This is a genomic window from Lachnoclostridium sp. An76, assembly GCF_002161355.1.
Taxonomy (GTDB): Bacteria; Bacillota; Clostridia; order Lachnospirales; family Lachnospiraceae; genus Mediterraneibacter; species Mediterraneibacter caccavium.
Genome location: NZ_NFHL01000006.1, coordinates 1 through 57,671 on the forward strand (window position 1 = coordinate 1; position 57,671 = coordinate 57,671).

The following is a 57,671-nucleotide window of genomic DNA, read 5'->3' on the forward strand; positions in this document are numbered from 1 at the left end:
GCCACGCTTTCTCCCTTTAAGTCTTTCCGGCAGATTACTCCAAGTCACCGTCGCCATATCCCCGTCCGCCGCGAAAGGCGCATCAAAGGGGACGGTTTTCTGCGCGCATCCGATCGGAAGGTCCCCGCAGGCAAATGCAGGATTTTTAAACGCAGCATTTGTCGGGGGACCTTCCGGCTTGAGGAAACCAGAAAACAGCGAAGCGCCTTTTCGAAACTTCCTTTCAGCGCGGGGATATGGGTGGTTGAGGTGATTTCGTAGTTTTTCCTGCCTCATGGAGCGGAGCCGATGCCAGCCATATCCCCGCGCTGAATACGTCCTCGACATCCGCGCTTCACTGTTTTCGGACGTTTCACCAATCGGTCGGCTCCCCCACAAATACAGATTTTACACTTGAAATTTGTAAGGGACGGTGGTATTCTGTACTATGTCGTGCTAAAGCACGAAAGATAAACTCAGGAGAGTCTTTTCCCCGCAAGTATCTGCAGGACAGGTCATACCGGGGGAGAGCGCCGAAGGTGTAAACGGCGTCAGGAATGGAAGGAGCAGCGGTCCGGGGCAGAGCGGGACGGCTGGGATCTCCATGCGGATGCCGTGAGTCTCTCAGGCAAAAGGATGGAGGTATAAAGGAATGTTAGAGCAGATCGATAAGATCATCACAGTGATCGACAATGCAGTGTGGGGACTGCCGTTGATCATTCTCATCCTGTTTACAGGATTTCTTCTCACAGTTCGGCTGGGCCTTTTACAGGTAAGGCATCTCGGCAAGGCGTTTAAATTCATGGTGAAAAATGAAGAGGAAGGCGAAGGCGAAGTGACCAGCTTCGGAGCACTCTGCACAGCTCTGTCGGCAACGATCGGAACAGGAAATATCGCGGGTGTTGCAACCGCAATTGCCGCGGGCGGTCCCGGAGCTTTGTTCTGGATGGTGATTGCAGCGTTTTTCGGTATGGCGACAAAGTACGCGGAGGGGCTTCTTGCGATCAAGTACCGTACGATCGACAAAGAGGGCCATGTTCTCGGAGGTCCGTTCTATTATATTGAGAACGGTATGGGAAAGAACTGGAGATGGCTGGCGAAGATATTTGCCTTTTTCGGAGCAGGCGTGGGCCTGTTCGGGATCGGGACATTCACTCAGGTGAACAGTATTTCCTCTGCGGTGAAGAATTTCTTTGACCCGGAATCGTCACATGTCGTGTTTTCTATGTTTGGAAATGATTATTCGGCGGCAACCGTGATCACGGGACTGGTACTGACAGTCTGCGTAGGGCTGGTTGTGATCGGCGGGATCAAGCGTATCGCAAAAGTGTCGGAAGTGGTAGTCCCGTTTATGGCGATCCTGTATGTGGCTCTGGGTCTGATCATTATTGTGACGAATCTTTCAGCTGTACCGGCTGCGCTGGTGTCGATCGTGAAGTCAGCGTTTACGGGAAGCGCGCTTGCAGGCGGAGCGATGGGAAGCATGGTCGTGGCGATGCAGAAAGGGATCGCGCGGGGGATCTTCTCCAATGAGTCAGGTCTCGGAAGCGCGCCGATCGCGGCGGCAGCAGCGGTGACAAAAGAACCGGCGCGTCAGGGTCTTGTGTCTATGACAGGTACATTTATCGACACGATCGTGATCTGTACCATGACAGGTCTTTCTGTAGTGATCGCAGGGACATGGCTGGATCCGGAACTGGAAGGCGTGGAGATCACCATGGCTGCATTCCAGCAGGGGCTTCCGTTCCCGTCGGCAGTGGCGTCATTTTCCCTGATGCTGTGTCTTGTGTTCTTTGCGTTTACAACGATACTCGGGTGGAATTATTATGGAGAACGGTGTATCGAGTATCTTTTTAACAGAAAAAGATCCGTGGTCACAGGATACCGGTGGCTGTATATCCTCGCAGTCTTCATCGGACCGTATATGACGGTCGCGGCAGTGTGGAATATCGCGGATATCTTTAACGCGCTTATGGCGTTCCCGAACCTGATCGCGCTCCTGGCGCTGAACGGGGTAGTCGTGAAGGAGTCGAAAGACTATTTTAACAGGCTTAAAAATATGAAATAAGCCGGCCGGTGTTTTTGGAGATAAAATGTCAGGAACAGTCTGTGTTCCTCTCCGGGAAAAGGAGGGGAGTACAGACTGTTTTTTGCATGATCTGAAATAACAGAAAATTTGTGCCGCGGATAGTATTTGTATAACAAGAAACGTAAATAATTTCTTTAAACCGATAATCTTTTTGTCAGGCCGTGTAGTTCTGAAAATACTGTATCGTGTGTTTTTGGGATTGCATTATACTACATTTTGTATTAGAATGGACTCCAGACGGATAACAGCGCCGGCGCAGGACGCTGTTCCACATAGACGAAATTATGGAAAATGAGGAGGAACAGAATGAAGATCATTAAGAGAAACGGGGCAGAGGAAGTATTTGACATCAAAAAGATCGTGGTTGCCGTGACTAAGGCGGACGCATCGTCAGAAAACAGAAGCCTGACCGATTCCCAGATCGAGGATATCGCGGAGTTCGTGGAATTTAAATGCAATAAACTGAACCGCGCGGTATCAGTGGAGGAGATCCAGGATATGGTGGAGAACCAGATCATGGCCACAGGCGCTTTTGACCTGGCGAGAAGGTATGTGAGATACCGTTTTAAACGTTCCCTTGTGAGAAAAGCGAACACCACGGACAACAGGATCCTCTCCCTGATCGAGTGCAATAACGAGGATGTAAAACAGGAGAATTCGAATAAGAATCCGGCTGTAAACAGTGTGCAGAGAGATTACATGGCGGGAGAGGTGAGCCGTGACCTGACGCAGAGGATGCTCCTTCCGGAGGACATCGTAGAGGCGGACAAAGCGGGGATCATCCATTTCCATGACTCGGATTATTATGCGCAGCATATGCATAACTGTGACCTGGTCAATCTGGAAGACATGCTCCAGAACGGCACAGTCATTAGCGGGACGATGATCGAGAAGCCGCACAGCTTTTCGACTGCATGTAATATCGCAACCCAGATCATCGCTCAGGTGGCGAGCAACCAGTACGGCGGACAGAGCATCTCTCTGGCGCATCTGGCTCCGTTCGTACAGGTGTCCAGGGACAAGATCCGTGCAGAGGTGCTCAGCGAGATGAAGCTGGTGGGCATTGAGTATCCGAAAGAGGTGCTGGATGAGATCGTGGAAAGACGACTGAAAAAGGAGATCACAAAGGGTGTCCAGACGATCGAGTACCAGGTGATCACACTGATGACGACCAACGGGCAGGCTCCGTTCCTGACAGTGTTTATGTACCTGAATGAGGCGAAGACCGAAGCGGAGAAAAAGGATCTCGCGATGATCATCGAAGAGACACTGAAACAGCGCTGGCAGGGTGTGAAAAATGAAGCGGGCGTCTGGGTGACCCCGGCGTTCCCGAAGCTGATCTATGTGCTCGAGGAGGATAATATCGATGAGGGCACGCCGTATTATTACCTGACAGAGCTTGCAGCGAAATGTACGGCAAAGCGTCTTGTGCCGGACTATATTTCCGAGAAGAAGATGAAAGAGCTCAAAGAAGGTAACTGCTTCCCGGTAATGGGATGCCGGAGTGCGTTAAGCCCGTGGAAGGATGAGAACGGAAACTATAAGTTCTACGGACGCTTCAACCAGGGAGTTGTGACCATCAACCTTGTAGACGTGGCGCTTTCATCCGGCGGGGATATGGAGAAATTCTGGAAGATCTTTGACGAGAGACTGGATCTCTGCTACCGTGCACTGATGTGCAGGCATAACCGTCTGAAAGGCACGCTGTCCGATGCGGCTCCGATCCTCTGGCAGTACGGCGCCCTGGCGAGGCTGAAAAAAGGTGAGACCATCGACAAACTGCTTTACGGCGGATACTCTACGATCTCTCTTGGATATGCAGGATTGTACGAGTGCGTGAAATACATGACCGGCAAATCCCACACAGACCCGGAGGCAACGCCGTTTGCACTGGATGTGATGAAGCACATGAATGAGGCGTGTGACAAGTGGAAAGAGGAGACGAATATCGGATTCAGCATTTACGGTTCTCCGATCGAGAGCACCACGTACAAGTTCGCGAAGTGCCTCCAGAAGAGATTCGGCATCGTGCCGGGCGTGACGGACAAGAGCTATATCACGAACAGCTACCATGTGCACGTGTGCGAGGAGATCGATGCATTTGAAAAGCTGAAATTCGAGTCCCAGTTCCAGGCACTGTCCACAGGCGGCGCGATCAGCTATGTGGAAGTCCCGAACATGCAGGACAATATCCCGGCAGTGCTCCAGGTGATCCGCTTCATCTATGACAATATCATGTACGCGGAGCTGAACACAAAGAGCGATTACTGCCAGGAGTGCGGTTATGACGGAGAGATCCAGATCGTGACCACGGAGGACGGAAAGCTCGAGTGGGAGTGCCCGCACTGCGGCAACCGCAACCAGGATACGCTGAATGTGGCAAGACGTACATGCGGCTATATCGGCACACAGTTCTGGAATCAGGGAAGGACGCAGGAGATCAAGGAGAGAGTGCTCCACCTGTGATCCATGCTCCACAGCGATTACAGTGAACAGTAATCCACAGAGAGATCAACCTTTAGAACAGGCGCGGATGGAGAATTCAAAGACGCCGCGCGGACACCATGCAGGAGACGGCAGGATGTATTACGGTGAAATAAAGAAATGTGACATTGCCAACGGAGAGGGAGTCAGAGTCTCCCTCTTCGTTTCCGGCTGTACCCATCACTGTCCGGGGTGCTTTAACCAGGATACATGGGATTTTGATTACGGAAAAGAATATACGCAGGAGACAGAGGATGAAATACTGAAAGCCCTGGCTCCCGGTTATATCAACGGGCTTTCTCTCCTCGGGGGAGAGCCTTTTGAGCCTCAGAACCAGGAAGTCCTGGTCAGGCTCTTACGAAAAGTGAAGGAGCAGTATCCGGAGAAAAATATCTGGTGTTACAGCGGATATCTCTTTGACAAAGAGCTGCTCAGTAAGAGCCGCGCAAGATGCGAGTACACGGATGAGATGCTCTCCATGCTGGACGTACTCGTGGACGGACGGTTCGTGGAAGCGCTCAAAGACATCCGCCTTGTATTCCGCGGGTCATCCAACCAGAGAGTGATAGACGTAAAGAAAAGCCTGGAGACAGGAACCGTCGTCCCCTGGGAACCCAAAGTACAGCGCGGGGTGTAAAATCTGTGTGTGAAAGACAGATTTTCCAGCAGGCTCATGCGTTGTGTGCTTTGAATTCTTCGCCCCAGTCCCACATGGCATCAAGGATTGGTTTCAGGCTCTGGCCAAGTTCTGTCAGAGAGTATTCTACCCGCGGAGGAACTTCAGGATAGACTTTGCGGTTTACAAGGCCATTGCTCTCCATATCACGAAGCTGTGCGGTCAGAACTTTCTGTGAAACATTTCCGATCGATTTTTTCAGTTCGCCGAATCGCTTGGTACCCGGGAGCAGATCCCGCAGTATCAGTACTTTCCATTTATCCCCGATCAGCATAAGAGTTGTCTCAACCGGACAGGCCGGGAGTTCTTTTTTTACAGTTTTTGTTTCCATAGAAATATCTCCTTTGATCTGATATCATATCGTAAAAACTATAAAAATCATATAACAAGAGGAAAAGAAAATCAAGATTCAGCGCAGAAAATCGCAATTGTTTCCTACAGGTAACTACAGCACAAAAAAGTGCTTACTTTACGATTGAAACCATTCTTCCTATAATATAGTCAAGAGCTGAGGAAAACGGCCGAGCCAAAGCTCAAAGTAAAACTATGATCTGATATTTAAGGAGGAATTCAAAATGAAAATCGCAGTAATTTGTGCAAATGGAAAAGCCGGTAAACTCATCGTAAAAGAAGCAGTAAACAGAGGTCTCGATGTCACTGCCGTTGTCCGCGGGGATAATGAGACAGCAGCGCAGAAAGTCCTGAAAAAGGACCTGTTCGACCTGACTGCTGATGATCTCAAGGGCTTTGATGCAGTAATCGATGCTTTCGGCGCATGGACGGAGGACACGCTTTCTCTTCACAGTACATCACTGAAGCACCTGTGTGACATCCTCTCCGGCACGGATACCCGTCTGCTTGTTGTAGGCGGCGCGGGAAGCCTGTACGTCAATCCGGAACATACCGCATGTGTGGCTGACGGTCCGGACTTTCCGGATGGCTTCAAACCGCTGGCCGGCGCGATGGCAAAGGCGCTTTCTGAGCTTCGCCAACGCAGGGATGTGAGATGGACATATATCAGCCCGGCAGGGGATTTCCAGGCAGAGGGCGAGCGCACCGGGAAATACATCCTGGGAGGAGAGGAACTGACCCTCAATTCCAGGGGTGAAAGTATCATCAGCTATGCGGATTACGCCATTGCAATGGTGGATGAGGCTGTAAACGGAAATAACATCCAGAAACGTATCAGCGTGGTAAGAGAATAATAGGGAAAGAAATCGGAGCAGACAGACTTACGGTTCTCCGCAGGGGCAGCAGAAAGGAGAGATTGATCCATGGAGAAACTTGTTACACAGGAGCAGCGGGCGGATTTCCTGATCCGCTGGCTGCTGAATGAAAGAGAAGAATACGAGAATCTGGAAATCCCGGTCAGCTCGGCGGAGAAGCGGCGTCTTCTGCGGAGTCTGATTAATGTACGGCCTCCTATCCCTGCGAGCAGTGAGTTCCTGACGGTTCAGGATGCTTATCTGCAGGAACGGTTGGCAGAGAGGGGAGTAACCCGGATCGAGGATTTAAGCCCTGTCCGGCCGGGAATTTACCTCTGGCAGGGAGACATCACCACGCTCGCCGCGGATGCGATCGTCAATGCGGCGAACAGTCAGATGCTGGGCTGCTTTGTCCCCTGCCACGGCTGTATTGACAATGCCATCCACACGTATGCGGGGGTACAGCTCAGAACGGAGTGCGCATCCATTATGGCAGGGCAGGAAGCAGAGCCGACGGGAAGCGCAAAGATCACAAAAGCCTATAACCTTCCCTGCCGCTATGTGCTGCACACGGTAGGCCCCATTATATATGGAAGTGTTACGGAGACAGACCGAAAACTGCTGGCAGACTGTTACCGTTCCTGTCTGGAACTGGCGTCAGCTTACGGGCTGCGCAGCGTGGCCTTCTGCTGTATTTCCACAGGTGAATTCCATTTTCCGAACAGGCTGGCAGCAGAAATTGCCATAAAGACAGTTGGGGAATGGCAGAAAGAAAATCCAGGTCAGATGGAGGTGATCTTTAATGTTTTCAAGGACAATGACTACAAGATCTATCAGCAGTTATTATGATAGCCTGGCCCAGCTTGGACGGGAGCTGGATACGGCGGATGCCATTATCATCGGCGCGGGCGCGGGCCTTTCCACTTCTGCTGGTCTTTCCTATTCGGGCGAACGGTTTCATAAATACTTCTATGACTTTGCTGAGAAGTATCCGATTCAAGATATGTATTCCGGCGGCTTCTATCCGTTTGACACCCTGGAGGAACATTGGGCCTGGTGGAGCCGGCATATTTGGATCAACCGTTATATGGATGCGCCGAAGCCGGTATATAGCCAACTGTACGAGCTGGTGAAAAACAGAGACTATTTTGTTCTAACCACCAACGTGGATCATCAATTCCAGAAAGTCGGATTCGACAAACACCGGCTATTCTACACCCAGGGCGACTACGGCCTGTGGCAGTGCAGTGTGCCATGCCATAATGAAACCTACGATAATGAAACTGCTGTTCGCAAAATGGTGGCGGCGCAAGGTTTTGCTTTTGCTAAAGATGGCAATCTCTATGTGCCGGATGGAATAAAGCTGAAGATGGAAGTTCCCTCTGAACTGATTCCATACTGCCCGCATTGTCATAAACCCATGAGCATGAACCTGCGCGCCGATGATACCTTTGTCGAAGATATGGGCTGGTATCATGCCGCTGAGCAATATGAGGAATTTTTGCAAAACCATCGCAATCAAAAAGTTCTGTTTTTGGAGTTAGCTGTTGGCTACAATACGCCAAGCATAGTAAAGTACAGTTTCTGGCGGATGACGCATGATTGGCCGGACGCGACGTATGCCTGTCTGAATTATGGTGAAGCGTATGCGCCCGATGAGATCAAAAGAAAATCTATCTGCGTGAATGGCGACGTCGGAGAGATTCTGACTGCGTTAGAAACTCAGTAAAATTGAATAACAAGTTCATTCCCAACAGGGCGTTTATCAGATTTTGATAGACGCCCTTTTTTCAGTATGACGGGCATGCCGTCAGTCTGTGGTGAAAGTCCAAAAGGGGCGTAGTTGCCGACGAACCCCATAGCGACTCACAAGGTTTGGGGAAGTGGTCCACAAAACGGGAGCTGTTCATCCATGTGCAAGATGCCGTGCAGCTGGGACAGCCGCAGGCCGGCCCCGCAGTACAGCCCTATGGTCTGCCGCTGGCGGCAATCTGGCTGCTGGGCAAGGTGCAGGATTTGAAATTTGCTATTCAGGATAATGTGTACGGATAAAAATGCGTCTTTGCGGCATTTTGCATTCCCGCAAAAATAGGATATACTGATAATAAATAATCCTCTCCGCCCGGTGCGGCAGGTTAGGTGGAGGTGTGTATATGGAAAATCAAATCACGCGGGACAATCTGATGGTCCTGGAAATCCGGGAACTGTTGGAAAAAGCGAGAAAAACGGTCGCGCAGCAAGTCAACGCCCAGCTGCTGACAACCTATTGGAATATTGGGCGGATTATCGTGGAATATGAATAGCAAAATCAGATTCGCGCGGAATACGGGCAGCAGACATTGAAAGAACTTTCCAGGGAACTGACGCGGGAGTTTGGCAAAGGCTTTTCACGGTCCAATCTCCAAAATATGCGGGCGTTCTATCTGGCCTATGAAAAATGCCAGATACCGTCTGGCAAATTGTCCTGGTCCCACTACTGCGAACTGTTGAGCTTTTCCGATACTAACAAGCGCAACTTTTATGAGCAGGAATCCATCAATTCCGGCTGGTCGGTCCGGGAGCTGAAGCGGCAGATTGACAGCTCTCTCTATGAACGGCTGTTGCTGTCAAACGGCGACGCCAACAAGGAAAAAGCATTTGCGCGGTTGGACCTACTGCAGAAAGTGGTTGATTTCAAGATTAAGTTTTATCCGCGGGTCTGGGCACATTACCCGGAGGCTGTTCCGGCCAGTTTAAAGCTGCTTTCTAAATCCGCTGATCCGTCAGCCCGTAAAAACATGCTGCTTCCCTTTGCGAAGACATCCATTGATGAAGCGTAGATCGGGAAAGCCGTCCGGTTTCTGCCGGCGGAAAGCCTGTCTCCCTCACCCATACAGAATACGGTCTTCCGGAGCATTTCATACTCTGTCCGGGGCGGGGATTTCCATGGGATGCGGAAACGGGCGTGGCGTTTACGATGGAGTTTTATATATTTTAAAAAATTTTTGGATGTGATGTAGTATTCACCGCTAAGACCGTAGTATATAGGTGAAGCCGGAAAGTCCAGCTAAGAAATGTCAAGAGGTGATATGAAAAAAATTAATTTTTTACAATAGCGCAAAAAATGGTAACCTTAACAGACCATTCCGATATATTGGATTGGTCGCAAACTAAATATTGAGAATGCCGTGCTGATTATGCGGCTTTTCGTATCTTATCTGGATGCTCTGCGGCAAAGCGCCTGCAGTGCTCCTCCGGAGTGATGACCTCGAAGGGTTTGTTATCCCGAAGCATGGCAAAAATGATGTTGCAGATTTTATGCATGACAGCGCCCATTGCTACCGTCTTTTTCTTGCCGGAACACTTCCGGGTGTAATAGTCGTAAACCACAGGATTCACAGGCGTGCCGCTTCCCTTATCAACTTTTACGTTATTGAGCGCGACCATGTGAAGGACCCGTCTGGCAAGGCTGGAGCCACGTTTGGACATATGGACTTTATCGCCATTGAGTTTCCCAGACTGTTTGACGGCAGGATCAAGCCCAAAGTAAGCATAAAGCTTTTTCGGGGAAGAAAAAAGTTTAAAATCGCCCATCTCCGCAATCAGGACGATTGCGCTTAAGAAACCGATCCCGCGCAGGGACTGCAGAAGGCAGATCTGGTCGTAGATCAAAGTATCCTGCAGCCGGTCGACCGTCTCGTGGAGCGCCTTCAGGAGTGCGTCCAGATGCTTCTGGTATTCCTGGTAAGTATCGATATAAAGGCGAATGCGGACAGCATTGCTTGGAAGCGCCCTTCCGAAAACAGCAGCATCCTGTGCGGCAGCAATGATGGTGTCATACTTACGCAGGGCATAAGCTTCGCCAAAACGTGCTGTGCTGCGGATGATCTTCACGATATCGTCTTTAGAAGCGGCAAGCATGTCTTCAGCAAGAGGATAAGAGCTTAGCAGCTTTAAGGAAGACTGTGTGGTGACTTTGCTGAAGACTTTCGCATAAGCGGGGAAAGACACTTTCAGTTCCGCAGTAAGTTTGAGGGCGACAGCAGACTGGAGGTCCTTGAAATAATAGTAATCACGGACCAGGTTCCTCAGATCGACAACGGAATCATCCGGAATGATGGAAGTCTTAAGAGAAACGTTCAGGCCGACAAGGGCAGCCTTTTTCGAGTCGAATTTATCATTATGCAGTTTCCTTATGTTGATATTTGTGCTATTCTTAGTGATGATAGGATTAATGACTGAGCAGTCAAACCCCTTATCACGAAGGAAGCACAGGAGCGGGATGTGGTAGATCCCGGTAGACTCAAGGAAGCAGCGGCTTTTGAGAGAATACGTTTCTTGTGCTTCTTTTATTTTTGCGACAGCAAGGTCTCTGGACCTTGGATCAGAATGGACGATCTTAAAGGGCTTCCCGATAAAAGAACCGTTAGGGAGGGCAATAGACATCCAGGTAAAATCAGCGCCAACATCAAGGCCGACAGAGAGGTAAGAAGAAACGCTGTCAATCAATGTAAGTAATCTTTTGTAATGCATAGTAAACATCCTTTCCGGCAGGCATCCATTTCCAAAAGGTGGATACACAACCTAGCGGCTTATACAGGTATAGCCTGAGGCTTCCCAACCAGCCAAACCATAAATCACCACCGAATGGACAGACAGACTTTCTAAGAGGTTTCCCCGGCGGGAGGCCGGGTCCCAAGGAGGCGTCGTCAATCGCCCTGCCTCAGTGATTATACCTCATGATCTGATCTGATGCATCATGGAAGCCTCAGACACGGTAAGGAACAATAACTTCTGATGGAGAGAGAATCCCTCCTTCAGTTATTCATTTAGACTTTGTAACTATTAACCCGTAGTCATTATTGACTACACCATTATCATACTAGGAGGCGGTGAGATGACAGATGATGAAAAAATTATAGACATGTTCTTTGAACGGTCAGAACAAGGCATACGGGAGCTGGACATGAAATACGGAAAAATCTGTCACAATCTCTCGTATAACATCGTGAACAACAGGCAGGATGCGGAGGAATGTGTCAACGATGCTTACTTAGGCGCATGGAACGCCATACCCCCGGTACGCCCTAACCCGCTGTTAGCCTACATTGTGAAAATCGTGCGGAACATTTCGCTCAAAATCTATTGGAGGAAGGAAGCGGCCAAACGAAGCGGACATTATAAGATTGCCTTAGAGGAAATCGAGGGCTGTATCGCTGACCGGAAAACCGTGGAAGATGAGATCGAAGCCAGAGAGCTGGCCCGCATCATTGCGGGATTTTGAGGAGCAAAAGACTACATTAAGCATTATGGGAAATGAAAAGGGACAAATCTTATCCCTGAATCTCGAAACGGCTTATGTTATCAATGATATGAGAGTACAGTTCTTTTCGCAGATTTATACTGAAAATTATGACGAAGAACTTATCTGCGGAGTCCGTGACCCAGCAGGCGCAGAATATGAGGAATCGTACTACACCACTAACAGCAATAAGCAATGTCATATCATAAACACACCTGCCAGGGAGAGTGATTATTTGTGTTTGGATGGTTACATTGTTGACGGATATATTTTATATGATCTCCATATTGCTTATAAAGAGAGGGATTCTGCCCAGGCAATGGAGTTAATGCACCAATGGGCTGACTTGTTATCCAACGATTAAACTCCTATGGATCGGATCAGTGAAAAAAATCTTGACTTATTTTAACATTCTACCTATAATGAATGAGTATTGTGACAAAGACTTAGAAGAGGAAGAGTAGGAGCGTATCGTTTTAAGAGAGCTGCCGGATGGTGCGAGGCAGCAGCGTAAGTTCTGAACTGGCCTTTGAGTTCTCTTGTTGAAAAGAAGTCCGTGCTTTGTATTTGAAAGAAGGGCGGAGGGTATGAGTAGATGAGAGCGGGAATCCCCGTTACAGGATCAATGAGTGCATCTGTCCCGGACAGGTGAAGAAGAGTGGTACCACGGAAATGAAGCCTTTTCGTCTCTTAGTTTACTAAGAAGGAGAGGCTTTTCTTTATGTGCTTCGCCCGGATATCCGGGGATTGATCGAAGGATTGGCCGGACGGGAAATTTCCCCGTCCGATCCGAAGACTGCGGCAGGCACAGGGTAAGATCAGAGAAAGAGAGGAATCATCACATGGGCACAAAGATTGTGTACAACCACAAAGCGATCGAGAAGAAATGGCGCGAGAGATGGGAGGAAAACCCGGTCAACCCGCGTCTGGATGACAATGGAAACAAGAAGCAGAAATATTACTGCCTGGACATGTTCCCGTATCCGTCAGGAAACGGACTTCATGTCGGACACTGGAGAGGGTATGTGATCTCTGACGTATGGAGCAGATATAAACTGCAGCAGGGCTATTATATCGTCCATCCGATGGGATGGGACGCTTTCGGTCTCCCGGCTGAGAACTACGCCATCAAGATGGGCGTGCATCCGGCGAAATCCACAGCGGAAAATGTGGCGAATATCAAGAAGCAGATCAATGATATCGCAGCGCTTTATGACTGGGATATGGAAGTAAATACCACGGATCCGAATTTCTACAAATGGACGCAGTGGATCTTTGTAAAAATGTTCAAGGCGGGTCTTGCTTATGAGAAGGAATTCCCGATCAACTGGTGCCCGTCCTGTAAGACAGGCCTTGCAAACGAGGAAGTCGTAAACGGAAAATGCGAGCGCTGCGGCGCAGAGGTGACCAAGAAGAACCTGCGCCAGTGGATGCTGCGCATCACGAAATATGCGGACCGTCTGTTAAATGACCTGGATAAACTGGACTGGCCGGAGAAGGTCAAGAAGATGCAGACAGACTGGATCGGCAAATCCTACGGAGCAGAGGTTGATTTCCCGGTAGAGGGCAGGGACGAGAAGATCACAGTCTACACGACAAGACCGGATACGCTTTACGGCGCGACCTTTATGGTACTGGCCCCGGAGCATGAGCTGGCGCAGTCCCTTGCTACTCCGGAGACAAAAGACGCGGTAGAAAAATACATTTACGAGGCTTCCATGAAGTCAAACGTAGATCGTATGCAGGATAAGGAGAAGACCGGTGTATTTACAGGCAGCTATGCCATCAACCCGCTGAACGGCGCGAAGACTCCGATCTGGCTTTCTGACTATGTGCTCGCAGATTATGGTACAGGAGCCATCATGTGCGTGCCGGCTCATGACGACCGCGACTTTGAGTTCGCGAAGAAATTCGATATCCCGATCGTTCAGGTCATCGCAAAGGACGGCAAAGAGATCGAGGACATGACAGAGGCATATACAGAGGCAGCAGGAACCATGATCAATTCCGGCGAGTGGAATGGGATGGAATCCGCAGTCCTTAAAAAAGAAGCTCCCCACATCATCGAGGAGAGAGGCATCGGCCGCGCGACTGTGAATTACAAACTCCGCGACTGGGTATTCTCCCGCCAGCGCTACTGGGGCGAGCCGATCCCGATCGTACACTGCCCGGACTGCGGCGCTGTGCCCGTGCCGGAGGAAGAGCTTCCGCTGCGCCTGCCGGATGTAGAGTCCTACGAGCCGACCGGGACAGGAGAGTCTCCGCTGGCAGCGATCGACGAGTGGGTGAACTGCAAGTGTCCGGTGTGCGGAAAGCCTGCGAAGAGAGAGACAAACACCATGCCGCAGTGGGCTGGCTCTTCCTGGTATTTCCTGCGCTATGTGGACAACCACAATGACAAGGAACTGGTATCCCGCGAGAAGGCGGACGAGATGCTCCCGGTGGATATGTACATCGGCGGCGTTGAGCACGCGGTGCTTCATCTGCTGTACTCCAGATTCTATACAAAATTCCTGTGTGACATCGGCGTGATCGACTTTGATGAGCCGTTCCACAAGCTGTTCAACCAGGGAATGATCACAGGAAAGAACGGGATCAAGATGAGCAAGTCCAAAGGAAACGTCGTTTCCCCGGACGACCTTGTGCGTGACTACGGCTGCGACTCCCTGAGGATGTACGAGCTCTTCGTGGGACCGCCGGAGCTGGACGCAGAGTGGGACGACAGGGGGATCGACGGAGTAAACCGTTTCCTGAAGCGTCTCTGGACACTGCTCATGGACAGCAAGGATCAGGACATCAAGGCGACAAAAGAAATGATCAAGCTCCGCCACAGAATGGTGTACGACATCACGACACGTCTGGAGAGCTTCAGCCTGAATACGGTTATCTCCGGATTCATGGAGTACAATAATAAATTCATCGAGCTCGCGAAGAAAGAGGGCGGCATTGACAAAGAGACCCTGGAGACGATCGCAGTGCTGATCTCCCCGTTCGCGCCGCATTTTGCAGAGGAAATGTGGGAACAGCTCGGACACACAGAGACCGTGTTCAAGGCAGGATGGCCGGCCTATGACGAGGAAGCCATGAAGGATGACGAGATCCAGATCCCGGTACAGATCAACGGCAAGACAAAAGCAGTTGTGAGCATTCCGGCAGAGGCGTCCAAAGAAGAAGCCATCGCGGCAGGAAAAGAAGCGATCGCAGGCAAGCTGACAGGGAATGTGGTCAAGGAAATTTATGTACCGAAGAAGATCATCAACATAGTGATGAAATAATTGAGAAGAAATTCTCAGAATTGAATAAGGTGCTTGGAAATTTAAAATGGAGTAATATTTCAAAGATGTAATGAGAAATGGCGCAGGTAGTGGAAACATTATCTGCGTCATTTTTTCTGGCAAACAAGAAGTTGGTCATGGTCAAAAAAATTGATAACTTTAAAATTTACAAAAAGGCATTTGTGGGCTTGACAGCAGGTGTTTTGATTGTTGGAATTTTAGGGGGTGCATATATCGGTATTTGTAAAGTTCAACACAATAATATGTATAATAAGGTTGAGAGTGCTGGTTTTACTAAAAAATTAACTGAAGATTTTATTGAAAGATATCAAGGGAATTATGCTTTAACAGAAGACGGCGTTGACTATTTAGTAACGCCTAAATCTATTGGAAAATATGAATTAGATACTGATAACTTCTGGCTTACTGCTCGTAAAGGGGATATGGATATTACTATAAATATTGATGAGAATAGAAAAATATTTTTAGCATTATATCCGGGAGAAATTGAAGTAGACGAAAAAGGTAATGTAATTGATACATCTAAAAAATTAACAGACGTGCAAAAAGAACATATGGATGATTTATTGACAAATAGAAAAGAAGAAATTCTTCCGATCGTCAAAAGAGCATTAGAATTGTGGGATACTATCAATAAATAAATTGTTTTTTTGATTTATAATTTTTGTTCGTTTACTATTTAAGCACTAAACTAAAAACAATTCAAGTATTGGAAACAGGTTAAATTTATAAACTGGTGATACTAAAACAGGAGGGCGATGCCAGTGAATGTTACATACTCGGATTTGATCCAGTTGTTGATTTTTATTGTCGCTCTTGTTGGTCTCTGTTATGAGATCTTCAAGGGAAAGAAATAGCCGCCAACTACTGCGAATAGTTGACGGCTGTTACTAAGTAACTGCTAATTACTATTTGAGATTTGAGGGTAGACCGCTTGTGGTTTCCCTTTTCTATTCATAATATAGCATAATGGATATTTTGATTCAAGTTTAAGATAGATAAAATGTATCGTATTGATATACTTTTTATCTAGATTTACTCCGCCAAAGTCTCCCATCTTTCGTACAGTTCTTCCAGCTTTTCTTCATTCGCAGCCCGTTCAGACGCCAGCTCCTGGCATTTGACGGAGTTGGAGTAAACTTCTTCCAGAGTCAGTTCGTGGTCGATGGCCGCATTCCGTTCTTCCAACCGGGAGATCTCTTCCTCCGTCTTTTTCAGGTCGTTTTTCCGCTTCCGTTCTTTTGCCTGCTGTTCTTTCTGTTCCTGCCAGCTCAGCGCAGACGGCTTGGAAGAAGCGGAAGCAGAAGGCTGGACAGTGCTTTCGGAGACATTCGCTGATGAAGCCGCGCCATTCCTGTAATTTCCCGGATCCCCGGAAGCCGGAGCAGATGCATAAGCTCTGGTCAGCTCTTCTTTTTTCTCCAGATAGTAGTCATAGTTCCCAATATAATTTACAAAGGTCCGGTTCACCAGTTCCAGTATGCGCGTGGCAGTCTGGTTGATAAAGTAGCGGTCATGGGACACATAGAGTACTGTGCCGCTGTAATTGTTGAGCGCTTCTTCCAGGATCTCCTTTGAGGCGATATCCAGATGGTTGGTGGGCTCGTCCAGTATGAGGAAGTTCGCCTCTGAGAGCATGAGCTTTGCCAGGGATACGCGCCCCTTTTCCCCGCCGCTCAGGGTGGAGATCACCTGGAACACCTCGTCTCCTGTGAACTGAAAGGCAGCGAGCGTGTTGCGGATCTGGGTATTGTTGAGCGTCGGATAGTCGTCAGAGATCTCATCGAAGATCGTCTTGTTGTCGTGGAGTACGTGGTGCTCCTGGTCATAGTATCCGATCTGTACTTTGGCTCCAAGGGTAAAGGAACCGGCGTCCGCCTTCTGCACCTGATTGAGGATCTTAAGGAGAGTGGTCTTTCCTGTGCCGTTATCGCCAATGATCGCGACATGTTCCCCTCGTTTGATCTCAAAGCTGACATCCTGAAAGAGGACCTGGCTGTCAAACTGTTTGGAGAGCCCTTCCACTGAGAGAACGTCATTCCCGCTGATGCAGGACGGCTCTAAAGTAAAGTGCATCTCCCTGGGTTCATCCATGGGCTTTTCAACAGGGGTCATCTTTTCCAGCATTTTTTCACGGCTCTCCGCGCGGCGGATGGATTTTTCACGGTTAAAGGAGCGGAGCTTTTCGATGACTGCCTGCTGGTGACGGATCTCCCTCTGTTGGTTTAAGTATTCTTTGAGACGGGCGTCGCGGATCTGCTGCTTTTTCTCGGAATAAGCCTGGTAATTGCCCAGGTACATCCGGATTTCTCCGTTTTCGATCTCAACGACCTTTGTCACGACCCGGTTCAGGAAGAAGCGGTCGTGGGATACGATGAATACGGCGCCCGGATAATTGATGAGAAAGGTCTCGAGCCAGGCGATGGAATTCAAGTCCAGATGGTTGGTGGGCTCGTCCAGGAGCAGGATGTCCGGGGTTGTCAGGAGCAGTTTTCCCAGAGCTACCCGTGTTTTCTGTCCCCCGGAGAGGGTGTCTGTCTTTTTGGAGAATTCCTCTTCTGTAAATCCAAGCCCTTTCAATACGCCTGTGATCTCACTCTCACAGGCGTATCCGTTCCGCGATTCAAATTCTGACTGAAGGCGGTTGTATGTTTCCAGCCTGCTTTCCAGGGCGTCCCCGGACAGGCTTTTTAATTCCTGCTCAATGGCGCGCAGGCGCTGCTCCATCTCCAGGATGTCCGCTTTGGCGCTGCGGAGCTCCTCGTATATCGTCCCGTGGGGGATGAGATCCTGGTGCTGGGCGAGATAGCCGATCGTCTTTCCCTTAGCCAGGGTGATGTCCCCGCCGTCTGTCGGCTCTTCGTTCATGATCATTTTTAATATTGTAGATTTCCCGGCTCCGTTCACACCTACCAGAGCGGCTTTTTCTCTCTCCTCGATGTGGAAAGAACCGTTCTGTACGATGATGCGGTCGCCGAAAGATTTGCTGATATTATGGCATGCGAGTATCATATCGGTACTCCTCCTCTCAGATAACCATTATAACGGAATCCCGCTAAAATACAAGGAAATAAACAGTAGGGTCAGAAAAAGTAAAAATTGACATAATATTAACTATTTTATATAATAAACCATAGTGAAAAAAGCGGGCGGCACTATGTTTTCAGGAGCCGGCCGATGGAAGGTGATAGAATTGGAACACAGAAAAATATCCAGAGCAGTGATCTCAAGGCTGCCCCGGTACTACCGTTATCTGGGAGATCTTCTGGAAGCGGGCGTGGAGAGGATCTCCTCGAATGACCTGAGCAAGAAGATGCATGTGACAGCGTCCCAGATCCGGCAGGACCTGAATAATTTCGGGGGATTCGGACAGCAGGGGTACGGGTACAATGTAAAGTACCTGTATACAGAGATCGGGAAGATCCTGGGGCTGGATAAGACGCATGATTTCATTATCATCGGCGCCGGAAATCTCGGACAGGCGCTGGCAAATTACGCATCCTTCGAGAGGAGTGGATTTGTGCTGAAGAGCCTGTTTGATGTGAATCCCCGTCTGGAAGGGATGACTATCCGGGGGATCCGGGTGAGGATGATGGATGAGCTGGTGGATTTCCTCCAGAATAATGAGATCGAGATCGCGGCGCTTACGATCCCGAAATCAAAGGCAGTGGAAGTAGCGGATATCCTGATCGCAAACGGGATCAAGGCGATATGGAATTTCGCCCACACAGACCTGACGCTTCCGAAGGATGTGATCGTGGAGAGCGTGCATCTCTCGGACAGCCTGATGAAGCTGTCCTACAATATCAGCCAGCGTGAGTCAGGAAGAAAAAAATAAAGATCGACGACACAGCCCCGCAGCCAGCTGCGGGGTATGTTTCATAATGAGGGCAGTATAATAACTGCGAAACGATGTACCAGGATATGAGTCCAGAAAGGAAGGTGGAGAAGATGAGGTATCTGCCGGACGGTGTCCAGATGAAAGCTGCTGACACATATACGATAAAGGAACTGGGAGTGCCATCCCTTGTGCTGATGGAGCGGGCGGCGCTTAAAGTTGTGGAAGCGATGCATGAGAGAAAGGTCGATACTTCCCGGACGCTCGTGGTCTGTGGGAGCGGAAATAACGGAGGGGACGGGTTTGCTGTGGCGCGTCTCCTGCAAGAAGAGGGGATGCATGCGGAGGTTCTCTTCGCAGGAAAAGAAACCTCTCTGAGTCAAGAGTGCGCTCTCCAGAAAAAGATCGCGGAGCACATGGGCATCCGGGTATTCACTGAAATTCCGCAGGAAGAATATACTGTTATAATAGATGCGGTGTTTGGTGTGGGGTTAAGCAGGGAGATCTCAGGGAAATACTGTGAAATTATCCATTGGATGAACCGTCAGGACTGCCGTAAGGTGGCAGTGGATATCCCCTCCGGAGTATGCGCCCGGACAGGTCAGATACTGGGGACGGCGTTCCGCGCGGACCTGACAGTCTCTATGGCATGCGTGAAAGCGGGATGCGAATTATTCCCCGGGAAAACGTATGCAGGTGAGACGGTGGCTGCCCCCATCGGGATCAGCACGGATTTTTTCCGCAGAGATCCGGGAGTATGCTTTACTTACGACAGGAAGGATATTCCAGCTCTGCTCCCGCCGCGGAAGGCGGATTCCCATAAGGGCAGCTACGGCAGAGTCCTCATGGTCACGGGGAGCCGGGGGATGGCAGGAGCCTGTTATCTGTCCGCAAGGGCGGCTTATGCTGTGGGAGCCGGACTGGTGCAGGTCTACACAGCCGAGGAAAACCGGACTGTGATCCAGCAGCTCCTCCCGGAAGCGATCGTATCGTGTTACACCGGGTATGACCCGGAGCAGCTTTCCGGCCTGCTGAAATGGGCGGATACTGTGTGCATCGGATGCGGGCTGGGCACGGGGGAGATTTCTGAAAAGATACTCCTCCATACGCTGAGAGAAGCGGATGCCCCGTGTATCGTTGACGCGGACGGCCTGAATCTCTTAAGCAGGCACATGGACGTATTGAGAGAAAGCAGGATCCCCCTTGTTTTGACGCCCCATATGAAAGAAATGTCCCGGCTGACTGGGCGGGACATTGCAGAACTGGCGGCGGACCGGCTGGAGACCGTCCGGGAGTTCACAGAGGAATACCCGGCTGTGTGCGTGCTCAAAGACAGCCGGACTGCAGTGGCGCAGAAGGGGAAGCCGCCATTCCTGAACCTTGCGGGGAACAGTGCCATGGCAAAGGCAGGGTCAGGGGATGTGCTCGCGGGGGTGATCACAGGGCTCACAGCGCAGGGAATGGACGCGTTTGACAGTGCGTGCCTGGGAGTATTCCTCCATGCATGCGGGGGAGATGAAGCGCGCGGCGCAAAAGGGGCATACAGTGTGCTCGCGGGAGACCTTATCGCTGGGATAGAAAATGTATTGCGCAAACAGGACAGAGGAGAAGAATAGACAATGAAGCAGCATAACAGGGTATATGCAAAGATCGATCTTGACGCGATTTTATATAATATGGAACAGATGAAAAAGAGGATCGGAGGGGACGCCCGCCTGATCGCGGTCGTGAAGACAGACGGATACGGACACGGAGCTGTGCCCATCGCCCGGATGTTTGAAAAAGTACCGTATATATGGGGCTATGCGGTGGCATGCCTTGATGAAGGGATCCAGCTCAGGAAGTCCGGCGCGGAGAAACCGATCCTTGTGCTCGGGTGTGTGTTCCCTGATGAATATGAAGACATGATCCGGTATGATATCCGCGCGGCGGTCTATACGGAAGAGATGGCCCGCGGGATGTCAGAGGAGGCGGTCAGGCAGGGGAAGACTGCGTATTTCCACATCAAGATCGACACAGGGATGGGAAGGATCGGCTTCCCGGTAAATGAGGAGAGCGCAGAGACAGTGGAGAGGATCAGCCATCTTCCGAATGTATGCCTGGAAGGGATGTTTACCCATTTTTCCAAAGCGGATGAAAGGGATAAGACCTATACCCTGGAGCAGCACAGGAAATTCATGTGGATGAAAGAGCAGATGGAGAGACGAAATGTCAGGATCCGCTACTATGACTGTGACAACAGCGCGGGGATCATCGATTTCCCGGATATGAAGCATGACCTGGCAAGAGCGGGGATCTCTACCTATGGGATGTACCCTTCGGATGAGGTAGACAAAGAGGCGGTAGACTTAAAGCCCGCGCTTTCCCTCATCAGCCATGTGACTTATGTAAAGGACGTCGAGCCGGGGACTGCCATCAGCTACGGCGGCACTTTTGTGGCGGAAAAGAAGATGCGGGTCGCTACCATCCCGGTAGGGTACGGTGACGGGTACCCCCGGTCACTGTCGAATAAGGGCTCTGTCCTCATCCACGGGAAGCGGGCAGGGATCCTCGGAAGAGTGTGCATGGATCAGTTCATGGTGGATGTGACCGAGATCCCGGAGACCAGGTTCATGGACCAGGCAGTCCTTGTCGGAGAGGACGGGGATGACAGGATCACAGTCGAAGAGCTCGCGGAACTGAGCGGAAGGTTTAACTACGAGTTCGTCTGCTGCCTGGGCAAGAGGATCCCACGCGTGTACGTGAAGGACGGCAGGATCACGGAAGACTGAGCTCGAGACCGGGGGGCAGGGGCAAAGACCGGTATCCGCAGGAATACATCCGATGAAACGGGGAATACTGAAGTATGCGGCATGCAGGACCATATATGCATGCAGGAGCGTATAAGTATGTGGATCGGAGTGTGAAACGGATTGATGATCAGACGCGGAGATATATATTATGCCGATTTAAGCCCCGTGGTGGGATCAGAGCAGGGCGGGATACGTCCGGTCCTGGTCATCCAGAATAATGTGGGAAACAGACACAGCCCGACTGTGATCTGTGCGGCGATCACTTCAAAGATGAATAAGGCGAAGCTGCCGACCCATATTGAGATCAGTACGAGGGATTACAAGATCGTGAAGAATTCTGTGATCCTTCTGGAACAGATACGGACCATCGACAAACAGCGGCTTAAAGAGTATGTGTGCCATATTGACGGCGGGATGATGAGGAAGGTGGATCAGGCCATCAGGATCAGCCTGGAGCTTCCTACATAGCCGTATGCCAGCAGCTGTACACTGTATGTCCGATTTTGCTCTGTATTCCTGTTTTGCAATCTGTTTTACAGAGGTTTACAGAGCTTTACGGATCTGTTTTACAGCGGATGCCTGCTTTACAGGAGACGAAAAGAGTGATAGAATTGTAAGGCAAAATGTGAGAAAAGTACAGATAGAAGAGGAGAATCCAGAATATGTCAGGACATTCAAAATTTGCCAATATCAAACATAAGAAAGAGAAAAACGATGCGGCAAAGGGAAAGATATTTACAAAGATCGGACGTGAGCTCGCAGTCGCGGTAAAAGAGGGCGGCGGCGCTGACCCGGCGAACAACAGCAGGCTCCGCGACGTGATCGCCAAGGCGAAATCCAATAATATGCCGAACGACACGATCGAGAGAAATATCAAAAAAGCAGCAGGAGAGGGTTCCGCTGACAATTACGAGCACATTACATATGAGGGATACGGGCCGAACGGTACGGCGATCATCGTAAAGACGCTGACAGATAATAAGAACAGGACTGCTTCCAATGTAAGGAATGCATTCACAAAGGGAAGTGGAAATGTAGGTACGCCGGGATGTGTGTCCTTTATGTTTGACGAGAAGGGCCAGATCTTTGTCGCAAAAGAAGACTGCGATATGGATGCGGATGAGCTGATGATGCTGGCGCTGGACGCGGGAGCTGAGGACTTTGCGGAGGATGAAGAGAGCTACGAGATCCTGACAGACCCGGCAGCGTTCAGTGATGTCAGGCTGAAGCTGGAAGAGGCAGGGATCGCGATGGCAGAGGCAGAGGTGACCATGATCCCTCAGACTTATGTGGAACTGACGGATGAGGAGGATATCAAGAATATCCAGAAGACGCTGGATCTGCTGGAAGAGGATGATGATGTCCAGGATGTTTATCACAACTGGAACGAATAAGAGGGGTGCGGGATGGAGATAAAGAGACTTCAGAAAGAGCTGACAGATCTGTACCGTACGACCATGGATTATGAATTCAGAAAAGCAACCTATGATAATCGGATGGATTCGCTGAGAAAGATGTATGAAGAGCTGCTCGAAGAGACAGCCGGCATCTGTGACAGGTCAGAAGAGGCTCTGGAAAGTCTTGCTGCATGTGTCCCTGAATATGTGGCTGGGGATCTTGCTGAACAGCCCTCCAAACGCAGGAAAGAGCTCAGGAGCCTGGATCACAAGATGAACATGGTATCTTATTTCCTTCCCCTGATGGGACTGGCTCCTACAGAGAAGGCGAGGCAGCTGACCCAGAGGATGGTTGATATCTGGAATGAAAAGATGCCGGAATATAAGATCGGATTATCTACTTATGAGGGGATCAGCGGCGGGTTCAGGAAAGGGCTTCTCTGCTATATCACTACTGCTGTCTGCAGAAGCCTTGGCAAACCGGACGACTGCTATGAGCTGACTGCGCTCAGAAGGTACAGGGATGATTATCTTCTCATGTCAGATGGCGGAAGAAAACTGGTGGAAGAGTATTATAACATTGCGCCTACGATCGTAAAACGGATCAACAGAGAGAAAAATGCGGATGAGATATACCGCGGCATATGGAACGACTATTTAAGCCCCTGTATCCGGCTGATCGAAGAGGGCAGGAATGAAGAATGCAGGGATGTATACAGTCAGATGGTAAGAAGGCTGGAGAAAGATTACATGACAGGGCAGCAGGAAGGAGACGAAAGATGAGTGATTACAAGATAGAGACAAAATGCATACAGTCAGGTTATGAGCCGGGGAACGGAGAACCGAGGATCGTGCCTATTTATCAGAGCACTACGTTCCGCTATACGAGCAGCGAACAGATGGGAAGGCTGTTTGACCTGGAGGAGTCAGGGTATTTCTATACCCGTCTCCAGAATCCCACCAATGATGCAGTGGCGGCAAAGATCTGCGACCTGGAAGGCGGTGTGGCCGCGATGCTTACTTCTTCCGGTCAGGCGGCAAATTTTTATGCGGTCATGAACATCGCACAGGCAGGTGACCATATTGTATGCGCGTCCGCACTTTACGGCGGCACATATAACCTTTATGCACATACGATCCGCAAGATGGGGGTTGAGGCTACTTTTGTCGACCCGGACTGCACGGAAGAGGAACTGGAAGCAGCATTCCGTGATAATACAAAAGCAGTGTTCGGCGAGTCGATCGCGAATCCGGCGCTTGTCGTCCTTGATTTTGAAAAGTTTGCCGCTGCGGCGCACAGACACGGCGTACCGTTTATCGTGGACAATACGTTTGCCACTCCGGTCAACTGCCGTCCGTTCGAGTGGGGGGCGGATATTGTCACACACTCCACGACAAAATACATGGACGGACATGCAGCCTGCGTAGGAGGCGCGATCGTGGACAGCGGAAACTTTGACTGGATGGCGCACGCGGATAAATTTCCGGGCCTGACAAAGCCGGATGAGACTTATCATGGTATTGTCTATGCTGAAAAATTCGGGAAAGGCGCATATATCACGAAAGCGACTGCACAGCTCATGAGGGATCTGGGCTCGATCCAGTCCCCGCAGAATGCGTTCCTTCTGAATATCGGACTTGAAACTCTTCATCTGAGAGTGCCGAGACACTGTGAGAATGCTGTAAAGGTGGCACGGTATCTTAAAGGCCACGAAAAGGTGGCATGGGTGAACTGCCCGTCCCTTCCGGGAGATAAGTATTATGACCTGGCGCAGAAATATATGCCGAACGGGACATGCGGGGTCATCACCTTCGGCCTCAAAGGCGGAAGAGAAGCCGCTGTAGAGATGATGGATAAGCTGAAACTGGTTGCCATCGTTACACACGTGGCGGATGCAAGAAGCTGCGTTCTCCATCCGGCAAGCCATACACACCGCCAGATGAACGATCAGGAGCTGCTCGAGGCAGGCGTGCAGCCGGATCTGATCCGATTCAGCGTAGGGATTGAAAATGTGGAAGACATCATAGCAGATGTGGAGCAGGCCCTGAGGTAAAATCTGTATTTGCGGGGGAGCCTTCCTTGTGAATATGACGTCCGAAAACCGCCGGTTTGTTGCAGGACGTTTTCGCGGCGGGCGGGGATATGGCTCAGGTTCCGGTTCCGTAATCTGGGAAAGACGTAAAAAGAATGGGATACGGCTAAGGACAATTCCAAAGCGGAAGATTCGCCTGCGGCTCAGGCATCCGCTTTGAAATTAACGCCGCATCCCATTCTTTTAAGTCTTTCCATCAGATTACTCCAAGTCACCGTCGCCATATCCCCGCCCGCCGCGAAAGGCGCATCAAAGGGGCCGGTTTTCTGCGCGCATCCGATCGGAAGGTCCCCGCAGGCAAATGCAGGATTTCAAAAGGTGGGTGAGAGGGGAGCTTCTGTGGCGAAACAGGAATTTTTATTAGACGGAAGGTGACGCGGACTTCCGGGAGATGGGTTGCCTTTTGCCGGGAAAGTTCCCTTCTCGCTACGTTTTTAAACGCTGCATTTGTCGGGGGACCTTCCGTCTTGAGCAAAACCAGAAAACAGCGAAGCGCCTTTTTCGAAAACCTTTCAGCACGGGTGTGTGGGTGTCTGAGGTGACTGCGGAGGGGCTTGAAAAAACTTGAAATCCGGAACTATGCGTTGAAAGCAGCAGGGGGCTTGTCTGAGCCAAAGGCGAGTTGCTCCCTGCTGCTTTCTGCCTTTAGCATAGTCCCGGATTTCTTAGTTTTTGCTGCCACGGAGCCCCGGAGCCGAAGCCACCCACACACCCGTGCTGAATACGTCTTCTATAACCGCGCTTCACTGTTTTCGGACGTTTTACTCTGACAGCGGCTCCCCCCACAAATACAGATTTGTTTATTCTGCCGGATTGTTTTCCCCTGCTTTTTGTGCTATCATTTCTTCACTGATACGGGAGGGTTTCTTACCGACCGTCACTCATGCCGAAAGGCTTCTCATTTTCGGAAGATCCGTTTCAGGACATTTACCCGATGATGGACGTAACCCATTGATCTTATTTTCAGGAAAGGGGGACATTGGAAATAGTCAGAGAAAAATCTTGTTGACATTTTACAAGAGCTATAATACTATAATACCAGATGCGAACAATTGTTCGATACGAGAAAAGGAGAATTTATTTATGGCAGTGAATGAAGAAAAGAAAAAAGCGCTGGATGCGGCGATCGCGAAGCTGGAGAAAGATTTTGGAAAAGGGGCGGTCATGAAGCTCGGAGAGTCAGGGGCTCATGTGGCTGTGGAGACGGTGCCGACCGGGTGCTTAAGCCTTGACCTTGCCCTGGGGCTTGGCGGAGTGCCGAAGGGGCGTGTGATCGAGATATACGGACCGGAGTCCAGCGGTAAGACGACAGTCGCGCTCCATATGATCGCGGAAGTGCAGAAGAGAGGCGGCATCGCGGGCTTTATTGACGCGGAGCATGCGATGGACCCGGTATATGCGAAGAATATCGGCGTTGATATCGATGAACTTTATATCTCCCAGCCGGACAGCGGCGACCAGGCGCTGGAGATCGCAGAGACTATGGTAAGATCCGGGGCCATTGACATTATTGTCATTGACTCTGTGGCAGCTCTGGTGCCGAAGCAGGAGATCGAAGGGGACATGGGAGACAGCCACGTGGGACTCCAGGCGAGGCTGATGTCCCAGGCGCTCAGGAAGCTGACGCCTGTGATCAGCAAGTCCAACTGTGTTGTCATCTTCATCAACCAGCTCCGTGAGAAGGTGGGAGTTATGTTTGGAAATCCTGAGACAACGACGGGCGGCCGTGCGCTGAAGTTTTATGCCTCAGTGCGCATGGATGTAAGAAGGATCGAGACACTGAAGCAGAGCGGCGAGATGGTTGGAAACCGCACGCGCATCAAGATCGTGAAGAATAAGATCGCTCCTCCGTTTAAGGAGGCGGAGTTTGATATCATGTTCGGGAAAGGGATCTCCAGGGCGGGGGATATCCTTGACCTTGCCACAGGGATCGATCTGATCAAAAAGAGCGGTGCGTGGTATGCATATGAGGGCGAGAAGATCGGGCAGGGCAGGGAAAATGCCAAGACCTATCTCGAGAACCATCCGGAGCTGATGGAAGAGCTGGACAGGAAGGTGCGCGCGCACTATAATCTTTCAGGCGCAGGCGGGGACAGCGCAAAAGAAAACGCAGACGGGAAAGCCGGTGAGAAGCCGGATGAAAAGAAGGCTGCCTCCCAGAAAAAGGCAGGGCAGGAAAGTGACCTTGCCCTCAAAGGCGGAAAGGCGTAATGACAGTCACAAAGATCGAGCCGCTGACAAAGATCAAATCCAAAGTGTATCTGGACGGGAGTTTTGCATTTGTCCTGTATAAAGGGGAATTATCCCGGTTCGGGATCGCAGCGGGAGAGGAAATCCCGGAAGAAACTGTGGAAACAATACGCAGAGATGTAGTCTTTAAGCGGGCAAAACTGCGGGCGATGCATCTTCTGGAAGATATGGACCGCACGGAAGCGGGGCTGAGGGAGAAGCTGCGCCAGGGGCTTTATCCGGAGGATGCGGCGGAAGAGGCGGTCCGTTATGTGAAGTCTTTCGGCTATCTGGACGATACCAGATATGCAGAAAATTTTGTGCGGAGCAGGAAGGACAGTAAGAGCCGGAGAGAGATCCAGGCTCTTCTGCTCAGAAAAGGGATTTCCGCGGATAAGATCGAGGCCGCTTTTGAGGCGTGTTACAGTGAAGACGAAGACGGAGAAGAGGAGGCGGTCCGGAAGATCCTGAAGAAAAAACGGTTTTCCACGGAGAACTCAGACGAGGCGCAGATACAGAAAATGTACGCCTGTCTGGCACGGAAGGGATTCCGTTATGACACCGTCCGTCAAGTGATACAAAACTATCACGAGAATGCTTGACATTGTTGTGAAAACAGTATAAAATTTAACTGTTGTATTTAAGTAATATGTACAATGAAAATTGAATAAGGAGGTGCTCCTGTGCAATTAAGTTTAGGCTTATGTATTGTAATTGCCGTGGCCCTCGCGTTGATAGTTGGGATCATTTCCCACTTTGCGACGATTTCCAATCTCAAGAAAAATGCCCAGAGCAAGATCGGGAATGCGGAAGCAAAGGCGAGAGAGATCATCGACGATGCTGTGAAAACTGCTGAGACAACGAAAAAAGAAGCTCTTCTGGAAGTCAAGGAAGAATCCATCAAGACGAAGAACGACCTTGAGAAAGAGACAAAGGAGAGAAGAGCGGAACTGCAGCGCTATGAGAAGAGAGTGCTCGCAAAAGAAGAGGCAGTTGACAAGCGCTCTGACGCCCTGGAACAGCGGGAGTCAAAGCTCACAGCAAAGGAAGAACAACTTCGCCAGCGTGAAGCCAAGGTAGATGAGCTGAGTCAGAAACGTGTACAGGAACTGGAACGGATCTCAGGACTTACCTCCGAACAGGCAAAAGAATATCTGTTGAAAACTGTTGAAGAAGATGTTAAGCATGACACTGCGAAGATGGTCAGGGAGCTGGAAGCTCAGGCAAAAGAGGAAGCTGACAAGAAGGCGAAAGAATATGTTGTCAACGCGATCCAGAGATGTGCCGCAGACCATGTCGCAGAGACGACGATTTCTGTCGTACAGCTGCCGAGTGATGAGATGAAAGGCCGCATCATCGGACGTGAGGGAAGGAATATCCGGACGCTGGAGACGCTTACAGGCGTAGAACTGATCATTGACGATACGCCGGAAGCGGTTGTCTTATCCGGATTTGACCCGATACGCCGCGAGGTGGCAAGGATCGCCCTCGAGAGGCTGATCGTAGATGGACGTATCCATCCGGCGAGAATTGAGGAAATGGTAGAGAAGGCGCAGAAAGAAGTCGATACCATGATCAGGGAAGAAGGAGAGGCCGCTGCCCTTGAAGTGGGTGTGCCGGGTATCCATCCGGAGCTGATCCGGCTTCTCGGACGCATGAAGTTCAGGACGAGCTACGGGCAGAATGCCCTGAAGCATTCTATCGAGGTTGCACAGCTCGCCGGGCTTCTGGCAGGAGAAATCGGTATCGATGTAAGAATGGCAAAACGCGCCGGACTTTTGCATGATATAGGAAAATCGATCGACCATGATGTAGAAGGGTCACATATCCAGATAGGTGTGGATCTCTGCAGGAAATACAAGGAGTCCGCAACTGTCATTAATGCTGTGGAAGCACATCACGGTGATGTGGAACCGCAGACTCTGATCGCGTGCGTAGTGCAGGCTGCTGATACGATCTCAGCGGCCCGTCCGGGCGCAAGACGCGAGACCATCGAAACATATACCAACAGATTGAAACAGTTAGAAGAGATTACCAACCAGTTTAAAGGTGTGGATAAGTCTTTTGCCATCCAGGCAGGCAGAGAGATCCGTGTTATGGTAGTTCCAGAGCAGGTATCTGATGATGATATGGTGCTTCTGGCCAGGGATATCGCTAAGCAGATCGAATTCGAGCTTGAGTATCCGGGGCAGATCAAAGTAAATGTAATCCGTGAGTCACGGGCGACAGATTACGCGAAATAGCAGAGAATCATAACAACAGATGAAAGGTCAGCCCTTGTCGCAAGACGGGGGCTTTCTTTTTTGTATGATACGCCTGGCAGGCGGCCGCCATGTCCGCATGGGCTGTCCGCAGTATCGCGGCGGACAGGAGAAACGGTTTCCCCTGTCCGGTCATGATCAAGAATAAGAGAAGGAGAAGAAGAGTATGAGCGAGCAGATCAAACGTCTGAAAAGGGAATTGAAGTTTAAGGGGAAGATCATTGACTTTTATCAGGATACGATGGAGATCAATGGGGATCACACCGTGATCTGGGATTTTATCAAACACAAGGGAGCGGCTGCCGTAGTGCCTGTGACAGAGGAAGGAAAGATCCTGATGGTGCGGCAGTACCGCAATGCGCTTGACCGCTACACGCTGGAGATCCCGGCGGGCGCCCTGGATGCGGAGGATGAGCCTGGCAGGGAGTGCGCATCCCGTGAGCTGGATGAGGAGACCGGGTACAGGAGCGAAAACCTGGAGTGGCTGATCACTCTCCGCACTACGGTGGCGTTCTGCAATGAGAGGATCGAAGTCTATGTGGCGAAGGATCTGATCCCCTCAAAGCAGCATCTGGACGAGGACGAGTTTATTGACCTGAAGGCTTATACCATAGATGAACTCAAGGAGAAGATCCTCACAGGAGAGATCGAAGACGCGAAGACGGTTGCGTCTCTTATGGCATACGCCGTGAAATATCACGTATAGGGATCCTGCGCACAGAATACGTTATGATCGCAGAAGAATATCATGTATAAAAGGATTACCCCGGCATATAATGAAATATCCGGCGGGACAGGGGTGTGATGCCTGCTCCGCCGGCGGAACATTCCAGGACGGACCAGGAGGCGCCATGAAGATATTTCATTCGAGAAAGCAGTTCCTTGTTTTTTTTATGCCGGGGTTTTTGCTCGGCATTGTTTATGTGAATTTTATTGCCCGAAAATATATGGCTGAACCGGGGATATTCAGCGATTTCTTTTTGGATCAGTTCCAGTCGGTGAGTATTGACGCAAAGGAATATATCTGGTATCTTCTGCGGCTTCGGGCGGTGCCGTTCCTCGCTCTTGCGGGGCTCTCCCTCACAAAAGCAGGGAAAGTGTCTGCTGTCTTGTTCCTTGTGTGGACGGGCATTTCCGCAGGGATCCTGATCTCTGCGGCAGTGCTGAATCTGGGGATCAAGGGCAGTATCCTGTGCCTTGTAGGGCTGTTTCCCCAGTTCCTGCTCTATATCCCGGCGTATGTAGTCCTTTTGTGGTACTGTTATACAGTCCCGCAGACTCATTGGAACCGTCAGAAAACAATCTTTGTATCTCTGGCGATGTCAGTGGGGATCCTGTTGGAAATCTACATAAATCCGATAATCGTAAAAGCGTTTCTCTCCGTGCTGTGACCAGTCCGCAGCACGGAGTTTTCGTATATACGGGATCTTAACTATATGGACAGAATCTTACTATACACGGGGGCCGGGAGAATGCCGGGGCCTGGAAGGACGTGCGGCAGCCAGCAATACGGTGGCCGCGAGCCCGGTGACGACAAACTGGCTGGCGAGAAGCCCCCATAAGTAGCCCTGGATCCCGAATCTGGGGATCGCGAGAAAGACTCCGCTGATGCGGACGAGCAGTCCTGTCACATTGATCAGGAATGTAAAGAGCGTCTTGCCGAGACCGTTGATGGCGCTCATAAGAGCGGTGTTCGTATACAGGAACGGGCAGATCCAGGCGAGCGTGAGGATAAACTTACCGGCTGTGCTGCTGTGAAAAAGGACAGTGCCGAGCAGATTCCCGAAAATAAGGAAGAAAAGACAGCAGGACAGCCCGAGGAAAAGGCAGCTTCCCGCTGCTTTTTTTAACAGTCTGGCCATGGCGGTGCGGTCCCCGGCCGCCAGGGCTGAGCTGACGGCGGGCAGGAGCACGGTCCCCACGGAGTTTGTGATGGCAGAGGGAAAAAGGATACAGGGGAGGGCCATGCCGGTCAGGACGCCATATGTACTTAATGCAGCGCTCCCGTCTAAGCCGTAGAGCCTGAGGCAGGCGGGGATGGAGGCTGCTTCCACACTCTGGAGAAGAGTGACCGCCGCGCGGTTTGCAGTCAGGGGCACGGACAGCGAGAGCAGCTCGCGCGTATCCCCGGATATCGCTGAGAGGGAGGGGAGCTTTCCGAAAGGCCTGCGGGCAGAGAGCATTTTCGAAGAAAATACGGCGGAGGCAAATTCTCCGGCTGCGATTCCTGCCGCGGCAAGCTTGATCGACGGCACATGCCCCGTATTTTTTATAAACAGAAAAAGGAGGACCACGAACAGGATCCGGGCAGTCTGTTCGATGAGCTGGCTTGCCGCAGGGACCTCTGTGCGCTGTATGCCGAAACTGTAGCCGCAGATGCAGCTGTGGACAGCGGCGCACGGCAGGGCGTAGGAGATGATGACCAGCAGCCCGGCACACCGGGGATCGCCGAGGAAGGTTTCTGCGATGCGGGCGGCATTTTGCTGGATCAGCAGGACTTCAGCCAGAGACAGGATCAGAGTCAGGCAGAGAGCGATGCGGAGCACATTGCCGGCCGCCTCTTTCTGCCCCTGTGAAACTTTCTCTGCTGTCATGCGGGAGACCGCAGTCTGCAGCCCGGCGGTGCTCACGGAGAGACAGAGCGCATAGACTGGGAAGATAAGCTGGTAGAGACCCACGCTTTCCTCCCCGAAGGCATGGCTGAGGAAGATGCGGAAGAAAAAACCCATGAGCCTTGATACCAGCCCCGCTGCTGTAAGGATCGCGGCTCCCTGGAGCAATGTATGTTTTGTAAACATTTGGATTACCTCTTACGGCACACTTTTTACAGCATATGTCAGATCATGGCTTGACAGAACATGGCGGGAGTGATATCCTACAAAGGCAAATCCTAGTAAATTACTAGGAGATAATCATTAGGTCAGAGAAGGTGGGAAAGTGAAGCTGTCTACAAAGGGAAGATACGGGCTGCGAGCCCTGATCGATCTTGCGCAGTACAGCGCCGAAGCTCCTGTCTCTATTACCAGTATCTCAGCGCGCCAGGATCTGTCGGAACGGTATCTGGAACAGCTGATGTCCATGCTGAAAAAAGCAGGGCTGGTCAGGAGTGTCAGAGGCGCAGGCGGCGGATATGTGCTGGCAAAGGATATGGCGGAGATCTCCGTGGGAGATGTGCTGCGGGCGCTGGAAGGCAGTCTGGAGCCTGTGGAATGCGCCGGGCTGGAGCCGGACGGAGAGTGTAAGGCGTCGGATCACTGTGTGACAAAATATGTCTGGCAGAGGATCAATGACAGCATCAGCCGGACCGTTGACGAGATCAGGCTGGACCAGCTTGTTGAGGAAAGCAGAAAAAAGCAGTGTACCGGACTGGACCGGGCGGGATGTAAGAATTAGACAGATACAGCCGGACAGAAAGGCGCGATACAATTTACAGAAAAAAGAAAGTTAAGGAGGCAGAGATGGAAAAACTGATTTATCTGGACAATGCGGCAACGACAAAGACATCGCCGGAAGTTGTAGAGGCAATGCTGCCGTATTTTACGGAACATTACGGGAATCCGTCCAGTGTGTATGGATTTGCCGCGGCAAATAAAGAGGTGATCGCAAAGCAGAGGGAGATCATCGCGGGAGTCCTCGGGGCGAAAGCGAATGAGATTTATTTTACCGCAGGGGGCACAGAGTCGGATAACTGGGCGCTGACAGCCACGGCTGAGGCTTATGCGGCAAAGGGAAAGCATATTATTACTACAAAGATCGAGCACCATGCGATCCTGCATACATGTGAATATCTCCAGAAGCGTGGGTATGAGGTGACCTATCTTGACGTGGACGAGAACGGGCTCGTGGATCCGAAGGCAGTGGAGAGTGCGATCCGGCCGGATACGATCCTGATTTCGGTAATGTTCGCGAATAATGAGATCGGTACAGTGGAGCCGATCGCAGAGATCGGGAAGATCGCAAAAGAGCACGGCGTGCTGTTCCACACAGATGCGGTACAGGCGTTCGCGCAGATCCCCATTAATGTGGACGAGTGCAATATTGACATGCTCAGCGCCAGCGGGCATAAATTGAACGGGCCGAAGGGGATCGGATTCCTCTATATCAGAAAAGGGGTGAAGATCCGCTCCTTTATCCACGGCGGCGCACAGGAGAGGAAGCGCCGGGCGGGCACGGAAAATGTACCGGGCATCGTGGGGCTTGGGAAGGCAGTGGAACTGGCGGCGGCGTCCATGCAGGAGCGCGCGGAGAAAGAATCCCGGCTCAGAGATCACCTGATCAGCCGGATCGAGGCGGAGATCCCTTACTGCAGGCTCAACGGAGACCGTGTGAAGAGGCTCCCGAACAATGTGAATTTCAGTTTTCAGTTCATTGAAGGGGAGTCGCTCCTCATCATGCTGGACATGAAAGGTATCTGCGCATCCAGCGGCTCGGCGTGCACATCCGGATCCCTGGATCCGTCCCATGTGCTGCTGGCGATCGGGCTGCCCCATGAGATCGCGCACGGATCGCTGAGGATGACGCTCGGGGCGGATACAACAGAGGAAGAACTGGACTATGTGGCAGATTCCTTAAAGGAGATCGTAGCCCGGCTGCGGGACATGTCCCCGCTGTACGAGGATTTCGTGCGCAGACAGGCGAAGAAAGAAAACTAAAGCAGGCATAGTGTGAAAAAACAGATACAGACCAGGAGGAAATATAAATGTATACAGAAAAAGTAATGGATCATTTCCAGCATCCGAGAAACGTGGGAGAAATCGAAAACGCCAGCGGTGTTGGCACGGTCGGCAATGCAAAGTGCGGCGACATCATGAGGATCTATCTCGATATCGATGAGAACCAGATCATCCGCGATGTGAAGTTCAAGACCTTCGGCTGCGGCGCGGCAGTAGCGACCAGCAGTATGGCGACAGAGCTTGTCAAAGGAAAGAATATCCAGGAGGCAATGCAGGTGACGAACAAGGCGGTCATGGAAGCGCTGGACGGGCTCCCGCCGGTGAAGGTACACTGCTCTCTTCTCGCGGAGGAGGCGATCCACGCGGCTCTCTGGGATTACGCGGAGAAGAACGGGATCAAGATCGAAGGGCTTGAGAAGCCGAAGCCAGATATCCATGAAGGCGAGGAAGAGGAAGAAGAGGAATACTGATGAGCAAAGTGGTTGTCGGGATGTCCGGGGGAGTGGATTCTTCGGTGGCGGCATATCTCCTGAAGGGACAGGGATATGATGTGATCGGCGTGACCATGCAGATCTGGCAGGAAGAGGATGCCTGTTCTGTGGAGGAAAACGGCGGATGCTGCGGCCTGAGCGCTGTGGAGGACGCAAGGCGTGTGGCAGCGGCCCTTGACATTCCCTACTATGTAATGAATTTTAAAAAAGAGTTCCGCGAGCATGTGATCGATTATTTCACAGAGGAATATCTCAGAGGACATACGCCTAATCCATGCATTGCGTGCAACCGCTATGTGAAGTGGGAAGCGCTCTTAAACCGCAGCCTGTCTATCGGTGCGGATCATATCGCCACCGGGCATTATGCGCGGATCGAACAGCTCCCCAATGGCAGATATGCTCTCAGGCGGTCGGCCACACAGGCAAAAGACCAGACCTATGCCCTCTATAACCTGACGCAGGAGCAGCTGGAGAGGACGCTGATGCCGGTGGGGGCTTACTCAAAGGAAGAGATCCGCTCCATTGCAGAGCATATCGGGCTCCTTGTTGCGGACAAGCCGGACAGCCAGGATATCTGTTTTGTCCCGGATGGAGATTACGCCTCATTTATCGAGGAAGAGGTGAGGTCAAAAACCGGGGAGAGCCTGCCGACAGGAAATTTTGTCACCCCGGACGGGCGTGTCCTGGGACCGCACAAGGGGATCATCCACTATACAGTCGGACAGCGCAAAGGGCTGGGACTGGCTCTGGGGTATCCGGCATTCGTGCTGGAGATCCGGCCGGAGACAAATGAAGTGGTGATCGGGACTTATGAAGAATCGCTCACCCGCACTGTCCGTGCAGACAGGCTGAACTTCATGTCCGTGGAGGATCTGACAGAGCCGAAACGTGTCTTTGCCAAGATCCGCTACAATCATAAGGGGGCGTGGTGCACAGTGGAAAAGACAGGGGAAGATGAGATCACCTGTCAGTTTGACGAACCGCAGAGAGCGGTGACGCCCGGCCAGGCGCTGGTGCTCTACGACGGAGAATATGTACTGGGAGGAGGCACAATCCTGTGAGCGGAGAGAAAAGAAGAACGATGGAAGGGATCCTCTGTGATTCACATATGCATACAGCGTTTTCGACGGACAGCGAAGCATCGGTAAGAAGCATGCTGGATGCGGCAGTTGAGCGCGGGCTTGACGCAGTCTGTATCACAGACCACATGGATCTGGACTTCCCGCCGCAGGACGGGGAGGATTTCGGCGGAAAACAGCCGTTTTGTTTTGACCTGGATGAGTATTTCCGGACTCTTTCCCCGATCCGGGAGGAATACAGGGAGCGCCTGGACGTGCGGATCGGCATCGAGATCGGGCTCCAGCCGCACCTGGGGGACAGGTACCGTGAGATGGCGCATGCATATCCCTTTGACTATGTGATCGGATCGGTCCATCTGATCCGCGGGCTGGATCCTTATTATGGGAAGCTGTTCGAGGGCAGATCGGATGAGGATGCGTACAGGGAGGCTTTCGAAGAGACGCTTCGCTGCCTGGACGCTGTGAGTGATTTCGATTCTCTCGGCCACCTGGATTATGTGGTGCGCTACGGGAAGCATCAGGCAGAGGAATACTCTTATCAGAAATTTGCGGATGAGATCGATGAGGTACTGAAAAAGCTGATCTCCATGGGAAAGGGCCTGGAGATGAATACAGGCGGGCTCAAATACGGGCTTGGCTTCTGCAATCCGCACCCGGACGTGATGAAGCGCTACCGGGAACTGGGCGGTGAGATCGTGACGGTCGGGGCGGACGCCCACCGGCCGGAGCATGTGGCGTACGAGTTTGGGAAGGCGGCGGAAGTGCTTAGGATGTGCGGCTTCCGGTATTACACGGAGTTTAAAGACCGCAGGGCGGAATTTATAAGAATCTGAAAAAGAGAAATGACCGGATATAATTGTGCAAAATGCTCAATATATATCCGGTCATTTATTTTATTTGTGCATTATGGTAGTATTAAATAGATGCAGCTGTCACATAGAGGGAAAAGTTATGAAAACAGAGGTGAAAACATGAGAAAAACAAAATTTTTACAGAGAGTCCTGGCATTGTCGCTGACGTGCGGTATGGTGCTGCCTGCACTTGCCCTGAACAGTGTCTCTGCGCAGGAGGGGCTCCCGGTCACTCGTTATGCAACTCCGGAACAGGCGCTGGAGAGTTTTGACACGGATTCGGAAACTGCGGACAAGATCGCGAAGAAGGTGGTTTTCGGAAAAGATGCGGCAGGGGCTCCACTGGAGTGGTATATCGCCGGGAAAGATCCTGTGGGAGGCGGTATGGTGCTGGTAAGTGCAGCGCCTTATGAGACGGAAGTGAAGTATAATCCTGAGGGAAATTCCACTGTGGATGCGGACGACCCGTCTATTATATACGAAAACGGCGCTCCGGAGTCAGTGGGTACGAATCATTACGGCGCAAGCAGTATCCGGGCTGAACTCAATGGGGAAGAATCGCTGGAAGCACATTTCACTTCGGTGGAAAAAGATGTGCTGATGGAAAGTACTGTCGCGACAACGGACAGCAAAAACAGCGTTACATACAGAACTGTCGATAAGGTGTATTTCCTGTCAGCCGGTGCTCTGAATTACCCGCAGACAGACAAAAACGGATCTCTGACATTTTATGCGGGAAGCGCAACAAAAGAAACCCCGGATGGGACTCTGGCATACAGTTCAGAATACTGGCTTCCGTTTCCGGCAAAGTTTTTCACACGGTCTCCACGCCCTACGATCCTGTATCATGTGCTGGGCGGAGGTTTTTTGGGCGCGGGGGTACGGCAGGTGACGTCGCTGGACCGCGATACCAGCCCTGCAAACGTGGTTGCAGTTGTGCAGATCAATACAGACGCTATCGACCATTTTGAAGCGGATTCTGATGATGCGGCCTTTGATATCGTGTACAAAGGCGGTACTCCGGGAGAACCTGAGCCTGAGCCGGAGAGTTTCGGGGAGCTCATTATCAATGACGCAGGAAATGCCATCGATGTCAGAGGTGTCACAGGAGAGGTGACACTGTGTGTAGAAAAGAACGGAAATACATACCGCAAGACGCTCACATCGGATATCAGCTATCCTGTGAACCTGCTTTCATTTGACGGGACGTTTATCGACAGTCTGGATGGCGCCTCTGTTTATCTTGAAAAAGACGGTGTGAAAGAATTCGCACGGCAGAGGGAGTTCTATGAATATGACAATGTACTGATCACGGATCAGGAAGGTGCTGTCGTCAATACTGATGATAACAACCATGTCCCGAATGATCCCACACAGGGGCCGGCAGCCTATGCATTTGACAATGACAGATCTACATTTTACCACACAGAGTGGGATCCGGAATATACGGTTTCCGCAGAACAGCCGGCTGAAGTGACAATCGAGTTTAATGAAGTGGTGAATGATATCCATCAGATGGCGTATCTGCCGAGGCAGGATCAGCCAAGCGGAAAGGGCGACTTCCTGCAGTTCAGCATCAGCTACAAAGTCAGCGCAGAGGATGACTGGACGCTGGCAAAAGATGTGACATTCGCTGAGGGAGCAAAGAGTGAGATGCGGTTTGTCTCGTTTGATCCCATCGATGCAAAATATATCCGGTTGGTCATTACATCCGGCACCGGCTTCCATGCATCTGCTTCGGAGATCGATTTCTTCAGGACTGTGGATGACAGGTTCACAGAGCTTGATGCAGCGATCGCAGATGCGGAAAACTTTATAGAAAACGCTGCGAATTATACTCAGGAAAGTATCACAGATATCCAGTCAAAACTGGATGCGGCAAGAACTGTCAGAAATAAAGAGGATGCTTCAAACGATGAGATCGGGCAAGCAGTCAGCAACCTGAATAATGCGGTCAGCCTGGCTGAGCCGACAAATCTTGCAGATCTGGAAGAACTCTATAATACGGTAAATGCAATGCCGGATGACAATTATACGAGCGCGACATGGCAGGCATTAAAGAGCGCCCTGTCGGAAGCAAAGGCTGTCCTCATCGGATCCGGCAGGACATATGAAATGGTGTCAGGAGCGATCGACGCGATCAATGCAGCGGTTGCCGGGCTCAGATACAACCTGGATCTGGCTGGACTGCAGACACTGGTGAACGAGTGCTCCGCTCTGCTGGAAGAGGATCATGAGACAGACGGATGGGCAGAGTTTACTGAGGCTCTTGGAGCGGCTGAGGCGATCCTGGATTCTACTGAGCAGATCACCCAGGATCAAGTCGATGAAGCGAAAACTGCTCTTCAGACAGCAAAAGACGCACTGCATGCTAAATTTGACAAAAATGAACTGAGGGCGCTGATCGATCACTGCAGAGAGTATATGTTTGTTGATACCCGCTATACAAAGGAATCATATGACAAGCTCTGGGATGCGATAGACGCAGCTGAACTGATCGAAGCAGATACCAATACAACTCAGGAACTGATAGATAAAGCGCTTGAAAATCTTAAGGCCGCAGAAGAATACTTACTGGCAAACCGGATCCCTGATAACATTAAGATTATGCTGAGGGAAAAGGTGGCGGAACTGGAGAGTTTTGTCTCTTCCGCAGATAATGAAGCGCTGTATACGGACAGTTCATGGAATACGCTGGAGACGGTTTACGCGGCTGCAAAAGAATTCTCTGATGGTTTAGAGCTTCCGCAAAATCCGATGCGCGATCTGTACACGCACTATACTGCTCTCACAGATGCATATGAGAGTCTTGAGTACAAGCCTGCGGATTATGCCAAAGTAGATGAAGCGATCGCAAAAGCGGATAGCCTCAACAAAGAGAATTATACAGATTTCTCTGCAGTAGAAGAAGCGGTCGCAGCGGTAGACAGGGATAAGAATATTACCGAGCAGACAGCAGTGGATGCAATGGCGCAGGCAATTGAGGATGCGATCACGGCACTTGAGTACAAGCCTGCGGATTACACCAAAGTAGATGAAGCGATTGCAAAAGTGGAGGGGCTGAACAAAGAGGATTACAAAGATTTCTCTGCAGTAGAAGAAGCGATCGCAGCGGTAGTCTGGGATAAAAACATCACAGAGCAGTCAGCAGTGGACGCAATGGCCCAGGCAATCGAAGACGCGATCACGGCACTTGAGAAAAAAGAGGAACCGGACAAGCCGGGGACAGAGGAGCCCGATCCGGACAAGCCGGGAACAGAAGATCCATCACAGGATAAGCCGGGAACAGGCGGTACGGATCAGAAAGAACAGACGAATGAAAACGGGCAGTCCAATGTCCCGCTGACAGGGGATGCATCCAATGTCTTTGTATGGCTTATGATCAGCTTGATATTAGGAGCAGGGCTGAGCCGGGGATTCTTTACCCGGATGAAGAAAAGATAGCGGGACCTGCCTGATCAGAAGATGGCAGTAAGTTGTAACAGTCCGGACGATGGCCGGGCTGTTACAACAATTTGCATTTAGTACTTGAATTTTTGTTTCCGTTTTAGTACAATTATCCTAGTTGATGAATCCTTAACAATGTTTCACCTGTAAGGATTCATTGTTATGACTGTAACACAGTCAAATATTTTCAAATTCTTAGGAGGAATTAATCATGGCAGTAAAAGTAGCGATTAATGGATTTGGACGTATCGGACGTCTCGCTTTCAGACAGATGTTTGGAGCAGAAGGATTTGAGATCGTAGCAATCAACGACCTTACATCCCCGAAGATGCTGGCTCACTTACTGAAATATGACTCAACACAGGGCAAATATGCACTGGCTGACAAAGTTGAGGCTGGAGAGGACTCCATCACAGTTGACGGAAAAGAAATCAAAATCTATGCTAAAGCTGACGCTAAAGAGCTTCCGTGGGGAGAGATTGGCGTTGACGTAGTTCTGGAGTGTACAGGATTCTACACATCCAAAGCAAAAGCTCAGGCACACATTGATGCAGGCGCTAAGAAAGTTATCATCTCTGCTCCGGCTGGAAATGACCTTCCGACGATCGTTTACAATGTAAACCACGAAGAGCTTACAAAGGATGACGACATCATTTCCGCTGCATCCTGTACAACAAACTGCCTCGCTCCGATGGCTAAGGCTCTGAACGACCTTGTACCGATCAAATCCGGTATCATGTGCACGATCCACGCTTACACAGGCGATCAGATGACACTTGACGGACCGCAGAGAAAAGGCGATCTGAGAAGATCACGTGCTGCAGCTGTCAACATCGTTCCGAACAGCACAGGTGCTGCTAAGGCTATCGGCCTTGTTATCCCGGAACTGAACGGCAAACTCATCGGATCCGCTCAGCGTGTTCCGACTCCGACAGGATCCACAACAATCCTGACAGCAGTTGTTGACGGAGAAGTTACAGTTGATCAGATCAACGCAGCTATGAAGGCAGCAGCTAACGAGTCCTACGGCTACAACGAGGATCAGATCGTATCCAGCGATATCGTTGGTATGACATATGGTTCCCTGTTCGACGCTACACAGACAATGGCTCTTCCGGTTGGCGACGGCACAACAGAGGTTCAGGTTGTTTCATGGTATGACAACGAGAACTCTTACACAAGCCAGATGGTAAGAACAATCAAATACTTCGGAAAACTGCTTGAGGCTTAATTCATTCTCAGAATGAGGACAGGCACTCAGAAGATGATTCTGAATAATTGACTCACAATAGGGTCCGGTCTTGTTGTAGGACCGGGCCTTATTTAGTTTTCACATGCATGGAATTTATTTCCGGCACAATGTCATAAAAAGTATCAGGAGGCTATTAAAATGGCAGCACTTAACAAAAAAACAGTAGATGATATCAACGTAAAGGACAAAAGAGTCCTTGTAAGATGCGATTTCAATGTACCGCTTAAGGACGGAAAGATCACAGACGAGACACGTATCGTGGCAGCTCTTCCGACGATCAAGAAGCTGATCGCTGACGGCGGGAAAGTAATCCTCTGCTCACACCTCGGAAAACCGAAGGGAGAGCCGAAGCCGGAACTGTCACTTGCACCGGTAGCTGTAAGGCTTTCCGAGCTCCTCGGACAGGAAGTGAAATTCGCAGCTGATCCGGAAGTCGTAGGACCGAACGCAAAAGCGGCTGTAGAGGCTATGAAAGACGGAGACGTTGTACTTCTTGAGAACACACGTTACAGAGCAGAAGAGACAAAGAACGGCGAGGAGTTCTCCAAAGAGCTTGCATCTCTCTGCGATGTATTCGTAAACGACGCATTCGGAACAGCCCACAGAGCTCACTGCTCAAACGTCGGCGTTACCCAGTATGTCGATACGGCAGTTGTAGGATATCTGATGGAGAAAGAAATCAAATTCCTCGGAAATGCTGTAGAGAATCCGGAGAGACCGTTCGTTGCGATCCTCGGCGGATCTAAAGTATCCAGCAAGATTTCTGTTATCAACAACCTGCTCGAGAAAGTTGACACACTGATCATCGGCGGAGGAATGTGCTATACATTCACAAAGGCTCAGGGCGGAAGCGTAGGCAACTCTCTTCTTGAGGAAGACTACCTGCAGTATGCGCTTGACATGGTGAAGAAAGCAGAGGAGAAAGGTGTGAAACTCCTTCTTCCGGTTGATGCGGTTGCAGCAGATGCATTCTCTAATGATGCAAATACAAAAGTCGTTCCGCAGAATGAGATCCCGGACGGCTGGATGGGACTTGACATCGGACCTGAGACAGCAAAGATGTATGCTGAGGCTGTCAAGACAGCGAAGACAGTTGTATGGAACGGACCGATGGGATGCTTCGAGATGCCGAAGTTTGCTGACGGAACAAAGACAGTTGCAGAGGCTCTTGCTAACACAGACGCTGTAACGATCATCGGTGGCGGTGACTCCGCAGCGGCAGTGAACCAGCTTGGATATGGCGATAAGATGACACATATCTCAACAGGCGGCGGCGCTTCCCTTGAGTTCCTTGAAGGAAAAGAACTGCCGGGCGTAGCAGCAGCTAACGATAAGTAAAAAGCTTAGTGAAGGCAAGCCAAAGGCGCAGGCTGAGCTTAGCGTTTACTTAGTTCGGCGCACTTGGCGAGGTGTTTTCGAGCCTGGTAAGGCGAACATACCCAACAATGCTTAGTGGATAGGAGATAATAAAGATGGCAAGAAAGAAGATCATTGCAGGAAACTGGAAGATGAACAAGACTCCGAGCGAGGCAGTCGCACTTGTAGAGGAGCTGAAGCCGCTCGTGGCGAATGATGAGGTTGACGTAGTATTCTGCGTGCCGGCGATCGATATCGTACCGGTTGTTGAGGCTGTAAAAGGCACAAACATCCAGGTGGGCGCTGAGAATATGTATTTTGAGGAGAGCGGCGCCTATACAGGCGAGATCGCTCCGGCTATGCTCGTAGATGCAGGCGTGAAATATGTTGTTCTCGGACACTCCGAGAGAAGAGATTACTTCGGAGAGACAAACGAGGATGTAAATAAGAAAGTCCTCAAAGCGCTTGAGCACGGCATCACACCGATCATGTGCTGCGGTGAGACTCTGGAGCAGAGAGAGCAGGGCGTGACAATGGATTTCATCCGCCAGCAGGTAAAGGTTGGTCTCCAGAACGTAACGGCTGACCAGGCTAAGACAATGGTCATCGCTTACGAGCCGATCTGGGCGATCGGAACAGGCAAGACAGCTACAACAGAGCAGGCTGAGGAAGTATGCAAGGGTATCCGTGAGTGCATCGCTGAAGTTTATGATGAGGCGACAGCAGAAGCAATCCGCATCCAGTACGGCGGATCTGTAAACGCAGGCAATGCGGCAGAGCTTTTCGCTCAGGCTGATATCGACGGCGGTCTGGTGGGCGGAGCTTCCCTGAAGGCTGACTTCGGAAAGATCGTAAACTACAAATAAAAAAATTTATAAGAATATGGCAGCGGCCCGGGCGGGGAGAATCCTCTATCCGGGCCGCTTCTGTGCGAGATTAAATAAAAGAATGATAATATCCTGTATTTGGGGTAGTATAGACAGGAACAGCATTTGAGTTTTACAGCCTGTAATGTGAATGTTATGATCAGAAAAAAGAAAGAAGGATTATCATGAATTACGCATGCATATCTGGAAGATCATTTATTACCAGGAAAGATTTGACTTTATTCTGGAAACGATTATCTTGCTCGATTTTTAAGAAAATCAGATTCTTTGGATGACAATTTTGGAAAAACCTATGTTTTTTTATCAGATGAGTGTCGGCCGATGTATTTTGTTATGGATTGGGAGTAAACTTACATTATGGATTGGGAGCAGGGCTAAACAGGCAATCCTGCATCTTGAAAAATCCGGGAAAAGCGGGTACAATAAAAAACGGGACAAAGCGCCCAAATGTACAGATAAAGGAGATATGGATATGAGCAAGAAACCAACCGTATTGATGATATTAGACGGCTACGGCTTGAGAGATGACAAGCATGGGAACGCAGTCGCTGAGGCGGCGACACCGGTCATGGACAAACTGATGGCTGAGTGCCCGTTTGTGAAGGGAAATGCCAGCGGCATGGCTGTCGGGCTTCCGGACGGACAGATGGGAAACTCTGAGGTAGGACACCTGAACATGGGCGCAGGACGCATCGTGTATCAGGATCTGACAAAGATCACGAAAGCCATCCAGGACGGAGATTTCTTTGAGAATAAGGCACTCCTTGCAGCATGCGAGAATGTGAAGAAAAATGATTCCGCTCTGCACCTGATGGGGCTGGTGTCTGACGGCGGCGTGCATAGCCACAACACACATATTTACGGGCTGCTTGAGCTGGCGAAGAGACAGGGCATTGAGAAAGTCTATGTGCACTGCTTCCTTGACGGACGTGATACTCCTCCGGCATCCGGTAAAGAATATGTGGAAGAGTTGGAAGCAAAGATGAAAGAGATCGGCGTAGGTGAAGTTGCGACAGTGGCGGGCCGCTACTATGCGATGGACCGCGATAACCGCTGGGACCGTGTGGAGAGAGCTTACAAGGCGCTTGTAAAAGGTGAGGGCGTTGAAGCTGCTTCTGCCACAGAGGGCATCCAGGCTTCCTATGACAATGAGAAGACAGATGAATTTGTCGAGCCAATGGTGATCATGAAAGACGGCGCTCCGACGGCTACGGTAAAAGACGGAGATTCCATTATCTTCTTTAACTTCCGCCCGGACCGTGCAAGAGAGATCACGAGGACGTTCTGCGACGATGACTTTACAGGATTTGACCGCGGTGAGAGGGTGAAGACCACATATGTGTGCTTTACAGAGTATGATGTGACCATCCCGAACAAGCTGGTTGCGTTTGTAAAGGAAGAGATCACAAACACATTCGGCGAGTTCCTGGCTGCACATGGCCTGAAGCAGGCCCGTATCGCGGAGACAGAGAAATATGCGCACGTTACGTTCTTCTTCAACGGCGGCGTGGAGGAGCCGAACCCGGGTGAGGACCGCATCCTTGTGAAATCCCCGAAGGTTGCGACTTATGACCTGAAGCCGGAGATGAGCGCTTATGAGGTATGTGATAAGCTGGTAGAGGCGATCAAGTCTGACAAATATGATGTGATCATCATCAATTTCGCAAATCCGGATATGGTCGGCCATACAGGAGTCGAGAATGCAGCGATCCAGGCGATCGAAGCTGTGGACAAGTGTGTCGGAAGAGCGGTTGACGCCATCAAAGAAGTGGACGGACAGATGTTTATCTGCGCGGACCACGGAAATGCAGAGCAGCTGATCGATGAGGAGACAGGCGAGCCGTTTACAGCCCACACGACGAACCAGGTTCCGTTTATCCTCGTGAATGCGGATCCGTCCTATAAGTTAAGAGAGGGTGGATGCCTGGCGGATATCGCTCCGACGCTGATCGAGCTGATGGGGATGGAGCAGCCGAAGGAAATGACAGGAACTTCACTGCTCGTAAAATAATGGATCATATCAATGAGAAAAAAATACAGGGACGTTTGAAGAAAACGGCTATGATCGTTGCTGCCACGGGAGTGATCCTGCTGGCAGCAGCTGGATTTTTCGGCTTTTTTTTGTTGGATCCTGTCGAATGGGCGGATGAACGGACGGGCACGGGCGGAATAGCTGTTTACGGCCTGGCTGTGGCCTTGTTCCTGCTCTGCCTCTGGATGGCATGTTCCTTTGCCCTGTTCCGGAGGGATATGGGCAGGCTTTACCAGCTGGCATTTTATGACCGGCTGACCGGGGCATATCATTTTTCAAGATTCCGCCAGGAGGCTGCCGTGGCGTCGGAGAAGAGTGGGAACTGTACGCTTGTATCCCTGAATATCCATCAGTTTAAGTTTATTAACGAGATATTCGGGAAGGAACAGGGGGACAGGGTTCTTAAGGCTGCCGCGGACATCATCTCCGGCGCTCTCTGCGTCAATGAGATATTCTGCCGGGAGAGTGCGGATTTTTTCTATCTCTTTCTGCGGGAGACGGACAGAGAAAGAGTAAGGCAGCGTCTGACCGCGGTCATGGACCGTATCTCCCGTTATGGAGAAAACACCGGCTGCCATATCCTCCTGTACTGCGGGGCAGTGATTTCGGACATGGAAGGCGAGAGATACAGTCTGGAGCAGATGCTGACGCACGTCATGTTTGCTCTGGCAAAGGCAAAAGAGACGCATCAGAACAATGTGTGGTTCTTTGATTCCATACTGCATGATAAGGAGCGTCTGGATCATTATGTGGAGAGCCATATGTATCAGGCGCTGCGGGACGGGGAGTTTGCCCTCTGGCTCCAGGTGAAGCGGGACTTAAAGACCGGGAAGGCGGCCGGAGCGGAAGCGCTTGTCCGCTGGGAGGCAGGGGACGGTACATCGCTGCGTCCAGATCAGTTTGTCCCGCTGTTTGAGCAGAATGGATTCTGCACGAAGCTGGATATGTATATGGTGGAAAAAGTGTGCGCGTGTATCCGCGGCTGGCTGGAACGGGGGTATGTGCCCCTGCCGGTCTCGGTGAATCAGTCAAAAGCCGCTCTGTATCAGGCTGATTATGTGCGGAGAGTGTCAGATACCGCGGAGAGATATGGCGTTCCGTCAGAGCTCCTGACTCTGGAGATACTGGAAGGGGCGGCTCTGGAGAATGCGGAGGAGTTTGACCGGACGGTCTGCGAGCTCAGGGAAAAAGGATTTCAGGTATCGATGGATGATTTCGGCAGCGGGTATTCTTCCCTGAATACGCTGGGCAGTCTCCATATCGATGAGGTGAAGCTGGACCGGGGATTCTTAAGGGAAGTATCGTCCGGGGCCAATGAGCGGATGTGCCTTGTCACGGAGCAGATCATATCTCTGTGCAAAAAGCTGCACATCCGGACTGTCGTGGAGGGCGTGGAGACTGCGGAAGATGACAGGATGATCCGCGGATGGGGCTGTGAGGCCGGGCAGGGGTATTATTACGGAAAGCCGGTCTGCGCGGAAGAGTTTACGAAGCAGTATATAGAGAAATAAAAGAAAACAGACAGAACAGAAGGGGAATACAGGATGGGTGAAAGACTGACCAAAAGTGATGTGGAGAAGATACAGGCGGAGATCGACCACCGGAAACTGGTGGAAAGGAAAGAGCTGATCGAGGCCGTCAAGGAGGCCCGTTCCCACGGCGACCTGAGCGAAAATTTTGAGTACCATGCTGCAAAGAAGGAAAAGAACCGAAATGAGAGCCGGATACGTTATCTGGAGAGGATGCTTAAGAATGCAGTGATCGTGGAGGATCATTCTGCGTCAGATGAGGTGGGCCTGAATAACACGGTGGAGATTTACTGCGAAGATGACGATGAAGTCGAGACATACCGGATCGTGACATCTGTAAGGGGAAGCTCTCTGAACGGGCTGGTCAGCATTGAGTCCCCGCTCGGAAAGGCGCTTCTGGGGCATAAGGAAGGCGACCGTGTATTTGTGAAGGTAAATGCAGACTTCGGGTATTATGTGGTGATCCGCAAAGTGATAAAGACCGAGAGCGAGGCAGAGGACCAGATCCGAAGTTTCTGACAGAGAGAAGAACACTGAGGGAAGAATGCAGAGGGAAGAATATAGAGAGAAGAGCACAGGGAGGATAACAGGATGAAGTATCAGATCGCGCTTTTTGACCTGGACGGGACTATCACGGATTCCGGTCCCGGCATCGTCAACAGCATCCGCTATGCGCTGGAAAAGCACGGGATGCCGGTCCCGGAGGAGAAAGTGCTCCGCACATTTATCGGACCGCCGTTGAAAGAACAGTTTCAGGCTGTATGCGGGCTTAATGAAGAAGAAGGTGCGCGTATGGTGGAAGCATACCGGGAATATTATACGGACAGAGGGATCTTTGAGAACAGTGTGTACAGCGGCGTGACAGAGATGCTGGAGCGGCTGAAAGAGTCAGGGGTCCGTATCCTTATGGCAACGGCAAAACCGGAAAAATTTGCGAGGCGGATCGCAGAGCATTTTGACTTTGCAAGATATTTTGAATTTATCGGCGGCGCGTGCATGGACGGCAGGCGAACGGACAAGTATGAGGTGATCGAATATGTGATCCGCCAGTGCGGGATCTCTGAGGAGGAGAGGGAAAGTGCGGTCATGATCGGAGACCGTTCCCACGATATGATCGGCGCGGCCAAGGCGGGGCTGCACAGCCTGGGAGTGCTGTACGGATACGGAGACCGGGCAGAGCTGGAAGGCGCGGGGGCGGAGATGATCGCAGAGACGCCGGAAGAAGTGTGCGGGCTCATTTTGTAAAAATTTTTACACAGATTTTTCATCTTCTCCCGTATAGGATTTACATCCCATGACTATAATGTACTCAAAAGAAGATACATTAGAGTAAATGGGGGAATGATGATGTACAAAGGATTATGGAAACTGATCACGAAGTATACGGACAGCAGTCATGCTGTATCCATATTTCTGCCCGTGCTGATCGTGCTGTGGACGCTGGCGGGTGTTGCGGTTGGATCGGCTGTATGTCTTGCAACAGGTGCGGATATGGTGACCGCGCTTGCAGATCTGATCTGCGCCGGCGGATACGCAGGCCTCATACTGGGACTGTTTGGAGGATGCTTTTATCTTTACCGGCTCGGCGTGTAAAAAAAGATTGACATACAAACAGAGTATGCTCTATAATAATTCCATTGACAGGAGATAGCAAGGGAGCTGTTACCTATAACAGGGGACAGCTCTCTCTTTTTTTATTCGCTCAGGAGTTGATGACCTGCTGCCAGCAGTGCTCTAAAAAACCAGGAGCGGACCCCGTTGCCTGCAGCGGGAGGTGATCCTGCGCAGGCAGGAACTCCTGCAGAGAGATGAGAGGAGATGGAAAATAGTATGTGTTCAATTATGACGTGGTGTTCCGACGAAGCAGATATGGAACTTTTTATGGAAGGTTTTCAGCGCACGGAGTCCCGTGGGCCGGATGATATGAGAGTGATCGAGACAGGAAAAGGGATCATGGGATTTCAGCGCCTTTCTATCATGGGGCTTACAGAGGCGGGCATGCAGCCCTTTTCCAGGGGGAACCGCCGGGTAGTGTGCAATGGCGAGATCTATGGCTTCCGAAGGATCAAAGAAGAGCTGATAAAGAAAGGGTATACTTTTGAGAGCGGCAGTGACTGCGAGATCCTGCTCCCCCTCTATGAGGAATACGGGACCGATATGTTCGCCATGCTGGATGCAGAGTATGCCCTGGTGATCTATGACGGCGAGACAGGCTCCTACATCGCGGCGAGAGATCCCATCGGGATCCGTCCGCTTTATTACGGTTATGATAAGGACGGAGCCATATTGTTCGCCAGCGAGGCAAAAGACCTGGTGGGACTGACTGACAGGATCATGCCTTTCCCGCCCGGATATTATTATATGGATGGAGAATTTATCTGTTACAGGGATATCACAGAAGTGAAGGAAGTGTGCACAGACGATCTGGAGACGGCATGCCGGAAGATCCGCGAGAAGCTGACAGCCGGGATCGAGAAGCGGCTGGATGCGGACGCACCGCTGGGATTCCTGCTGAGCGGCGGCCTGGATTCATCGCTTGTGTGCGCTGTGTCCGCGAAGATCCTGAAAAAGCCGATCCGTACATTCGCGATCGGGATGGATAAAGACGCCATTGACCTGAAATATGCGAAAGAGGTGGCGGACTATATCGGCAGCGAACATACGGAAGTGATCATCACGAGGGACCAGGTCATCTCTGCCCTGGACGAGGTCATCAAAGCACTCGGGACATTTGACATCACAACGATCCGCGCGTCCATGGGAATGTATCTGATCTGTAAGGCGATCCATGAGACTACGGACGTCCGGGTCCTTCTGACAGGGGAGATATCGGATGAGCTCTTTGGATACAAGTATACAGATTTCGCTCCGTCCCCGGAAGCGTTCCAGGCGGAATCCGTGAAGCGTGTGCATGAACTGCATATGTATGACGTGCTCCGCGCAGACCGCTGCATCAGCGTCCATTCCATGGAGGCGAGGGTGCCGTTTGGGGATCTGGATTTTGTCTCCTATGTGATGAGTCTGGATCCGGCGATGAAGATGAATGTGTATAACAAAGGGAAATATCTGCTCCGTCATGCGTTTGAGGGGGATTATCTGCCATATGATATCCTCATGAGGGAGAAGGCGGCTTTCTCGGATGCGGTCGGCCATTCCATGGTAGACGACCTGAAAGAATATGCTGAGACACTGTATACGGACGAGGAATTCCGGGAAAAGGCAGCGCAGTATGAGCACGCGGCTCCGTTTACGAAGGAGTCTCTGATGTACAGGGAGATCTTTGAGAAATATTATCCGGGACAGTCCCAGATGATCGTGGGATTCTGGATGCCGAACAAAGAGTGGGAAGGATGCGATGTGGATGATCCTTCCGCAAGGGTGCTGGCAAACTACGGGGACAGCGGAGTGTAAAACCTGTTGGAGTCCGTCCCGAGATCAAAAGCATGAATATCAAAAAAACAGCCCCCGGGTCTGTGGATCTTTAAACCCATAGATCCGGGGGCTGCAAATCTCCGGAATAAAAATCCCGGTCTGTGCAGTTTGTTTCACAGACCGGGATTTTTATTTACTCCTGCGCTTCCAGATTCTTAAACGCTGTGGAAAGCATCAGTTTGATCCTGTTCAGCTGGTTTACTTCACTTGCGCCCGGGTCAAAGTCGATCGCGACAATGTTGGAATGCGGGTGCAGCCTTCTCAGCTCTTTGATCACGCCTTTTCCGACTACATGGTTCGGCAGGCAGGCGAACGGCTGAGTACATACGATATTGCCTGCGCCGCTGTGGATCAGCTCCAGCATCTCGCCGGTCAGGAACCAGCCCTCGCCGGTCTGGTTGCCGATGGATACGATCTCAGAAGCCATCTTTGCCAGATCCTCAATGTGTGCAGGAGGATCAAAGTGCTTACTCTCGGCGAATGCCTTTGTTGCCGGGGCGCGCAGCCATTCAACCGCTTTGATGCCCAGGTTGCCGACGAATGCCTTTGACTTCTTAAATCCAAGGTGGGACACCTTGAAGTTCTGGTTGTAGAAGCAGTACTGCATGAAGTCGATCAGGTCCGGGACCACTGCTTCCGCACCCTCGGCCTCCAGCAGGTCTACCAGGTGGTTGTTCGCCGCCGGGAGGAATTTCACGAGGATCTCACCGACCACGCCGACACGGGGCTTCCTGATGTCAAGTGTCTCGATATTGTCAAAGTCATTGATGATATCCCGGCACAGCTTCTTGAATTTCCTGCGGGACGGGTAGCCCTCGGATACGAATTTCTGGCACACGCCCACCCATTTGCGGTGCATTGCGTTGGTCGTGCCAGGCACTGCCTCGTAAGGACGCATCCGGTAAACGCATTTCATGAAGATATCTCCGAACACTGCCGCATAGGCGATGCGCACTGCCAGAGGGAGTGTGATCTTGAATCCCGGGTTCGCCTCCAGTCCGCTTAAGTTGATGGAGATGACCGGGATATGCGCGTAACCGGCTTTTTTCAGCGCCCGGCGGATAAAGCCGATATAGTTGGACGCGCGGCATCCGCCGCCGGTCTGGCTGATGATGACCGCCAGGTGGTCCGTGTCATACTGACCGGACAGGATGGCATCCATGATCTGCCCGACAACGATCAGGGACGGGTAGCATGCATCGTTATTTACATATTTTAATCCCATGTCCACTGCCTGGCGGTTGTCGTTCGGGAGCACTTCGATCTTATATCCGGCAGCCTTGAATGCTGGCTCCAGCAGTTCGAAATGGATGGGCGACATCTGTGGGCAGAGGATCGTGTAGGTCTTGCGCATCTCTTTGGTAAAGGGCACCTTCTCGATGGAAGACGGGCGGATGGTCCGCTCTGCCTTTTTCTGTTCCCTTACGCGGATCGCTGCGAGAAGAGAGCGGACACGGATGCGGGCAGCTCCCAGGTTATTGACCTCATCGATCTTCAGCGTGGTGTAGATCTTGTCGGAATTCGTCAGGATCTCTGCCACCTGGTCCGTGGTCACGGCGTCCAGGCCGCATCCGAAGGAGTTGAGCTGGATCAGATCCAGGTTCTCTGTTGTCTTCACATAGTTTGCCGCAGCGTACAGGCGGGAGTGGTACATCCACTGGTCCATGACGTTCAGCGGGCGCTCCACCTGATGGAGGTGGGACACCGAATCCTCAGTCAGCACGGCGATATTGTAGGAGTTGATCATCTCCGGCAGGCCGTGGTGCACCTCGGGGTCAATATGGTAAGGACGTCCCGCAAGGACGATCCCCCGGTTTCCTGTTTCGTTTAAGAACTTGATCGTCTCCTCGCCCTTCCTGCGCATATCCTCACGGCAGGCGGCAAGCTCATTCCATGCGTCATGCACGGCTGCTTTGATCTCGCTGTCAGACAGGGAGAACTTCTTGCCCAGCTCTTCGATCAGGCGGTAGGAGATGGTCTCCTCGCTCTGGAAGGACAGGAACGGATGGATGAAGTCCACCTCACCGTGGACGATGGGGTCCATATTGTTTTTAATGTTCTCCGGGTAGGAGGTGACGATGGGGCAGTTGTAGTGGTTGTTCGCCTCTTCAAACTCATTCCTCTCATACGGGATGGACGGGTAGAAGATGTGCTTCACGCCTTTGTTGATCAGCCACTGTACATGCCCGTGCGCCAGCTTCGCCGGATAGCACTCGGACTCACTCGGGATGGACTCAATGCCCAGCTCGTAGATCTTCCTTGTAGAAGCCGGGGAGAGCACCACCCGGAAGCCCAGTTTTGTGAAAAATGTAAACCAGAACGGATAGTTCTCATACATGTTCAGCACACGCGGGATCCCGATGACACCGCGTTTTGCCTCCTCCTCGGAGAGGGGCTCATAGTCAAAGTAGCGGTGGAACTTGTAGTCAAACAGGTTCGGCATGGTGTTCTTTGACTTTTCCTTGCCGAGACCGCGCTCGCAGCGGTTCCCTGTGATGAACTTGCGGCCGCCGCTGAAGTGGTTGATGGTCAGACGGCAGGTGTTGGTACAGCCGCGGCACTTTGTCATCGTTGTGGAGTATTCCAGGTTCTTGATGTCCTCGATAGAGAGCATAGTCGTGCCCTCACAGTCTGTATACCGCTCGCGTGCGATAAGCGCCGCACCGAATGCCCCCATGATCCCGGCGATATCCGGGCGGATGGCCTCGCAGTCCGCGATCTTCTCAAAGCTGCGCAGGACAGCGTTGTTGTAGAAGGTTCCTCCCTGTACCACGATGTGGTTCCCGAGCTCGGAAGCGCTGGACACTTTGATGACTTTAAACAGCGCGTTCTTGATGACGGAGTATGCCAGCCCGGCCGAGATATCCGCCACAGAAGCGCCCTCTTTCTGCGCCTGTTTTACTTTAGAGTTCATGAAAACTGTACAGCGTGTGCCCAGGTCGATCGGATTCTGGGCGTACAGCGCCTCATGGGCAAAATCTTCCACTGTATAATTCAGTGATTTTGCAAATGTCTCGATAAAGGAACCGCAGCCTGAGGAACATGCCTCATTGAGCTGTACGCTGTCCACGGTCTGGTTCTTGATCTTGATACATTTCATATCCTGGCCGCCGATATCCAGGATGCAGTCCACATCCGGCTCGAAGAATGCCGCCGCATAATAGTGGGCGACTGTCTCTACCTCTCCCTCATCCAGCATGAGCGCTGCCTTGATGAGCGCCTCTCCGTAACCGGTGGAGCAGGAGTGGACGATCTCCACGCCTTCCGGGAGCTGGGCATAGATATCCTTGATCGCCCCGATGGTCGTTCCAAGAGGATCGCCGTCATTGTTGTGGTAGAAGGAGTATAAGAGCGTCCCGTCCTCGCCGACCAGGGCTGCCTTTGTGGTCGTGGATCCCGCGTCGATGCCGAGAAATGCCTTCCCCTTGTAAGTGGCAAGATCCTTAACCGGCACCTGGTGTTTTGCGTGGCGCGCGGTAAATTCTTCAAATTCTTCGGTCGTCGCAAAGAGCGGGTCCAGACGCTCCACTTCGATCTCCATCTGGATACGGTTCTCCAGACGGTTCTGGAGCTCGCGCAGTGCCACCGGGGTATCCTTCTTTGAATTCAGCGCGGAACCGATGGCTGCGAACAGGTGGGAATGGTTCGGCGCGATAATGTGTTCGTCATCCAGCTTCAGCGTGCGGATGAAAGCCTCTCTCAACTCAGAGAGGAAGTGCAGCGGCCCTCCGAGGAACGCCACATGTCCCCGGATCGGCTTGCCGCAGGCAAGGCCGCTGATCGTCTGGTTTACCACTGCCTGGAAGATCGACGCCGCAAGGTCCTCCTTGGAGGCCCCCTCGTTGATCAGAGGCTGGATATCAGACTTTGCAAACACACCGCAGCGTGCCGCGATGGAATAGAGCGCCTGGTAATTCTTCGCGTACTCGTTGAGGCCGGATGCATCCGTCTGGAGCAGGGACGCCATCTGGTCGATAAAAGAACCGGTACCTCCGGCACAGACTCCGTTCATACGCTGCTCTACATTCCCGCCTTCAAAATAAATGATCTTGGCATCCTCACCGCCAAGCTCGATGGCAACGTCTGTCTGCGGCGCGTAATCCTGGAGCGCAGTGGATACCGCGATGACCTCCTGGACAAATGGCACGCCCAGGTGCTTGGCCAGTGTCAGGCCGCCGCTCCCGGTGATGACCGGAGAGACCTGGATGGGGCCCAGCTTGTAGAGAGCCCGTCCTAAAAGGTCGGAGAGTGTCTCCTGGATATTGGCAAAATGCCGCTCGTAATCGGAGAAGAGTACTTCATTTTCTTCATCCAGAATCGCAATTTTAACTGTAGTGGAACCGATATCGATCCCGAGAGTATGTAATTCTTTCAGACTCATTGTATAATCCCCAATCTTTTGTACTAAAATTTATATGAGTTCTTTCTTATTAAATGCATTCACGCATTCTGCAACAAACTACATTATACGACACGGATTTTGAAAAAACAATTGTTATTATTATGCGCGTTTTGAAAATAATTCCTGTTATTATGGATATTTTATATAAAGATGAGGTTAAACCTCTGAAAAGGAAAAACATCTATTTGACAAACAAAAAGCCGGACGTTACAATTGTATCGATTGTTATCATTTTGAATTCCATATGTAAGGAGAAGGATCGATTTGAACTGGCTGGACAAATTAGAGAGGAAACTGGGACGTTTCGCAATACCGAACCTGACAGTCTATCTTCTGGCAGGCTATGTCATAGGATTCGGCGTGATGTATCTGATGCCTGAACTGCTGGGCTGGATCACCCTGGAACCGATGCTGATCGTAAGAGGGCAGGTGTGGAGACTCATTTCGTGGGTGCTCGTCCCGCCGACAACGAGACCGATATCGCTCCTGTTCCTTGTGCTCCTGTATTATTCGCTGGGAACAGCACTTGAGCGCACCTGGGGGACATTCCGATATAATGTATATATTTTTTCCGGGCTGCTCTTTACCGTGCTTGGCGTGTTTATCCTCTATGCGGTATACTTTTTCGGCTTTCATATAGAGCTGCCGCTTTCTATGGCGGGAATGGTCAGCACGAATTATATCACCATGTCCATTTTCCTGGCGTTTGCTGCGATCTACCCGGAGATGGAAGTATATCTGTATTTTATCCTGCCCATCAAGATGAAGTGGATGGCGCTCGTATATGCAGCGATGGCGCTGTACTACTTTATCCGCGGTGGAGTCGTTACCCGTGTGGCGATCGCTGCCTCGCTTTTGAACTTTGTGATCTTCTTCCTGTCCTCGCGGAATATGAGGAGATTTTCTCCGAAGGAGAGGGCGCGCAAGGCAAAATTCAAACGGCAGTCAGCCCCTCATATGCACTATTCCAACGGGGCGAAACACCGCTGCGCAGTGTGCGGGAGGACTGAGCTTGACGATCCGTGCCTGGAGTTCCGTTTCTGCTCGAAATGCAACGGGAATTACGAATACTGCCAGGATCATCTGTTCACGCACGAGCATGTGAAATAACCGGAAGGACAGACGGAAAATCTGCATAGTTGATAAAGCAGACGCAATACGCATCTGCTTTTATATATTTATTATTTTGAAAAGGAGAGTATCAGGATTAATGAAAAAGACAAAAGTTGTTTGCACCATGGGACCTAACACGAATGACAGAGAGCTTATGAGGAAGCTGATCGAGAACGGCATGGACGTGGCACGTTTTAATTTCTCGCACGGCGACCACGAAGAGCAGAAAGGCAGGATGGACCTGCTCAAAGAGCTGAGGGCTGAGCTTCATACGAATACTGCGATCCTTCTTGACACAAAAGGACCGGAGATCCGCACCGGCGTGCTCAAAGACGGAAAGAAGATCACCCTGGAAACAGGAGCTCAGTTTACACTGACTGTGGACGAGATCGTGGGAGACCAGGACAGGGTGTCCATCACTTATGACGGGCTCGTGCAGGATGTGGATCCGGGCAAGCTGATCCTGATCGACGATGGTCTGATCGGTCTGAAAGTCATCTCCAAGACAGAGAGAGACATTGTCTGTGAAGTCGTCAACGGCGGTGAGCTGGGAGAGAAGAAGGGCGTGAATGTGCCGAACGTGGCAGTGCGCCTTCCTGCGATCACAGAGAAGGACAAGGATGATATCCGTTTCGGCGTGGAGCAGGGGATCGACTTTATCGCTGCATCTTTTGTGAGAAATGCGGAATGCGTACTTGAGATCAAGGCGTATTTGAAAGAACTGGGCGCTCCGTTCATCCCGATCATCGCGAAGATCGAGAATGCGGAAGGGATCAAAAATATCGATGAGATCATCCGCGCGGCGGACGGCATCATGGTTGCCCGCGGCGACCTGGGCGTGGAGATCCCGGCTGAGGAAGTGCCTTACCTGCAGAAAATGCTGATCCAGAAGTGCAACAGCAACTTTAAGACCGTTATCACTGCTACACAGATGCTGGATTCTATGATGCGCAACCCGCGCCCGACAAGAGCGGAAGTGACGGACGTTGCCAATGCGGTGTATGACGGCACAGATGCGGTGATGCTCTCCGGAGAGACTGCACAGGGAAAATATCCGCTGGAAGCGCTCCAGATGATGGTGCATATCATCGAGAGTACGGAGCAGCATCTGGATTATGAAACAATGCTGGACAAGACAGGCGGTCATCTGAAGAGAGGGCTGGACAGTGCGGTCGGTTATTCTTCCGTGCTGGCTGCTTCGAACCTGAATGCGAAATGCATCATCACACCGTCTGTCTCAGGAGCTACTACGAGAGTAGTATCCAACCTGAGGCCGAGACAGCTCATCCTCGGGGTTACTCCGAATGAGAGGACATTAAGAAGAATGTCCATCTACTGGGGCGTAGTACCGATCAAGTCCAGAGAGTTCAATACCACAGACGATATCTGTGACGGAGCGATCGAGCTGGCAAAAGTGAAACAGTATGTGGAGACAGGAGATGTCGTGGTGCTCACAGCGGGCATCCCGTCCCCGAATGTGAAGCAGGAGCGCAGCGCGGCCAGCAAT

45 protein-coding genes, 2 pseudogenes, 1 riboswitch and 1 other annotated feature (1 of these 49 running past the window's edge) are annotated in these 57,671 nt (G+C 51.2%); of the genes and pseudogenes, 41 read left to right on the forward strand and 6 right to left on the reverse strand.

Going from position 1 to position 57,671, the window contains the following annotated elements; genetic code table 11:
• On the reverse strand, nt 1-327 hold a 327-nt coding region (locus tag B5G27_RS11060; protein ID WP_143449704.1), incomplete at its 3' end, for a hypothetical protein.
• Nucleotides 328-446: 119 nt separating this feature from the next.
• A riboswitch (glycine riboswitch) is annotated at nt 447-629 on the forward strand.
• A gap of 2 nt (nt 630-631) precedes the next feature.
• Between B5G27_RS11060 and B5G27_RS11065 the strand changes: the two genes are divergently transcribed.
• The 3 genes from B5G27_RS11065 to nrdG all read left to right on the forward strand — a co-directional run bounded on the left by B5G27_RS11065 (nt 632) and on the right by nrdG (nt 5,189).
• Nucleotides 632-2,047 carry an alanine/glycine:cation symporter family protein gene (locus B5G27_RS11065; protein WP_087178941.1) on the forward strand — a complete coding sequence of 472 codons (1,416 nt, stop codon included), beginning with the start codon at nt 632-634 and terminating at the stop codon, nt 2,045-2,047.
• Between the two features lie 327 nt (nt 2,048-2,374).
• Complete coding sequence (gene nrdD, locus B5G27_RS11070) at nt 2,375-4,534, forward strand: anaerobic ribonucleoside-triphosphate reductase (RefSeq protein ID WP_087178942.1); 2,160 nt, start codon at nt 2,375-2,377, stop codon at nt 4,532-4,534.
• Nucleotides 4,535-4,649: 115 nt separating this feature from the next.
• On the forward strand, nt 4,650-5,189 hold the full coding sequence (gene nrdG / locus B5G27_RS11075) for an anaerobic ribonucleoside-triphosphate reductase activating protein (RefSeq protein WP_087179093.1): 540 nt from the start codon (nt 4,650-4,652) through the stop codon (nt 5,187-5,189).
• A gap of 34 nt (nt 5,190-5,223) precedes the next feature.
• On the opposite strand, the gene B5G27_RS11080 is transcribed toward nrdG, so the two are convergent.
• Entirely contained in the window at nt 5,224-5,559 is a 336-nt protein-coding gene (locus tag B5G27_RS11080) for a winged helix-turn-helix transcriptional regulator (RefSeq protein ID WP_087178943.1), read from the reverse strand.
• A 244-nt stretch (nt 5,560-5,803) separates the two neighbouring features.
• Between B5G27_RS11080 and B5G27_RS11085 the strand changes: the two genes are divergently transcribed.
• From B5G27_RS11085 to B5G27_RS16470, 5 genes and pseudogenes are all read left to right on the forward strand, one after another.
• A complete protein-coding gene (locus B5G27_RS11085) occupies nt 5,804-6,433 on the forward strand; it encodes an NAD(P)-dependent oxidoreductase (protein WP_087178944.1) in 630 nt (209 codons plus the stop codon).
• A 69-nt stretch (nt 6,434-6,502) separates the two neighbouring features.
• Complete coding sequence (locus tag B5G27_RS11090) at nt 6,503-7,282, forward strand: protein-ADP-ribose hydrolase (RefSeq protein ID WP_087178945.1); 780 nt, start codon at nt 6,503-6,505, stop codon at nt 7,280-7,282.
• Nucleotides 7,236-8,162 carry an SIR2 family NAD-dependent protein deacylase gene (locus B5G27_RS11095; protein WP_087178946.1) on the forward strand — a complete coding sequence of 309 codons (927 nt, stop codon included), beginning with the start codon at nt 7,236-7,238 and terminating at the stop codon, nt 8,160-8,162. Before B5G27_RS11090 ends, B5G27_RS11095 begins: the two co-directional genes overlap by 47 nt.
• Before the next feature lie 230 nt (nt 8,163-8,392).
• Nucleotides 8,393-8,485, forward strand: a pseudogene (locus tag B5G27_RS11100) (CD1845 family protein); the annotation flags it as partial.
• Nucleotides 8,486-8,586: 101 nt separating this feature from the next.
• Nucleotides 8,587-9,066, forward strand: a pseudogene (locus B5G27_RS16470) (DUF1016 N-terminal domain-containing protein); the annotation flags it as partial.
• A gap of 541 nt (nt 9,067-9,607) precedes the next feature.
• Here the strand turns inward: B5G27_RS16470 and B5G27_RS11110 are convergent.
• Nucleotides 9,608-10,945: an IS110 family transposase gene (locus B5G27_RS11110; RefSeq protein WP_087178827.1), complete on the reverse strand. Its 1,338-nt coding sequence runs from the start codon at nt 10,943-10,945 to the stop codon at nt 9,608-9,610.
• A 364-nt stretch (nt 10,946-11,309) separates the two neighbouring features.
• Between B5G27_RS11110 and B5G27_RS11115 the strand changes: the two genes are divergently transcribed.
• From B5G27_RS11115 to B5G27_RS11130, 4 genes are all read left to right on the forward strand, one after another.
• Complete coding sequence (locus B5G27_RS11115; RefSeq protein ID WP_087178947.1) at nt 11,310-11,696, forward strand: RNA polymerase sigma factor; 387 nt, start codon at nt 11,310-11,312, stop codon at nt 11,694-11,696.
• Nucleotides 11,650-12,078: a hypothetical protein gene (locus B5G27_RS11120; protein ID WP_143449706.1), complete on the forward strand. Its 429-nt coding sequence runs from the start codon at nt 11,650-11,652 to the stop codon at nt 12,076-12,078. The genes B5G27_RS11115 and B5G27_RS11120 overlap by 47 nt, the downstream gene beginning before the upstream one ends.
• 74 nt (nt 12,079-12,152) lie before the next feature.
• Nucleotides 12,153-12,408 (forward strand) — a binding site (T-box leader).
• A 148-nt stretch (nt 12,409-12,556) separates the two neighbouring features.
• Nucleotides 12,557-14,989 carry a leucine--tRNA ligase gene (leuS, locus tag B5G27_RS11125; protein WP_087178949.1) on the forward strand — a complete coding sequence of 811 codons (2,433 nt, stop codon included), beginning with the start codon at nt 12,557-12,559 and terminating at the stop codon, nt 14,987-14,989.
• A 77-nt stretch (nt 14,990-15,066) separates the two neighbouring features.
• Nucleotides 15,067-15,651, forward strand: a complete 585-nt coding sequence (locus tag B5G27_RS11130; protein ID WP_087178950.1) for a hypothetical protein — start codon at nt 15,067-15,069, stop codon at nt 15,649-15,651.
• Nucleotides 15,652-16,045: 394 nt separating this feature from the next.
• On the opposite strand, the gene abc-f is transcribed toward B5G27_RS11130, so the two are convergent.
• Entirely contained in the window at nt 16,046-18,022 is a 1,977-nt protein-coding gene (gene abc-f, locus B5G27_RS11135) for a ribosomal protection-like ABC-F family protein (protein ID WP_087178951.1), read from the reverse strand.
• Between the two features lie 181 nt (nt 18,023-18,203).
• Between abc-f and B5G27_RS11140 the strand changes: the two genes are divergently transcribed.
• From B5G27_RS11140 to B5G27_RS11195, 12 genes are all read left to right on the forward strand, one after another.
• The gene (locus B5G27_RS11140; protein ID WP_087179094.1) at nt 18,204-18,848 is read left to right on the forward strand and encodes a redox-sensing transcriptional repressor Rex; all 645 of its coding nucleotides are present in this window, start codon (nt 18,204-18,206) and stop codon (nt 18,846-18,848) included.
• A 113-nt stretch (nt 18,849-18,961) separates the two neighbouring features.
• On the forward strand, nt 18,962-20,464 hold the full coding sequence (locus B5G27_RS11145) for an NAD(P)H-hydrate dehydratase (protein ID WP_087179095.1): 1,503 nt from the start codon (nt 18,962-18,964) through the stop codon (nt 20,462-20,464).
• Between the two features lie 3 nt (nt 20,465-20,467).
• Nucleotides 20,468-21,619, forward strand: coding sequence for an alanine racemase (alr, locus tag B5G27_RS11150; protein ID WP_087178952.1), 1,152 nt, complete (start codon nt 20,468-20,470; stop codon nt 21,617-21,619).
• A 141-nt stretch (nt 21,620-21,760) separates the two neighbouring features.
• Complete coding sequence (locus B5G27_RS11155; RefSeq protein WP_164488451.1) at nt 21,761-22,108, forward strand: type II toxin-antitoxin system PemK/MazF family toxin; 348 nt, start codon at nt 21,761-21,763, stop codon at nt 22,106-22,108.
• A 194-nt stretch (nt 22,109-22,302) separates the two neighbouring features.
• Complete coding sequence (locus B5G27_RS11160) at nt 22,303-23,034, forward strand: YebC/PmpR family DNA-binding transcriptional regulator (RefSeq protein WP_087178954.1); 732 nt, start codon at nt 22,303-22,305, stop codon at nt 23,032-23,034.
• Between the two features lie 12 nt (nt 23,035-23,046).
• Nucleotides 23,047-23,820 (forward strand): CFI-box-CTERM domain-containing protein, encoded by a 774-nt coding sequence (locus B5G27_RS11165; RefSeq protein ID WP_087178955.1) that lies wholly within the window; start codon nt 23,047-23,049, stop codon nt 23,818-23,820.
• Nucleotides 23,817-25,091, forward strand: a complete 1,275-nt coding sequence (locus B5G27_RS11170) for an O-acetylhomoserine aminocarboxypropyltransferase/cysteine synthase family protein (protein ID WP_087178956.1) — start codon at nt 23,817-23,819, stop codon at nt 25,089-25,091. Before B5G27_RS11165 ends, B5G27_RS11170 begins: the two co-directional genes overlap by 4 nt.
• A gap of 1,122 nt (nt 25,092-26,213) precedes the next feature.
• Nucleotides 26,214-27,341: a recombinase RecA gene (recA, locus tag B5G27_RS11175; RefSeq protein ID WP_087178957.1), complete on the forward strand. Its 1,128-nt coding sequence runs from the start codon at nt 26,214-26,216 to the stop codon at nt 27,339-27,341.
• Nucleotides 27,341-27,961: a regulatory protein RecX gene (locus B5G27_RS11180; RefSeq protein WP_087178958.1), complete on the forward strand. Its 621-nt coding sequence runs from the start codon at nt 27,341-27,343 to the stop codon at nt 27,959-27,961. Before recA ends, B5G27_RS11180 begins: the two co-directional genes overlap by 1 nt.
• An 81-nt stretch (nt 27,962-28,042) precedes the next feature.
• Complete coding sequence (gene rny, locus B5G27_RS11185; RefSeq protein ID WP_087178959.1) at nt 28,043-29,602, forward strand: ribonuclease Y; 1,560 nt, start codon at nt 28,043-28,045, stop codon at nt 29,600-29,602.
• 184 nt (nt 29,603-29,786) lie between these two features.
• Complete coding sequence (locus B5G27_RS11190) at nt 29,787-30,326, forward strand: NUDIX hydrolase (protein WP_087178960.1); 540 nt, start codon at nt 29,787-29,789, stop codon at nt 30,324-30,326.
• A 145-nt stretch (nt 30,327-30,471) separates the two neighbouring features.
• On the forward strand, nt 30,472-31,011 hold the full coding sequence (locus B5G27_RS11195) for a hypothetical protein (RefSeq protein WP_087179096.1): 540 nt from the start codon (nt 30,472-30,474) through the stop codon (nt 31,009-31,011).
• Between the two features lie 60 nt (nt 31,012-31,071).
• Here the strand turns inward: B5G27_RS11195 and B5G27_RS11200 are convergent, their stop codons facing one another.
• The gene (locus tag B5G27_RS11200; protein WP_087178961.1) at nt 31,072-32,418 is read right to left on the reverse strand and encodes a polysaccharide biosynthesis protein; all 1,347 of its coding nucleotides are present in this window, start codon (nt 32,416-32,418) and stop codon (nt 31,072-31,074) included.
• A 139-nt stretch (nt 32,419-32,557) separates the two neighbouring features.
• Here B5G27_RS11200 and B5G27_RS11205 point away from each other — a divergent pair, with 139 nt between their 5' ends.
• The 15 genes from B5G27_RS11205 to asnB all read left to right on the forward strand — a co-directional run bounded on the left by B5G27_RS11205 (nt 32,558) and on the right by asnB (nt 50,628).
• Nucleotides 32,558-33,013, forward strand: a complete 456-nt coding sequence (locus tag B5G27_RS11205; protein WP_087178962.1) for an RrF2 family transcriptional regulator — start codon at nt 32,558-32,560, stop codon at nt 33,011-33,013.
• A 65-nt stretch (nt 33,014-33,078) separates the two neighbouring features.
• A complete protein-coding gene (gene nifS / locus B5G27_RS11210; protein ID WP_087178963.1) occupies nt 33,079-34,272 on the forward strand; it encodes a cysteine desulfurase NifS in 1,194 nt (397 codons plus the stop codon).
• A 47-nt stretch (nt 34,273-34,319) separates the two neighbouring features.
• Entirely contained in the window at nt 34,320-34,763 is a 444-nt protein-coding gene (nifU, locus tag B5G27_RS11215; RefSeq protein ID WP_087178964.1) for a Fe-S cluster assembly scaffold protein NifU, read from the forward strand.
• Nucleotides 34,763-35,845, forward strand: coding sequence for a tRNA 2-thiouridine(34) synthase MnmA (gene mnmA, locus B5G27_RS11220; RefSeq protein WP_087178965.1), 1,083 nt, complete (start codon nt 34,763-34,765; stop codon nt 35,843-35,845). The genes nifU and mnmA overlap by 1 nt, the downstream gene beginning before the upstream one ends.
• A 20-nt stretch (nt 35,846-35,865) precedes the next feature.
• Nucleotides 35,866-36,696, forward strand: a complete 831-nt coding sequence (locus B5G27_RS11225) for a histidinol-phosphatase HisJ family protein (protein WP_087179097.1) — start codon at nt 35,866-35,868, stop codon at nt 36,694-36,696.
• Between the two features lie 138 nt (nt 36,697-36,834).
• Entirely contained in the window at nt 36,835-40,158 is a 3,324-nt protein-coding gene (locus B5G27_RS11230; RefSeq protein ID WP_162611238.1) for a discoidin domain-containing protein, read from the forward strand.
• Nucleotides 40,159-40,372: 214 nt separating this feature from the next.
• Nucleotides 40,373-41,392, forward strand: coding sequence for a type I glyceraldehyde-3-phosphate dehydrogenase (gene gap / locus B5G27_RS11235; protein WP_087178967.1), 1,020 nt, complete (start codon nt 40,373-40,375; stop codon nt 41,390-41,392).
• 159 nt (nt 41,393-41,551) lie between these two features.
• Entirely contained in the window at nt 41,552-42,751 is a 1,200-nt protein-coding gene (locus tag B5G27_RS11240; RefSeq protein ID WP_087178968.1) for a phosphoglycerate kinase, read from the forward strand.
• Nucleotides 42,752-42,885: 134 nt separating this feature from the next.
• On the forward strand, nt 42,886-43,635 hold the full coding sequence (tpiA, locus tag B5G27_RS11245) for a triose-phosphate isomerase (RefSeq protein WP_087178969.1): 750 nt from the start codon (nt 42,886-42,888) through the stop codon (nt 43,633-43,635).
• 493 nt (nt 43,636-44,128) lie between these two features.
• Nucleotides 44,129-45,667 carry a 2,3-bisphosphoglycerate-independent phosphoglycerate mutase gene (gene gpmI, locus B5G27_RS11250; protein WP_087179098.1) on the forward strand — a complete coding sequence of 513 codons (1,539 nt, stop codon included), beginning with the start codon at nt 44,129-44,131 and terminating at the stop codon, nt 45,665-45,667.
• The gene (locus B5G27_RS11255) at nt 45,577-47,199 is read left to right on the forward strand and encodes a GGDEF domain-containing phosphodiesterase (protein WP_087178970.1); all 1,623 of its coding nucleotides are present in this window, start codon (nt 45,577-45,579) and stop codon (nt 47,197-47,199) included. Before gpmI ends, B5G27_RS11255 begins: the two co-directional genes overlap by 91 nt.
• 33 nt (nt 47,200-47,232) lie before the next feature.
• Nucleotides 47,233-47,736, forward strand: coding sequence for a transcription elongation factor GreA (greA, locus tag B5G27_RS11260; RefSeq protein WP_087178971.1), 504 nt, complete (start codon nt 47,233-47,235; stop codon nt 47,734-47,736).
• 72 nt (nt 47,737-47,808) lie between these two features.
• Entirely contained in the window at nt 47,809-48,462 is a 654-nt protein-coding gene (locus tag B5G27_RS11265) for an HAD family hydrolase (RefSeq protein WP_087178972.1), read from the forward strand.
• 96 nt (nt 48,463-48,558) lie between these two features.
• A complete protein-coding gene (locus B5G27_RS11270; RefSeq protein ID WP_143449708.1) occupies nt 48,559-48,810 on the forward strand; it encodes a hypothetical protein in 252 nt (83 codons plus the stop codon).
• Nucleotides 48,811-49,047: 237 nt separating this feature from the next.
• Entirely contained in the window at nt 49,048-50,628 is a 1,581-nt protein-coding gene (asnB, locus tag B5G27_RS11275; RefSeq protein WP_087178974.1) for an asparagine synthase B, read from the forward strand.
• Nucleotides 50,629-50,782: 154 nt separating this feature from the next.
• Here the strand turns inward: asnB and B5G27_RS11280 are convergent, their stop codons facing one another.
• Nucleotides 50,783-55,030, reverse strand: coding sequence for a 2-hydroxyacyl-CoA dehydratase (locus B5G27_RS11280; protein ID WP_087178975.1), 4,248 nt, complete (start codon nt 55,028-55,030; stop codon nt 50,783-50,785).
• A gap of 285 nt (nt 55,031-55,315) precedes the next feature.
• Between B5G27_RS11280 and B5G27_RS11285 the strand changes: the two genes are divergently transcribed.
• Nucleotides 55,316-56,161 carry a rhomboid family intramembrane serine protease gene (locus B5G27_RS11285; protein ID WP_087178976.1) on the forward strand — a complete coding sequence of 282 codons (846 nt, stop codon included), beginning with the start codon at nt 55,316-55,318 and terminating at the stop codon, nt 56,159-56,161.
• A 100-nt stretch (nt 56,162-56,261) separates the two neighbouring features.
• Nucleotides 56,262-57,671, forward strand: partial view of a pyruvate kinase gene (gene pyk, locus B5G27_RS11290; RefSeq protein WP_087178977.1) — the 5' portion only. It continues 27 nt past the right edge of the window; 1,410 of the gene's 1,437 nt are visible here — the first part of the coding sequence; the start codon lies at nt 56,262-56,264; its stop codon lies off the right edge, out of view.

Coding starts and splice junctions, on each gene's coding strand:
- B5G27_RS11110 (WP_087178827.1), bottom strand. CDS start 10,945: ATGCATTACAAAAGATTACTTACATTGATTGACAGCGTTTCTTCTTAC.
- B5G27_RS11280 (WP_087178975.1), bottom strand. CDS start 55,030: ATGAGTCTGAAAGAATTACATACTCTCGGGATCGATATCGGTTCCACT.
- tpiA (WP_087178969.1), top strand. CDS start 42,886: ATGGCAAGAAAGAAGATCATTGCAGGAAACTGGAAGATGAACAAGACT.
- greA (WP_087178971.1), top strand. CDS start 47,233: ATGGGTGAAAGACTGACCAAAAGTGATGTGGAGAAGATACAGGCGGAG.
- B5G27_RS11170 (WP_087178956.1), top strand. CDS start 23,817: ATGAGTGATTACAAGATAGAGACAAAATGCATACAGTCAGGTTATGAG.
- B5G27_RS11080 (WP_087178943.1), bottom strand. CDS start 5,559: ATGGAAACAAAAACTGTAAAAAAAGAACTCCCGGCCTGTCCGGTTGAG.
- B5G27_RS11270 (WP_143449708.1), top strand. CDS start 48,559: ATGATGATGTACAAAGGATTATGGAAACTGATCACGAAGTATACGGAC.
- B5G27_RS11120 (WP_143449706.1), top strand. CDS start 11,650: ATGAGATCGAAGCCAGAGAGCTGGCCCGCATCATTGCGGGATTTTGAG.
- B5G27_RS11265 (WP_087178972.1), top strand. CDS start 47,809: ATGAAGTATCAGATCGCGCTTTTTGACCTGGACGGGACTATCACGGAT.
- asnB (WP_087178974.1), top strand. CDS start 49,048: ATGTGTTCAATTATGACGTGGTGTTCCGACGAAGCAGATATGGAACTT.
- gap (WP_087178967.1), top strand. CDS start 40,373: ATGGCAGTAAAAGTAGCGATTAATGGATTTGGACGTATCGGACGTCTC.
- B5G27_RS11230 (WP_162611238.1), top strand. CDS start 36,835: ATGAGAAAAACAAAATTTTTACAGAGAGTCCTGGCATTGTCGCTGACG.
- B5G27_RS11225 (WP_087179097.1), top strand. CDS start 35,866: ATGGAAGGGATCCTCTGTGATTCACATATGCATACAGCGTTTTCGACG.
- B5G27_RS11090 (WP_087178945.1), top strand. CDS start 6,503: ATGGAGAAACTTGTTACACAGGAGCAGCGGGCGGATTTCCTGATCCGC.
- B5G27_RS11255 (WP_087178970.1), top strand. CDS start 45,577: ATGCCTGGCGGATATCGCTCCGACGCTGATCGAGCTGATGGGGATGGA.
- nifU (WP_087178964.1), top strand. CDS start 34,320: ATGTATACAGAAAAAGTAATGGATCATTTCCAGCATCCGAGAAACGTG.
- nrdG (WP_087179093.1), top strand. CDS start 4,650: ATGTATTACGGTGAAATAAAGAAATGTGACATTGCCAACGGAGAGGGA.
- B5G27_RS11065 (WP_087178941.1), top strand. CDS start 632: ATGTTAGAGCAGATCGATAAGATCATCACAGTGATCGACAATGCAGTG.
- recA (WP_087178957.1), top strand. CDS start 26,214: ATGGCAGTGAATGAAGAAAAGAAAAAAGCGCTGGATGCGGCGATCGCG.
- B5G27_RS11115 (WP_087178947.1), top strand. CDS start 11,310: ATGACAGATGATGAAAAAATTATAGACATGTTCTTTGAACGGTCAGAA.
- leuS (WP_087178949.1), top strand. CDS start 12,557: ATGGGCACAAAGATTGTGTACAACCACAAAGCGATCGAGAAGAAATGG.
- gpmI (WP_087179098.1), top strand. CDS start 44,129: ATGAGCAAGAAACCAACCGTATTGATGATATTAGACGGCTACGGCTTG.
- B5G27_RS11195 (WP_087179096.1), top strand. CDS start 30,472: ATGAAGATATTTCATTCGAGAAAGCAGTTCCTTGTTTTTTTTATGCCG.
- alr (WP_087178952.1), top strand. CDS start 20,468: ATGAAGCAGCATAACAGGGTATATGCAAAGATCGATCTTGACGCGATT.
- B5G27_RS11240 (WP_087178968.1), top strand. CDS start 41,552: ATGGCAGCACTTAACAAAAAAACAGTAGATGATATCAACGTAAAGGAC.
- nifS (WP_087178963.1), top strand. CDS start 33,079: ATGGAAAAACTGATTTATCTGGACAATGCGGCAACGACAAAGACATCG.
- mnmA (WP_087178965.1), top strand. CDS start 34,763: ATGAGCAAAGTGGTTGTCGGGATGTCCGGGGGAGTGGATTCTTCGGTG.
- B5G27_RS11130 (WP_087178950.1), top strand. CDS start 15,067: ATGGCGCAGGTAGTGGAAACATTATCTGCGTCATTTTTTCTGGCAAAC.
- B5G27_RS11180 (WP_087178958.1), top strand. CDS start 27,341: ATGACAGTCACAAAGATCGAGCCGCTGACAAAGATCAAATCCAAAGTG.
- B5G27_RS11145 (WP_087179095.1), top strand. CDS start 18,962: ATGAGGTATCTGCCGGACGGTGTCCAGATGAAAGCTGCTGACACATAT.
- B5G27_RS11190 (WP_087178960.1), top strand. CDS start 29,787: ATGAGCGAGCAGATCAAACGTCTGAAAAGGGAATTGAAGTTTAAGGGG.
- abc-f (WP_087178951.1), bottom strand. CDS start 18,022: ATGATACTCGCATGCCATAATATCAGCAAATCTTTCGGCGACCGCATC.
- B5G27_RS11160 (WP_087178954.1), top strand. CDS start 22,303: ATGTCAGGACATTCAAAATTTGCCAATATCAAACATAAGAAAGAGAAA.
- nrdD (WP_087178942.1), top strand. CDS start 2,375: ATGAAGATCATTAAGAGAAACGGGGCAGAGGAAGTATTTGACATCAAA.
- B5G27_RS11095 (WP_087178946.1), top strand. CDS start 7,236: ATGTTTTCAAGGACAATGACTACAAGATCTATCAGCAGTTATTATGAT.
- B5G27_RS11085 (WP_087178944.1), top strand. CDS start 5,804: ATGAAAATCGCAGTAATTTGTGCAAATGGAAAAGCCGGTAAACTCATC.
- B5G27_RS11165 (WP_087178955.1), top strand. CDS start 23,047: ATGGAGATAAAGAGACTTCAGAAAGAGCTGACAGATCTGTACCGTACG.
- B5G27_RS11200 (WP_087178961.1), bottom strand. CDS start 32,418: ATGTTTACAAAACATACATTGCTCCAGGGAGCCGCGATCCTTACAGCA.